This window comes from Photorhabdus cinerea, assembly GCF_011189575.1.
Classification (GTDB): Bacteria; Pseudomonadota; Gammaproteobacteria; order Enterobacterales; family Enterobacteriaceae; genus Photorhabdus; species Photorhabdus cinerea.
The window spans coordinates 402972-460642 of record NZ_PUJW01000001.1 but is presented as its reverse complement, the minus strand read 5'-3'; the positions used below and the strand labels follow the sequence as shown (position 1 = coordinate 460642).

38 protein-coding genes, 1 other RNA gene and 3 pseudogenes (1 of these 42 only partly in view) are annotated in these 57671 nt (G+C 42.8%); 10 read left to right on the top strand and 32 right to left on the bottom strand.

Translation table 11 applies throughout. The annotated features are described in order from the left end of the window. The 21 genes from C5469_RS02080 to C5469_RS01980 all read right to left on the bottom strand — a co-directional run. Nucleotides 1-3332, bottom strand: partial view of a C-type lectin-like domain-containing protein gene (locus tag C5469_RS02080; protein ID WP_166301592.1) — the 5' portion only. The gene continues 1117 nt to the left of window position 1, outside the view; 3332 of the gene's 4449 nt are visible here — the first part of the coding sequence; its start codon is at nucleotides 3330-3332; its stop codon lies off the left edge, out of view. A gap of 782 nt (nucleotides 3333-4114) precedes the next feature. Further along, entirely contained in the window at nucleotides 4115-5371 is a 1257-nt protein-coding gene (locus C5469_RS02075) for a hypothetical protein (RefSeq protein ID WP_166301589.1), read from the bottom strand. A 911-nt stretch (nucleotides 5372-6282) separates the two neighbouring features. Further along, the gene (locus tag C5469_RS02070) at nucleotides 6283-7596 is read right to left on the bottom strand and encodes a hypothetical protein (protein WP_166301586.1); all 1314 of its coding nucleotides are present in this window, start codon (nucleotides 7594-7596) and stop codon (nucleotides 6283-6285) included. A 909-nt stretch (nucleotides 7597-8505) separates the two neighbouring features. After that, entirely contained in the window at nucleotides 8506-9798 is a 1293-nt protein-coding gene (locus tag C5469_RS02065) for a hypothetical protein (protein ID WP_166301584.1), read from the bottom strand. A gap of 669 nt (nucleotides 9799-10467) precedes the next feature. Continuing rightward, entirely contained in the window at nucleotides 10468-11775 is a 1308-nt protein-coding gene (locus C5469_RS02060) for a hypothetical protein (protein WP_166301581.1), read from the bottom strand. 735 nt (nucleotides 11776-12510) lie between these two features. Beyond that, nucleotides 12511-12672: a hypothetical protein gene (locus C5469_RS02055; protein WP_166301578.1), complete on the bottom strand. Its 162-nt coding sequence runs from the start codon at nucleotides 12670-12672 to the stop codon at nucleotides 12511-12513. 128 nt (nucleotides 12673-12800) lie between these two features. Further along, the gene (locus C5469_RS02050; protein ID WP_166301575.1) at nucleotides 12801-14036 is read right to left on the bottom strand and encodes a hypothetical protein; all 1236 of its coding nucleotides are present in this window, start codon (nucleotides 14034-14036) and stop codon (nucleotides 12801-12803) included. A gap of 776 nt (nucleotides 14037-14812) precedes the next feature. Further along, nucleotides 14813-16345 carry an MFS transporter gene (locus C5469_RS02045; protein WP_166301572.1) on the bottom strand — a complete coding sequence of 511 codons (1533 nt, stop codon included), beginning with the start codon at nucleotides 16343-16345 and terminating at the stop codon, nucleotides 14813-14815. Between the two features lie 21 nt (nucleotides 16346-16366). Continuing rightward, nucleotides 16367-17239: a prephenate dehydrogenase dimerization domain-containing protein gene (locus tag C5469_RS02040; RefSeq protein ID WP_166301569.1), complete on the bottom strand. Its 873-nt coding sequence runs from the start codon at nucleotides 17237-17239 to the stop codon at nucleotides 16367-16369. After that, nucleotides 17232-19307, bottom strand: a complete 2076-nt coding sequence (gene pabB, locus C5469_RS02035; protein WP_166301566.1) for an aminodeoxychorismate synthase component I — start codon at nucleotides 19305-19307, stop codon at nucleotides 17232-17234. Before pabB ends, C5469_RS02040 begins: the two co-directional genes overlap by 8 nt. Beyond that, nucleotides 19288-19629, bottom strand: a complete 342-nt coding sequence (locus tag C5469_RS02030) for a chorismate mutase (RefSeq protein ID WP_207628629.1) — start codon at nucleotides 19627-19629, stop codon at nucleotides 19288-19290. The genes pabB and C5469_RS02030 overlap by 20 nt, the downstream gene beginning before the upstream one ends. Nucleotides 19630-19692: 63 nt before the next feature. Continuing rightward, complete coding sequence (locus C5469_RS02025; protein WP_166301563.1) at nucleotides 19693-20967, bottom strand: 8-amino-7-oxononanoate synthase family protein; 1275 nt, start codon at nucleotides 20965-20967, stop codon at nucleotides 19693-19695. Between the two features lie 24 nt (nucleotides 20968-20991). Then, the gene (locus C5469_RS02020) at nucleotides 20992-21843 is read right to left on the bottom strand and encodes a HemK/PrmC family methyltransferase (protein ID WP_166301560.1); all 852 of its coding nucleotides are present in this window, start codon (nucleotides 21841-21843) and stop codon (nucleotides 20992-20994) included. Beyond that, complete coding sequence (locus C5469_RS02015; protein ID WP_166301557.1) at nucleotides 21840-23273, bottom strand: FAD-dependent oxidoreductase; 1434 nt, start codon at nucleotides 23271-23273, stop codon at nucleotides 21840-21842. Before C5469_RS02015 ends, C5469_RS02020 begins: the two co-directional genes overlap by 4 nt. A gap of 730 nt (nucleotides 23274-24003) precedes the next feature. After that, a complete protein-coding gene (locus tag C5469_RS02010) occupies nucleotides 24004-25545 on the bottom strand; it encodes an NAD(P)/FAD-dependent oxidoreductase (RefSeq protein ID WP_166301554.1) in 1542 nt (513 codons plus the stop codon). Between the two features lie 39 nt (nucleotides 25546-25584). Then, complete coding sequence (locus C5469_RS02005; RefSeq protein ID WP_166301700.1) at nucleotides 25585-25971, bottom strand: DUF805 domain-containing protein; 387 nt, start codon at nucleotides 25969-25971, stop codon at nucleotides 25585-25587. A gap of 122 nt (nucleotides 25972-26093) precedes the next feature. Beyond that, nucleotides 26094-27371 carry a 4-aminobutyrate--2-oxoglutarate transaminase gene (locus C5469_RS02000; protein ID WP_166301551.1) on the bottom strand — a complete coding sequence of 426 codons (1278 nt, stop codon included), beginning with the start codon at nucleotides 27369-27371 and terminating at the stop codon, nucleotides 26094-26096. Between the two features lie 36 nt (nucleotides 27372-27407). After that, nucleotides 27408-28148, bottom strand: a complete 741-nt coding sequence (locus tag C5469_RS01995; RefSeq protein WP_166301548.1) for a cache domain-containing protein — start codon at nucleotides 28146-28148, stop codon at nucleotides 27408-27410. A gap of 35 nt (nucleotides 28149-28183) precedes the next feature. Then, nucleotides 28184-28939, bottom strand: coding sequence for a FadR/GntR family transcriptional regulator (locus C5469_RS01990; protein ID WP_166301545.1), 756 nt, complete (start codon nucleotides 28937-28939; stop codon nucleotides 28184-28186). A 52-nt stretch (nucleotides 28940-28991) separates the two neighbouring features. After that, on the bottom strand, nucleotides 28992-29765 hold the full coding sequence (locus C5469_RS01985; protein WP_166301542.1) for a nuclear transport factor 2 family protein: 774 nt from the start codon (nucleotides 29763-29765) through the stop codon (nucleotides 28992-28994). 15 nt (nucleotides 29766-29780) lie between these two features. After that, the gene (locus C5469_RS01980; protein WP_166301539.1) at nucleotides 29781-31211 is read right to left on the bottom strand and encodes a gamma-aminobutyraldehyde dehydrogenase; all 1431 of its coding nucleotides are present in this window, start codon (nucleotides 31209-31211) and stop codon (nucleotides 29781-29783) included. A gap of 1047 nt (nucleotides 31212-32258) precedes the next feature. Here C5469_RS01980 and C5469_RS01975 point away from each other — a divergent pair. The 6 genes and pseudogenes from C5469_RS01975 to C5469_RS01950 all read left to right on the top strand — a co-directional run bounded on the left by C5469_RS01975 (nucleotide 32259) and on the right by C5469_RS01950 (nucleotide 41437). Further along, nucleotides 32259-33272 (top strand): annotated as a pseudogene (locus C5469_RS01975) (IS630 family transposase). A 105-nt stretch (nucleotides 33273-33377) separates the two neighbouring features. Beyond that, a pseudogene (locus C5469_RS01970) lies at nucleotides 33378-34401 on the top strand (IS110 family RNA-guided transposase). A gap of 723 nt (nucleotides 34402-35124) precedes the next feature. After that, nucleotides 35125-35811: pseudogene (locus tag C5469_RS01965) on the top strand (ISAs1 family transposase). Between the two features lie 496 nt (nucleotides 35812-36307). Next, a complete protein-coding gene (locus C5469_RS01960) occupies nucleotides 36308-37573 on the top strand; it encodes a DNA adenine methylase (protein WP_166301536.1) in 1266 nt (421 codons plus the stop codon). Further along, entirely contained in the window at nucleotides 37570-39087 is a 1518-nt protein-coding gene (locus C5469_RS01955; protein ID WP_166301533.1) for a DNA methyltransferase, read from the top strand. The genes C5469_RS01960 and C5469_RS01955 overlap by 4 nt, the downstream gene beginning before the upstream one ends. Nucleotide 39088: 1 nt before the next feature. Then, nucleotides 39089-41437: a restriction endonuclease gene (locus tag C5469_RS01950; RefSeq protein WP_166301530.1), complete on the top strand. Its 2349-nt coding sequence runs from the start codon at nucleotides 39089-39091 to the stop codon at nucleotides 41435-41437. A 604-nt stretch (nucleotides 41438-42041) separates the two neighbouring features. Here C5469_RS01950 and gcvP read toward each other — a convergent pair. From gcvP to C5469_RS01915, 7 genes are all read right to left on the bottom strand, one after another. Beyond that, the gene (gcvP, locus tag C5469_RS01945; protein ID WP_166301527.1) at nucleotides 42042-44918 is read right to left on the bottom strand and encodes an aminomethyl-transferring glycine dehydrogenase; all 2877 of its coding nucleotides are present in this window, start codon (nucleotides 44916-44918) and stop codon (nucleotides 42042-42044) included. Between the two features lie 87 nt (nucleotides 44919-45005). Beyond that, nucleotides 45006-45398, bottom strand: coding sequence for a glycine cleavage system protein GcvH (gcvH, locus tag C5469_RS01940; protein ID WP_166301524.1), 393 nt, complete (start codon nucleotides 45396-45398; stop codon nucleotides 45006-45008). A 115-nt stretch (nucleotides 45399-45513) separates the two neighbouring features. Beyond that, the gene (gene gcvT, locus C5469_RS01935; RefSeq protein ID WP_166301521.1) at nucleotides 45514-46608 is read right to left on the bottom strand and encodes a glycine cleavage system aminomethyltransferase GcvT; all 1095 of its coding nucleotides are present in this window, start codon (nucleotides 46606-46608) and stop codon (nucleotides 45514-45516) included. A gap of 358 nt (nucleotides 46609-46966) precedes the next feature. Further along, nucleotides 46967-48199, bottom strand: coding sequence for an FAD-dependent 2-octaprenylphenol hydroxylase (gene ubiI, locus C5469_RS01930; protein ID WP_166301518.1), 1233 nt, complete (start codon nucleotides 48197-48199; stop codon nucleotides 46967-46969). Nucleotides 48200-48224: 25 nt separating this feature from the next. After that, nucleotides 48225-49403 (bottom strand): 2-octaprenyl-6-methoxyphenyl hydroxylase, encoded by a 1179-nt coding sequence (ubiH, locus tag C5469_RS01925; protein ID WP_166301515.1) that lies wholly within the window; start codon nucleotides 49401-49403, stop codon nucleotides 48225-48227. 7 nt (nucleotides 49404-49410) lie between these two features. Next, nucleotides 49411-50727, bottom strand: a complete 1317-nt coding sequence (gene pepP / locus C5469_RS01920) for a Xaa-Pro aminopeptidase (protein ID WP_166301512.1) — start codon at nucleotides 50725-50727, stop codon at nucleotides 49411-49413. 48 nt (nucleotides 50728-50775) lie between these two features. Then, nucleotides 50776-51351, bottom strand: coding sequence for a YecA/YgfB family protein (locus C5469_RS01915; protein ID WP_166301509.1), 576 nt, complete (start codon nucleotides 51349-51351; stop codon nucleotides 50776-50778). A gap of 186 nt (nucleotides 51352-51537) precedes the next feature. Between C5469_RS01915 and zapA the strand changes: the two genes are divergently transcribed. From zapA to C5469_RS01900, 3 genes are all read left to right on the top strand, one after another. After that, nucleotides 51538-51867 carry a cell division protein ZapA gene (gene zapA / locus C5469_RS01910; RefSeq protein WP_166301506.1) on the top strand — a complete coding sequence of 110 codons (330 nt, stop codon included), beginning with the start codon at nucleotides 51538-51540 and terminating at the stop codon, nucleotides 51865-51867. A gap of 112 nt (nucleotides 51868-51979) precedes the next feature. Then, a non-coding RNA gene (ssrS, locus tag C5469_RS01905) (6S RNA) lies at nucleotides 51980-52165 on the top strand. Between the two features lie 37 nt (nucleotides 52166-52202). Continuing rightward, nucleotides 52203-52799, top strand: a complete 597-nt coding sequence (locus C5469_RS01900; protein ID WP_166301503.1) for a 5-formyltetrahydrofolate cyclo-ligase — start codon at nucleotides 52203-52205, stop codon at nucleotides 52797-52799. Between the two features lie 49 nt (nucleotides 52800-52848). Here C5469_RS01900 and serA read toward each other — a convergent pair whose 3' ends face one another. Both serA and rpiA read right to left on the bottom strand, forming a co-directional pair. Beyond that, nucleotides 52849-54090 carry a phosphoglycerate dehydrogenase gene (gene serA, locus C5469_RS01895; protein ID WP_166301500.1) on the bottom strand — a complete coding sequence of 414 codons (1242 nt, stop codon included), beginning with the start codon at nucleotides 54088-54090 and terminating at the stop codon, nucleotides 52849-52851. A gap of 276 nt (nucleotides 54091-54366) precedes the next feature. Further along, nucleotides 54367-55026, bottom strand: coding sequence for a ribose-5-phosphate isomerase RpiA (gene rpiA, locus C5469_RS01890; protein WP_166301497.1), 660 nt, complete (start codon nucleotides 55024-55026; stop codon nucleotides 54367-54369). A gap of 127 nt (nucleotides 55027-55153) precedes the next feature. Between rpiA and C5469_RS01885 the strand changes: the two genes are divergently transcribed. Beyond that, nucleotides 55154-56056: a LysR family transcriptional regulator ArgP gene (locus tag C5469_RS01885; RefSeq protein ID WP_166301697.1), complete on the top strand. Its 903-nt coding sequence runs from the start codon at nucleotides 55154-55156 to the stop codon at nucleotides 56054-56056. Here C5469_RS01885 and C5469_RS01880 read toward each other — a convergent pair. Together C5469_RS01880 and argO are read right to left on the bottom strand one after the other, a co-directional pair. Next, nucleotides 56053-56775 carry an oxidative stress defense protein gene (locus C5469_RS01880; RefSeq protein ID WP_166301494.1) on the bottom strand — a complete coding sequence of 241 codons (723 nt, stop codon included), beginning with the start codon at nucleotides 56773-56775 and terminating at the stop codon, nucleotides 56053-56055. The two genes, C5469_RS01885 and C5469_RS01880, sit on opposite strands and share 4 nt — an antisense overlap. A gap of 111 nt (nucleotides 56776-56886) precedes the next feature. Next, complete coding sequence (gene argO / locus C5469_RS01875; protein WP_166301491.1) at nucleotides 56887-57516, bottom strand: arginine exporter ArgO; 630 nt, start codon at nucleotides 57514-57516, stop codon at nucleotides 56887-56889. Nucleotides 57517-57671: the final 155 nt, after the last annotated feature.

The window sequence follows — 57671 nt, the reverse complement described above, 5'->3', positions numbered from 1 at the left end:
CTTAAATCGTTATAGACGGATACCGTTTGTCCCTTAGCGGTCAGCGTGTAAGTCGCTGGTTTCTGCGGGTCATGTACCAACCAGCTCTGCCCTTGCTGTCTCACTTCAATCGTTGTACTGCCAACTGGGTCAATATTACCGTCTGCGGTCTGGTTATAACTTAGATAGATCCCATCTTGCGCAAAGGTGGCAATAATCTGCTCATCCAGTACCCCAGCATTGAGTGAATGTATAAAGCTCGAATCGCTGTTACTAAACAGGAATGTCAGCCCTTGTTCACGGAATGCTTGTTGTAATGCTGGAGAGAACACCTGAGCATCCAGCGTTGCCTGATACTCAGCAGTAGCCAGTTTAAACAGTGTTGCCCCTGGAAAACTTGGAAATGGGTTGCCTTTAGTATCGAACGCCTGAACACGGGTATTGCGTGTTTCCAGTAATAAGATGCGACCATCTGGCGTGACAGTCAGGGCAATTGGCCCATGCATTAGCCCTTGTCGAATCCCTTCACCAGAGACAATCTGGGCCGCGGGTGCCTGAGCATCCGGGTAACCCTGATCACCCAACGGCAGAATCTGCATCTTGCTGTATTGCCAACTGACCGCAATCACGTAACCACTCGGATGAACCACCATTGCATCCAGATGAGGAATCGTGAAAGTTCCCCAAGACAGCGGATTATCCGTCAAACCAAAATCATGTCTGCCGTCACGCAGATCCACCCGACGTAAGTGATATTCGCCGAATCGTGAATCAATAATAAAGTTATAAGGTGTGATGGTTTTGTTGTCCGGTCCTTCGCCAAAACTGTTATAACTGATCAGTGGTTGTACTTTGAAACCCACCGCAGATAATTTCAGACGCTCATTCAGCGTGTCATTGCTCAAAGTAGAAATGTTTTGCAACACATACATCTGGCCGCTATTTGGTGGACTTAACGGATCTTCCAATGGAATATCCTGACCAGAAGCCTGATAGCAATAACCAACCTGATAATCTGAATTCAGGATTGTCATATTAACCAGCTTACAGATGTTATTGCCTACATTGCTACAATTGGCTGAAGACTGGGTTTCCAATGGCACACTGCCTTCAATCCACTGATATTCTTTTTTATCGCTATCGTAAGACAATTGTTCCCAATATTCGTATTGAGTTACCTGAGTCAAAGGCACTAACATCTCTTTTATATTGCCACTGACGCGCATAATGCCTTCATTGGGATCGTCTGGTTGCGCACTCAGCAGCTCACTGATATAGCTCCCCGCTAACCAGCCATTAGCAGAATAAACATTAGCCTTGATTTTCAGGGTTCCACCCCAGCCAACCGAATGGAAATTAAAGGATAGCGGTGTATTGGAACCGGTTGTGGGTAATGGAATCGTCTGGGTGTAATAGGTGCCGTTGGTATATTCGACCGTTACCTGGCACTGTACTCCCACCGGCGGCCAAATCGCGGTTTCCGGGCGCCCCACTTCACCATGAGCAGGATCGGGATGCAGGGTAAAAGCCAACGTCATCTGACGCTTGATATCCACTTCCAAGGTAGCTGGTGTGGAAAGCAATTCCCCCGTCGTCACTGCAATCTGCGCAACATCCAGCGCAATTGAAGCAAGCCGGAAGGCCCAACCCACCACCGGAACCGCTTGAGCAGCTGCACTAGCGGCTATCTGGGCTGTAACATAAGCGGCTAATGCTTCCATCCCTTTTTTGGCCAGAATACCAATGGCAATACTGGCTAAACTGGTGAGCACTTTTTTAGTATTAAATAACGCTGAACCAACAGCGGCACCACCACCAATCAACGGGAAAGCAATGCCTGCCAGTATGGCAACGTTATCCTTATTAGAAATAAAATCTTTATACCACTGACTATTGGTCACTGCGGCGCCAGCCAACATCATTAGGGCTGGAATACCGTACTGGAACATGCCAGTTAAAATCACACCCGGCCAGACAATCGGATTTTCCCAGCGGGAAGTTCCCAGGCCACCAAACAAGAATTTAGCCGCCTGAGCTTCAGCTGGCCAAGGCAAGCCAAATTTAGTGGGATCAGTGGGCATCGGAATCCCCATGATCGTATTGACATTAGCCAACACACCAAGGGCTTTTTGTGATGGCGTTTCAAATAATGCCGCCAACTCTTTAGGAAAATAAAACGGCCAATCACCATCAACTGTCGGATTATCAATTGGTTGTTCCATTTGAGTGTCTTTAAAGAACTGAATATAAACACCAAGCTGACGTAAGTATTTGTTCTTAAAGTCAATGGAAAAATAATTTTGGCCGGGATCGTAACGGATGCTGTCGGCATATACATCCATCCCGTGATTGGGAGTACGGTTAGTGGCGGTCCAAATTTGGTTGGTATCTCGTTTAACCTCTAATGCTGATGCCTGATCTTTGAATTCAGCAACATCCAGAGACGCACTTTGGCTGACACTCCAGTTATGATTTTGCAATCGACCATCATTATGCGAAGTTTTCAGCGCATTAGATGCCGGCGAGCCTGAATAATTCTCCGTCTCATCCGATAGGTTATATTGCATCACCGGATCACCTTCGGCGAAAATCACCTGTCCGTCTTGACCTACCCAGTCAAATTCGTAAAACATTGCGCTGCCATCAGGGGCAACCAATTGACCATAAGTGGCAAAACCGCCTGTCTCTGTCGCGGGTCCCTGACTCGATATTGCTATAGCCAGTTCATAAACTCGGTTATATTGCTGTGGGTCTATTGCCTCCGATGGCGCAATATGTGCATTCATGACAATTGATGCTGCATAAGCCTGACTGTTAGACAACTCCGGATGGGAAAACACAATAGAGCAAGCAACATCCCACGGTGTTTTCATTTCATTAGTCGCAACCCACAAATCGCCGCAATGAATAGAATTTCGCGCTAAATGTTGGCTATTAACACCGAGAGCACTCAGTTTACCCGGCAAAGCCATCGCTATATTATTTACCGCCAGTTTTTCTATGTTACGTTTGGCATAACGATGTAAATGAGCATTGGGAATATGATAAGAAATATGATAAAGAACCGGTAATGAAGAACGATAAGGCCCGGATTTATCACCAACCACTTTAATTAGCGTAACGTGATGAGGTAAAAAATAGTGTTCAGGTACCTCCGCGAAATGGCTAATATTGTGTGAACCGTAGCGCAGAACCATATCTATTGCAGGATTCTCACCAGCCGCCTTGGCTAAACTTGACTCATCGTGTTCTTGCAACGGTATATTATATTCACCAACCCAGAGACTCAATTGACTGGATTGGCTACGTAAATGACCTTGAGCTAAATCGAAATGTAAAGTATGTGTCTTCATTTGAATTTCATCTCTATAAGTAATTATTTTCGTTATCACAAGAAACTCTTAATAACCGCATAAATCATTTGATCACAAAATTTTAATAAATAATTCTCATGAGAATTAATATATCTCTTAAAAAGCCTATTTATTAACCCAAAATACCCAGAATTAATTAAATGCCACATTTATCCACTTTATACAAAATGATCAAATGTGGCATTTAAATTCTATTAATAAAATAGTAATGTGATTCTCCATTTTTTCCATCAAATAAAGAAGATATTTTTGTGATACATTGCAATTTTTTAATGTATGCCAATTAATTATCCCAACTTAAAACCTATAGAATTAAGCACTATTACCGCAGTAAAATAAACCCACTACGTGGAATGATGCATTTTCAATCAGACAACAACCCGATATAAATAGAACAAAGTTATTTTATAATGAAATTATGAATATAAATTAAGTAAAACCCCGAAAATTAAATTTATGTTATATAGCACAACCCTATACTCTTAGAATAAACTCTCACCCTGAACCAATAACTAAGACCCTTAAAGACATTTACCAAACTTGAGCTTATTATTACTTCGTAAATATAAATAAAACCACGAAATGAAATATTGTTTATTTACTATTACCCGCGTGTAATCACAGGCGGGTAATATCTTCCTTATTGTCCATAATACAAAAATTATAGTGACTATTATCTCTTTATTTAACCGTTAATACGGTGAGCGCTACAAATCTAAATGTCCACTCACATAATTTCTCTATGAAAGCGTCTCGTGTCATTACTGACGTTCTCCATTAATATACACATACCCCCTAACACCTGTTGCGCCGGCAAGCCCATCGTTACCCGATGCACCAATTTTGCCATTACTACCACCAGGAAAACCGCTACCACCATAGCCTCCGCCCCCACCGTAACCCGCATAACCCCCTTCCCCCCCCATCCCACCAGCAGACTTAGCATTAAAGACAGGAGTGCCACTCTCATAGGTAACATAAATATTACCCCCATCTCCCCCTTTGCCTCCATTGCCCCCGTTATTCCCTTTGCCTCCATTACCTCCACTTCCTCCTCTTCCAGCACTACAGTAACTGGTAGAGCCGCCTCCGTTACCCCCATTTCCCCCTCTTCCACCCTTGCCACCGGCACCGCCATTACCACCATTACCCCCTGTCGATTCTAAGGTTACCGCACCGGTGAGGTAAGCAACCTTCAGAACAATATCATTTGCACCGCCGCCATTTTCGCCATTGCTTCCAGCAACACCATCTGTACCATAAGCCCCGTTAGTACCCGACGTTGCGGCCTTTGCACAAGAACTTTTGTTATCCTGTCCAGCATTACCATGACTACCGGTCTGCCCATCAGTTCCATTCGCCCCATTACCGCCATTATTGCCACCACTTCCCCGATTAACAATATTGGTCGGATCGCTATCTGAACCCAAAGAGCTAACCATCATCATGGTATTCGCTTGAACAGCCCCATTGGTGCGATAAATAATTTTTCCGCCAGGTTCAACTGTTATCTGCTCATAAACTAATACAATAGGTTCACCGTGATTATCTTGACTTTGAACGATCAATGGTTTGTCCGCAGAAATAGTCATGCTATCACCACCATATAGCGCAACTTTCAGCGGGAAACGCTTAGCGTTGAGAATATCTTCATAATCTTTAACTAAAGCAGAATCACCATAGATATAAGCGCGGAAGGCTTTACATAAATCGGTATGATTGCCAGTAACATTCACCAGCCGTTCAGCAGAATAGGGTTCAGGCAATGGATGATGCGGCTCCATTCCTCCAGGGCCATAATCACTATCAGGTACACCACCTAACCTTTTTAGTTCTTGTATAGTTTGTACGGTAAAAAATGCGGGTGGAATAGTGGCTATTTTCGGATCGTCGGAAAATATGACCGGTCCATCAAAATCCGCGGTCTTCAATTGTTTTGGTTGCCGTTCTATTCCCGCCAGACGATAATGTTCACGCAATTCCACCAAAGTTTCAGCAATAACTTTTACTTTATTCATAAGAAATCTCCTGAGTTTAAGTTGGTAGTTTTAGAATCATCTTTATGTTATATAACTCACTGCAATATTTTATTCTCACCGAATCCCTTTAAATCCAGAATATTAATCATTCAATGATATATTTACCTCCGTTTAGAGCAAAAACTTATAGGCAAAGGTAATTTATCGCCTATCGTTGTCCACAATGTGTATTTTCACTCTCATTTTATCTTCCTATGTGATTATTTTATTCATGACAATAGACATTCAACAACTGGATAAATAATTTCAGGAGAATTGATACATCCTCTATACCCTTCATCTTTCAAGCTGCTGCTTTGTTGGCTGCGTTCACTTACCCCAGTCACATCGTTATCTATGCTCCTGGGGATGCGTTCACTTGCCGCCGCGCTGCAATTTGAAATCTATTGGGTATATACTTTATCCAAAAATACCTATAATTAATTAAAAATTAATTCGGTTTATATGAAGTAATTTAATGTTAAATTCATTTTTCACAACTAAAAATATTAATATGCCTTTCTGTTTTTTCCATCATAAAAATGAAATTTTCATGGTGTATCACTATTTTAGTATGAATCAATTGATTATTTCAATTTAAACTTTATACAATTAAATATTGATGGCACAGAAAAATAAGAGCGCCAATTATACAGACTGGATTCAACTGATAAGTGAATTTTTCAGGAGAGGCGGTCAGTTGCTATACTTCAGCATCTTTCCACCCAAAGGAAAATGCATTATGAAATACAAATAACTGACCTGTGGAAAACAATTATTAGATGTACAACTCCATCACGAAATTTACCACATGATCTATAACGATAAAAAAAGAGTTATTTATGAACACACCTTCGTTGTCGCAAGTAAACCTTGCCACAAATGATACGGAAAATATGAACCCATTCCCCTTATTTATAGTCTTCAAGCCAGTCTAAAACCTGATTATTACTATGCTGCCGTTCATTATTGTTAACATATACCTTGCCAGAAATACCTTCACTGCCAGATTCTCCATCAGCACCAGCTTCACCAGATACTCCGGGATGACCACTAGTATTTAATCCTCTATTACCAACGCCACCTACCCCACCTGCTCCGCCTATTCCTCCCTTACCACCGCCCCCTCCATTACCGCCATCACCTCTATATGACAGAGCATTAATTACTGGCTGACCCTGAGTGAAATTAATATATATGTTACCACTGTCCCCACCTTTACCCCCATTCCCTCCATTACCTCCATTTCCGCCATTACCTCCCCTTCCTCCATATCCAGCATTACATTTGCTTGTTGAATCTCCTCCATTTCCACCATTCCCTCCGTTACCGCCATTACCGCCATATCCACCCCTTCCACCCTTACCACCTATCGATGCCGCATTGACTACTCCAGTAAAAATGTCAACATTAATAATTACGTCATTTGCACTTCCAGCCCTTTTGCCATCCATCCCTTGTGCTCCTGAGGAACCGCCAGTTGCATCAGTACCCGGTGTGGATGCAACAGCGCAACTGTGTTTATTATCTGAACCAATCTTACCATTGCTGCCATTCACCCCATTACTTCCCTGTTCGCCTTCCAAACCATCGTTTCCATCAGAGCCTTTACTGATAATGCTCTGCTTTTTATCATTACTGCCATTCCCTACAACAGTATTAGCTTCGATCTTACCATTAGTGCGGTAAATAATTTGACCTCCCGGTTCAATGATTATCTGGTCATATATCAAGACAACGGGTTCGCCATAATCATCTTTATCTTCAACAACCAATGGTGCATCTGCGGTAACAGTGATTCTTTCGCCAACGTATAACGCAACCTTCATCGGGAAACGCTTAGCATTAAGCATGTCCTCATAATCTTTGACTAAAGCAGAATCACTATAGATATAGGCCCTAAAAGCTTTACATAAATCAATATGATAACCCGTGACATTTGCTAGTCGTTCAGCAGAAAACGGTTCCGGTAACGGATGATGGGCTTCCATTTTGCCAGGGCCGTACTCACTGTCAGGTACACCTCCGAGTGCCTTCAACTCTTGTATGGTTTGTACCGTAAAAAACGCAGGTGGCACAGTCGCTGTCTTCGGATCGTTAGAGAATATTACCTTGCCGTCAAAATCCGAGGTCTTAAGTTGCTTTGGCTGCTGTTCTACACCAATCAGATGATAATTATGATGTAATACTGCCAAAGTTTCAGCAACAATTCTTATTTTATCCACGGGAATTCTCCTGAATTTAAATTTATACGTTTAAGATAACTTCATATATCAGCTGCCCATTTGGTCAAGTTCCAAAATCTCTACTGCTATCACTACCGATTGCTGCACTAAATGGCTAATAGCCAGAATATTGCCATTGGCTAATCACGAGATTAACCATAGCGAAAACATCGATTTTTTCTGGCAAAGGATATAAGTATTTCAACAATGGGTATGCCAGAAAAATAATTCCTATGATAATCAATTAGGTAAGCATTTATTCACGTTGCAAAAAGCGATTGAATGCGATATTTAAATGACACAATTTAAAATATTAATGTAATTCCCTTCTTTTTTCATTAATTAAAGAGAATATTTCCGTGATACATCACGACCTTTTAATACGAGCCAATTAAATAATTCAATTTTATATTTGTCTCATTAGGTATTATTAAAAAATACAAATAAAAGATAACAAACACGATTATATTTTTCAAAAATCACAACAAGATAGAAACCTATATACCCAATGGATTTCAAGATGTATTGCGACAGCAAAGGAGCGAATCCCCGGGAGCATAGATAACTCGGTGACCAGGGTGAGTGATTGCAGCCAACAAAGAGGCAACTTGAAAGATAACAGGTATAGATATTATTTAATAGGTCATAAGCAGGCATCCGTTGAGCAACGGGCACTATTGCCACGCCGATAACAATCGCCATTAATTATCCGGGAACCAATGCGAAACTAGCTTCATATCCAGCACATTTGTAAAACCTGAGTGGCAAAAACGAAGCCAACCAAGCAAGGGCAGACCCAATAAGTATTCAGTAATTAATAATGTAAACCACTTGAACATAAGCAAAACCAAGATCTGACCCCATTTCCCCGCATTTATAGTCGTTTAGACCCGTCTGATTGCTGCACTACTAGCGATTAAGTTTCCGATCAGATTCCCGTTCATGACCGTTGACATGTATTTTGCCGGTGTTACCATCATCTCCAAATTCTCCTTTAAGACCATCTTTACCATAGTCTCCCTGCAAACCATGTACACCGAATATTCTGGTACTATTTCCAGGATCACCCCCCACTCCTCCCCAACCGGCCTTCCCACCTTCCCCACCAAGACCATTAATTGACATAACCTGAAGTACTGGACTACCGTCAGAGTAATTAATATATATGTTACCACTGTCCCCACCTTTACCCCCCCTGCCTCCATTCCCTCCATCTCCTCCAGTGCCCCCATTTCCTGCATCCCCAGCAGGACACCACTTGATTGTTTCATTACCCCAATTACCTCCATTACCCCCATCACCCCCACGCCCCCCAAGACCGCCTCTTCCACCGTTACCACCGTTACCACCTATCGTTGCCGCATTTATTGCTCCAGTAAGAGATTGACTAGTAATAGTCAGGTCATTCGCATTTCCAGCCGCTGCACCATCCCCCCCTAATCCTCCGACAGAACCGCTGGCTCCATCAGTACCTGATGTGGCGTTAATTAAGCAGCCATTTTTACTATCTTTACCATCTTTACCATCGCTGCCATCAGCCCCTTTATTTCCTGATGCACCATCAAGACCATCGGCACCATTACTGCCTCTATTGACAACATTCTCCTTTCCAGTATTTTCATTCCCTACAATAGTGTTAGCTTCGATTCGACCATTAGTGCGGTAAATAATTTGACCTCCAGGTTCAATGATTATCTGGTCATACACCAAGACAACCGGTTCACCATAATCATCTTTATCTTCAACAACCAATGGATTATCGGAGGCGATAGTCATTTTCTCGCCTCTGTATAACGCAACCTTCATCGGGAAACGCTTAGCATTAAGCATTTCTTCATAATCTTTGACTAAAGCAGAATCACTATAGATATAGGCCCTAAAAGCTTTGCACAGATCAATATGATTACCCGAGACATTTGCCAGTCGTTCAGCAGAAAATGGCTCCGGTAACGGATGATGGGGTTTCATTTTGCCAGGGCCATACTCACTGTCAGGCACACCTCCGAGTGCCTTCAACTCTTGTATGGTTTGTACCGTAAAAAACGCCGGTGGCACAGTCGCGGTCTTCGGATCGTTAGAGAATATTACCTTGCCGTCAAAATCCGAGGTCCTAAGTTGCTTTGGCTGCCGTTCTATACCAACCAGATGGTGATGCTGATGTAATACTGCCAAAGTTTCAGCAACCGTTCTTATTTTATGCACGGGAATTCTCCTGAGTTTAAGTTTATACCCTTCATCCTTCAAGTTGCTGCTTTGTTGGCTGCGTTCACTTGCCGCCGCGCTGCAATTTGAAATCTATTGGGTATATACGTTTAAGATAACTTCATATATCAGCTGCCCATTTGGTCAAATTCCAAAGTATCTACTACTATCACGACAAATTGCGGTACTAAATTACTAATAGCCAGAATATTACCCCTAGCTAATTATCAGATTAGCCATAGCGGAGACATCGATTTTTTCTGGCAAAAAATATAAGCGCTTCAGCAACAGGTATGCCAGAAAAATAATTCCTATGAAACTTAATTAGGTAAGTATTTATTCACTTTACAGAAAGCAATCGGATGCAAAATTTAAATGACACAATTTAAAATATTAATGTAATTCTCCATTTCTTCATTAATTAAAGAGAATATTTACATGATGCATCACTACCTTTCAATAGGTATTATCAAAAACCTCTATTCTATATTTACCCCATTGATTATTATAAAATACAAATAAAAACAACAAGCATGATTGTATTTTTCAAAAATCACCACAAGATAGAAACCTATCGATATTATTAAACAATGAAATTATGAATATGATTTAAATTAAAAAACCCGAACTTACTCGTTTCCAAACAGTGTGTATTTAGGAGACGGAATGTTAACGCAATTTGCCGTTGATATATATCTGCCCCTTCTTTCCTGGCTCCCCAGACTCCCCTAACTTTCCATCAATACCCTTTATACCCGGCTTTCCACAACAACTTAAGTTTTTAGTTCTATCCTCAATATTACACCACGAGTCACCACCATCACCGCCTTTCCCCCCCCTTCCCGCTCTACCGCTAGCCCCCGCCGAACTAGGTTCTGCCGAATAACTAATTTGTGGATAACCAGCAGAATAGTTAAACTCTATGCTACCCCCATCTCCACTATTCCCCCCATTACCTCCATTCCCGCCATCCCCTCCATCTGCTCCATTCCCTCCATACCCAGAATTACACAGTATGCTAGTAGCAATACGACGACGACCACTATACATACTACCATAACCCCCATCACCACCATCTCCCCCATAGCCCCCATCACCACCATGACCACCATCACCCCCATCCCCTCCTTCAGACTGCAAATAGATCACCCCACGTGCCTCAGCACATGTGATAATTAGTTTATCCGCCCCTTGACCGGGTTGGCCATCCGATCCATTCATTCCCGGAGAACCGTGAGTTCCATCAGTACCTGATGTAGGCTGAGTTATACAGCGATTTTTATTCTCATAACCAGATTGACCTCTAACACCACTAACGCCATTGACACCACCTGTACCAGCAATACCACTTTCTCCATCTCGCCCTTTATTGACAAAGTTCTGTGGACCGAATCCAACCCCCTGGATGACATTCGCTTCAACCCTACCATTGGTGTAGCAAATAACTTTGCCTTCCGATTCAATGGTTATCTGGTTGTACACCAAAACAACCGGTTCACCACAATATTCTTTATCTTCAATAATCAATGGATTATCTGCGGTAATCGTGATCTCCTCGCCACTATATAACGCCACTTTCATCGGAAAACGCTTAACATTAAGCATTTCTTCATAATCTTTAACCAAAGCAGAATCACCATAGATATAGGCGCTAAAAGCTTTACGCAAATCAATATGATTACCCGAGACGTTTGCCAGTCGTTCAGCAGAAAACGGTTCAGGTAACGGATGATAAGATTCCATTTTTCCAGGGCCATATCGACTGTCAGGTACACCACCGAATGCCTTCAACTCTTGTATCGTTTGCACTGTAAAAAATGCAGGCGGCACAGTAGCCGTTTCCAGATCGTTAGAAAATATCACTGGCCCGTCAAAGTCGGAGGTCTTAAGTTGCTTTGGCTGTCGTTCCAGACCAAACGGATGGTGATATTGATGTAATATTGCCAAAGTCTCAGCAACCGTTCTTATTTTTTCCATGAAAATTCTCCTAAGCTCAAATTTATACATTTAGAATAACTTCATATCTCAATTTGCCATCTAACCAAGTTTTAAAGTCTCTACTGCTATACCCTTCATCTTTCAAGCTGCTGCTTTGTTGGCTGCTTTCACTTACCCCAGTCACATCGTTATCTATGCTCCTAGGGATGCGTTCACTTGCCGCCGCACTGCAACTTGAAATCTATTGGGTATATACCCGTTATGTCACTAAATTGCTAATAGTCAGAATTTTTCCCCTGACTAATCACCAAATTAGCCAGAGCGAAAACATCGATTTTTTCTAACAAAGGATATCGCCACTTCAACAACAGGCAGGCCAGAAAAATAATTCCGACGAGAATTAATTAGCTAAATATTTATTCACTTTACAGAAAGCAATTAGATACGACATTGAAATGATGCAATTTAAAATATTAATGTAAATTCCCATATTTTCCATTAATTATGGAAAATATTTCTGTGATACATCACTACCTTTTAATAGATACTAATTAAAAATTTCAACTTTATATTTATCTCATGAGGTATTATTAGAAAACACAAATAAAAATAATAAAATTATGAGCATAATCTAAATTAAGAGTGGAAAATAATTCTTCTTTACAATAAGAAGATTTTTTACCAATACACGTTTAAATAACCGACAAAAACAACGGTAAAATAGTCCTAATGAAATAAACAATCAAAATAACTGAATCAGACAATAGAACCGGATCAATAATTATCATGATACAGTGCAGCCATTGAAAATAGCTGCACATCTTGTCGTTCAACACGAACAAGTAGTTCAATACGGGCAAATCGGCAATTTGGCATGGTGACGACTCCCCGGCCCTGTCGAAAGAAGTTTCCAACTTCATGGGCTATCTGACCCACTGCCGATTCATATCGATATTTCTTACTCCGATTAATCATTTGTCAAATTATTATACTTACCCATCGACACCAAATCGTCAGCTCAATTATAGTCGTTCAAACCAATCTGATTATTGTGCCCCCAGAGATTAATTCTGTACATTACCGTTAATATATATCTTGCCCGCTACACCCGCCCCTCCCGATTTGCCATCAATACCATCTCGACCAGATACGCCTGGTTGACTACTGTTACCAACTCCACCTTTTCCACCGTCTCCACCTTTCCCTCCATTACCACCATTACCTCTATATGACTGAGCATTAATCACTGGCTGACCGCCAAGGAAATTAATATATACATTACCACTGTCTCCACCTTTCCCTCCATTACCCGCGTCTCCTCCATCTCCACCATTACCCCCATTTCCCGCACGTCCTGCACTAGATTTGCCTGTCTTATTACCTCCATTGCCCCCTATTCCACCATTCCCTCCATTTCCACCATTCCCTCCATTTCCACCCTTGCCACCTATTGATTCCACATTTACTGACCCAGTAACAAGTTGAACATGAATAACTATGTCATTTGCATTTCCACCCTCTCCGCCCCCTACTCCCAATCCTCCTGAAGAGCCGCCAGTTGCATCAGAACCTGCTGTGGACTCAACAGCACAGCCGTATTTATTTTCTATACCCGCAACACCATCTCCGCCATTAGACCCATAACATCCTGTTTCACCATCAAAACCATCACCTCCATCATCACCTTTACTGATAATGTTCGGTTTCTGATCACTTCCATTACCTACAATCGTGTTAGCTTCGATCCGACCATTAGTGCGGTAGATAATTTGACCTCCCGGTTCAATGATTATCTCGTCATACACCAAAACAACCGGTTCGCCATAATCATCTTTATCTTCAACAACCAATGGATTATCGGAGGCAACAGTCATTTTCTCGCCACTGTATAACGCAACCTTCATCGGGAATCGCTTAGCATTAAGAATTTCTTCATAATCTTTGACTAAAGCAGAATCACTATAGATATAGGCTCTAAAAGCTTTGCACAAATCAATATGATTACCCGAGACATTTGCCAGTCGTTCAGCAGAAAATGGCTCCGGTAACGGATGATGGGGTTCCATTTTGCCAGGGCCATACTCACTGTCAGGTACACCGCCGAGTGCCTTAAGCTCCTGTATGGTTTGTACCGTAAAAAATGCCGGTGGCACAGTCGCGGTCTTCGGATCGTTAGAAAATATGACCTTGTCGTCAAAATCCAAAGTCTTAAGTTGCTTTGGCTGCCGTTCTATACCAGCTAGGTGGTGATGATGATGTAATACTGCCAAAGTTTCAGCAACCATTCTTATTTTATCCACGGGAATTCTCCTGAGTTTAAGTTTATACGTTTAAGATAACTTCATATATCAGCTGTCCATTTGGTCAAATTCCAAAGTATCAACTACTATCACTACCGATTGTGACACTAAATTGCTAATAGCCAGAATATTGCTCCTGGCTAATTACCAGATTAGCCATAGCGGAGACATCGATTTTTTCTGGCAAAAGATATAAGCGATTCAGCAACGGATATGCCAGAAAAATAATTCCCATGAGAATCAATTAGGTAAGTATTAATTCACTTTATAGAAAGCGATTTGATGCAACATTTAAATCATACAATTTAAAATATTAATGTAATTTCCCACTTTTTTCATTAATTAAAGAGAATATTCCTGTGATACATCACGACCTTTTAATGTATGCTGATTAAATACTTCAACTTTATATTTATCTCATTAAGTATTATTAGAGATAAAAATAAAAATAAAAAACAATAAGTATGATTGTATTTTTCAAAAACAACGACCAGACAGGAACCTATAGATATTATTTAACAATAAAATTATGAATGTAATTTAAATAAAGAGTGGGAAATAATTCTTATCTATAAGAAGATCTTTTTACGCACAACCTTCAATTTTTAAAAAATTAATTCTACAAAGAAATTCTTAAATGACCGACAAAAAGTAAATAAAATAGTCTTAATGAAGTCACCCAGTAGCTGAGAGATAACAATGCAGATTAATAATCCGCATAACGCGGTGCAGCCGTTGCCGACGGCTGCACATAAGACTATCAGTATATAAGACTATCAATATTCAAGCACTTGAGCTTTCTGCGGGGATTTCAACAAACGCCAGGCGAGCAATACCACGCCTGCAGTCAATACCGCCGTCATCCAACTCATCATATGAATAGCGCTGGTGAATGATTCTGCGGCTGTCGCTATCAGTTGCTGCCCTTCCGCCTCAGCTAATGAACTCGCTACGACGTAAGCACCGGCCAGAGTCTCTAACGCTAATCCACTCTGCTCCTGAGAGATCCCATCTGGCAATTGCAGAGTGACACGATAGAAGGCTGTTACCAATCCACCTATGATGGTCGTGCCAAGTACAACACCAACTTCATAAGCGGTTTCACTTATGGCCGATGCAGCCCCTGCTTTAGACGATGGCACTGCCGAAAGCACCAGATCGTTGGACACCGAAGCAATTGCACCCACTCCAACATTTAATAATGCGAAAGCAATAATCAGAGTGGTTAAATCGCTACCGATACTGGCAACCAGCAGAAATGCAGCTCCAGCAAAACTCAGTAAAAGCGGCACTAGGTAGTAAGCAGGCATCCGTTGAGCAACGGGCACTATTGCCATACCAATAACAATCGCCATTATTTGTCCAGGAACCAGTGCCAGACTGGCTGAAATCGGTTTCATTCCCAACACGATTTGTAGAACCTGAGTGGCAAAAAAGACAAAGCCAACCAGCAAGGCCAAACTCAATAAGTTGACCATAATCGAACCGGTAAACACACCATTGCGGAACAGAGAAAGATCCATCAGCGGGACAGACAAACTCCGCTGCCGGCGAACAAATAACACGCCAGCCACGAGACCAACCGACAGTTCCAGTACCACACTTATTTCAAACCCGTCACTGGCAAGATGTTTAATCGCGTAAACAATACCAACCAGAGCAATGATCGATAACAGAACGCTATACGCATCGATAATGCCAGTCTGCTTTTTATCGGACTCTGGCAACAACATAGGTCCGAAGATCAACAATGGCACTAATACCGGTACCGCCAATAGAAAAATTGAATTCCAATCAAAGAATTGTAATAAAACACCCCCAATGACAGGACCTAATGCTGAACCAACAGTTAATGTTGTCGCCCAAATAGCGACGGCTAGTCGACGCTGTTCACGATCCTCAAAAAGAGTGCTGATTAAAGCCAAAGTTGAAGGCATCAGCATCGCACCAAAAAATCCTAGTACGGCTCGCCCTCCAATCAATTGTTCGGGTGAAGTTGACAGCGCTGTTAACACTGAAACAACGGTAAATCCCAAAGATCCAAATAACAGCAATGAACGATGGCCTACACGATCACCAATACTCCCCATTGATACCAACAACCCCGCCAATACCAATGAATAAGCATCAATTATCCATAATTGCTGACTTGCACTAGGTCCCAGAGCTTCAGCAATTTTTGGCAAAGCAAAGCTTAAGATCGTATTGTCCACAGTCACCAATAATACTGGCAACATCAATATCAGTAATCCCAACCAACTTCTGAGTCCTGCCCGCCCGTTAGCCTCAGCAACTCTATTTAATGACATCCCCTCAACTCCTTTTCTATATCATTCAAGCGTTGAAAAAATATGCTGACAATCAGCAGCACTAATATCGAGCTGTTCCCCCAGTTGTTGTGCAATGTGTCTGAGGTTATCGCCAAATTCAGTTTGATCGCCAGCCTGCACTATTGCATCTAACTGTTGTATGGCATGCATTAACTCTTGACGAGGTTCGGCAGCCATCGGATTTTCATATTGAACGTCCCAGTACACTTCTATTGGATTGCGCAAGATCCTTGATAATAGCGCTAACATTGTACGCATAGGTGGCGGTGCAATAGTCGCCAAGGTACACATATCTAACGGGCTTTTTGCCAGCACCAGGCCAAAAATCAGAATCGCGGCATGGGGCAAAGCCTGACAAAGCGCCATAACCCGATCGTGTTCCTCCGGCGTCATTCTACTGATGCGCATGTCAGCCTGCATCAATACCCGCTCAATCCAATGCTCACTAACATGACAGTTATCAAGAATGACTGCAACTGGCCTTTTTTGCTCCGGCAAGGATGGCGAGAACATCGGGTTAACACCAATGAAAGGCTGCCCAGGGGCAGCAGCTCTCAATGCAGAATAGAATGGGACCTGAACAGAACACGTTGATACGATCTGTACATCATCACCAACAGCCGACAATACCCAAGGCAAAGCCTGTACTGCAACGGCTTCCGGTAAGGCAAAGACGACTGCCTTTGCCTGATTAAAAACGTCTCCAGAATCCGCAGCCGGATTTAAGATATCAACCTGATAGCAATTAGAACGCACTCCCTGCGTTCGTTTATCAACACTGTATACTACACAACCGAAGTGAGTAAAAAGACGCCCTAATAAAGAACCAATAGCGCCTTGCCCACCAAGAATGACGACTTTATGGTTACTCACACACTTCCTCCGCCATATGACTAAAACTGAAATAGGGCACACTGGCCTTTACCAATGTTTCTTCAAATTCGCCATAAGGATCAGAATGAGCAACAATTGCACCTCCTATGCCAAATTCAGCACATTCTTGATGTAACACAGCCGTCCGTATCACAATGCTTAATTCCACTTCACCACTGAAAGATAACCAGCCAAGCGCACCGGAGTAGACACCGCGTGCCGATGACTCCAAAGTGTCAATAATTTCCATCGTGCGCTTCTTCGGCGCGCCGGTCATTGATCCACCCGGGAAACATGCCCGGATAGCCTCCATTGATGAAGTTTCATCACATAATTCACCGCGTATTGTCGAAACCAATTGATGTACAGAAGAGAAGCTCTCAACTTTAAACAATTCAGGTACATGCACACTACCGGGGCGACACACCTGATTAAGGTCATGGCGCACTAAGTCAACAATCATCAGATTTTCAGCTCTATCCTTAGCTGATTGACTCAATTCCAGCTGAAGATGTTGATCATCTGCCTCCGTTTTTCCTCGAGGCCGGGTGCCCTTAATCGGTCTGGATTCAATACTTCTGGTTTCATCAATGCGTAAAAACGTCTCCGGTGATGCACTGAGTACAGAAAAATCCCCACATGTCAGATATGCGCCATAAGGTACAGGACTGGCATTACGCATCCGCCGATAAGCGTCCAATGAGTGCCCTGAATAAGCCATCTTTGCCCTATTCGTCAGACAGATTTCATAAGACTCGCCATCTCTGATGTATTGCAGTGATTTATGGATTCCATCTATATACTTCTGAGCATCATATTCCAGACAAATCTTATTCTGATCTACAGCACCAGGAATAAAGTTGGGTATGGCTTTACCAGTGTTTTTTGCAGTTGTCACTAAAAGTTCCGGTGGCCAATTTTGTGGTTGCCCTACCGGTGTGATAAGGCACTCATAAAGCTTATTCTGCTGGTGATCAAACACAAAGAAATGCGGAGTAAATATTAAACTGGCATCAGGCTGTTCTGAATGATATTTGCTGCTACCAATTGTTAACGCCTTTAATTCATACCCCAAATAACCGACAAAGCCACCTTTAAATACAAATGGCATTGGTTTTGCTGTTGAAATTTCCACAAAACCCAGCAGTTCAGACATCAGCGAGAAAAAATCACCCTGGATAATCGCCTCCCCATCAGGACCAACCAGACGCAAATTCTCAGTTTGTACACTGTATTCAAGCCGGATAGCGCCCTGTTCATTACCACTCCCCATGATTGAGAAACGTGCATTGGGTCTGTCAGAGTTTTCACTGTCAAGCCAGAAAGCATGCGTATCGTTGCCGTAACGATGGATGAATAGCGATTCAGGATCGACTATCCCCTTACACTCACGGTAATTCAGGTTAAAATGCTCGCTTCCTCCTACCGCAAGATAAGCTTCATTGACAGAGAAGCGCTTATTCTGAGCGATGGCTTCCTGTTCGTTCTTCTCTTTATATGTCTTAGCTATGTGAACGAAATTACCCAATAGCTCACGCCCATACTCAGAGTCAATCGACTCAGGATGAAATTGAACACCCCAAATAGGTTTTTGGGTATGCTCAATTGCCATGATTAAACCATCATCCGTCCAGGCAGTACATTTTAGGTTGTCAGGAAGTCGGGTACATACCAGCGAGTGATATCTAACCACTTCAAACTGTTCAGGCAAACCGCGGAATAATCCCTCTCCGGTATTCCTGATACGACTGCGATAACCATGTACCGGATTGGGGGCATGTTCTACAGAGCCACCAAATGCCAGGCTAATTCCCTGATGACCGAGACAAATACCCAATAATGGAACTTTGGTACGTGCAATGACTTCAGCACAGACACCAAAATCGCTGTTTTCAGCCGGATGCCCAGGTCCCGGCGAAAGAACTACCGCATCATAATCGTCTATCGCTAACTCCTCATAGGTCAAGGAGTTGGTGACTACAACCGGTACACTTCCGGTAACTTCATATAGATATTGAGCAATGTTTTGCGTAAAGGAGTCATAATTATCAATGAGCAATATTTTCATTATTATTTTTTTTCTCACGTAATAACTGATCAATCAGCTTTTCTTCTTGATAGCAGGTTTCTTCGATAACCAGTTGAAATATTAATTCAGTATATTCAGGCCGTAACCCAAAATCCGTTGACTTATCCTTCAACATAGCCAATAACGAGGTAATGCGTTGCGGCTGCATCATCGGAATATCCTGCTCCGCTTTTATTTCAGCGATTTTCATACAGATCTTCATCCGTTCAGAAAGCAGCGCTAGAATCTGCATATTAATCACATCCAGAGATTCCCTGTGAGGTTGCAATATGTCCTGCTTACTTATTATTGATTGAGTCATATCTTTGCTCTTCGTCACAAGTTCATTGCGATCATCTTTTTTATTGATAAATCTATGTGTCACTTAGACCTGTGGAACGACGGCCTGTGGCTCCACCCAATTTAACCCTTTCTCCCGTATTTCGAGCAAGGTATTTGCCAAATGCCTAATCTCACCCACTCTATGTTCACTGGAGAAGGCAAAACGCAACATTGCATTACCATCCGGGACAAGTGGATAAAATACAGGGAACAATAAGATACCGTTGTCACGCAACAAACGAGCCGCTTCAAGCCCTTCTGCTTCATTTTCAAATAAAGCGCCACGAACAGGGGATTGCACGCCAGCATTCATCAAACTGTTATTCATCAAAGAATCAAACAAATTAATGTTTTTCCATAGCTGCTCCTGCCGTATTTCTATTTCCAGGCTAAGATGAAGTTTTGCTGAGGCAACGTTAGCTGCCAACATCGGCACCATAATCGAATGACCAAAAACCAAAGGATTGGCTAAGGTACTAATAACTTCAACATCATCGGCACCCGCAACAACCACAAAACCACCAGCACCACCAAATGCTTTGGATAACGAACCTGCAAGTATGAGATTAGGTGGCAAAATATGGTCAAGTGCTGCAAAAGCATAACCCGCACCATGACGCCCCACAATGGAAATACCATGGGCATCGTCTACATAGACATAGCCTCCAGCAGCAGCCAATTTTCGGGTTAATTCTGCAACGGGGATCAAACCATTCATTGAACCAATGCCATCAATCAGCAAAATAGGTGTACGCTGACTCTCCTCACAGTTCTGCAAAGCTTGCTGTATCGACTGCTCATCAGCACTATCAACCCGTGATACCGGTCCAAATTGTTCAAGAATACCGCGTAATACTTGCATAGATGCATGAGCAGTTTTATCCATTAACCAATGTGCAGGCCGAGTAAGTGGATAATTAGGGAGAGAGCCACTACCCAATAACGGTAATACACCAAGGTGAACGTTACTGGTGGAAGTAAACACAGCAACGGAACCACCCAGATAAATTTCTTCCAGCAGTTTCTCCAATTGACCCAAATATTGCGGGCGCATAGCACCACGGGATGATGACAAATGTATCCCTGTCTTAGCCATTGCCTGATTTGCTGCTTCGATTAAAGCAGGATGATGCTCCAACCCCAGATAAGAACAAGAAACAAATTCAGTAAAAACTTTTCTTTCTTCTGTAGTAATTTGTTTACCTTGACGTTCTACTACAGTGAAACTAGTTAAACCTTCTTCGATAGCTTGCGCTAAGGTGCCAGTTGTCCGTGACCGGCGAATTGTCATCCAGTCCTGCTTGTGTTTTACATTCATTATCCAGACCTCAACTGTCTAATTTCAAATGAGCTTACAACTTACAGTGATTACCGAACTGCCTGTTGTGTCAGAAATATCTTCATCGATAATTGTTCGTATCAAGTAAAAGCCTGCGTCTGAAAATAATGCTCTGACCATCTCCTCTTGACTTTCACCATGTTCGATGACCAGCCAACCATTTGATTGCAGTAGCTGGTTAGCTTGTTTGATAATCAATCGCGTTAGATCAAGCCCATCATCCCCTGAATACACCGAAGTATAAGGATGATGTTCCTCCCACTCCGGTAATATTGTCTGCTGTTCTGGAACATAAGGTGGATTCGCAACAATTAACTCTACCGATTCGTCAAACTGAGAAAATGCCTGCCAATCCCGTAAATCTGCTTTTAATGCATCGACTTGAATCGCCCAGCTAGCCAATCGATTGATATTGCGTGTCAGGTATTGGAAAGCGACATCGTCATATTCAACACAAGTGATCTTTAAATCCGGGCGGCGTTTAGCAATGGCTAAACCGATAGCACCACTACCGGAACATAAATCCAAAACCGTCGCCCCTTGAGGCACTTGATATTCATTCTCCAGCCATTTATGAATAATCTGGCTATGAGGACGCGGAATAAAGACCCCCGAACCAACTATCAGAGGTAATCCATCAAAATCCACAGTACCGACAATATGTCCTAGTGGGATACGGCTACAGCGCTCATGAACTGCAAGCATGAACTCATCACGAGCACGATCCTTACAGCGCCGTTCCAGATAGCGGTCAACCAAACAATCAAGATCGGTTTCTACATCCCAAACACCCGCTTCTGACAGTAATTCCCTGGCCTTATCAATAGCAGCCTGATCTTTCAACGAAAAACTCATGACCATGCCTCATAGTAACTACGTAACCGTTCACGCATCGATTCATAAATATAAGAAAAGGCAACCAGTTCTGGCGGTGGTGTGAACTGTGGATGAAGAGATTCAATCAAATCCTGGTAGTTACGTGTCATACCTTCATTCAGCAATGGCAACCAATAGGGTTTGATATCCCAGCGATATTCGTAACCTGTAGCAAGCATTTGCTGGACAGTCTCTTTAGCCATCACTTCACGGGAGAAACCCACGAGTGGGGGACGAACAGGATTGAAGGAATCAAGGTTAATTTGCGTATTTTCAACACCAGTCAAAGCATTGGCGATATAATCTGCCAATAATGGCGATTGATGTAAGCCGTCTCGGTAAGTACCGGTAGCCAGCCAAAGACCATTCACACCACATTCACCAATCAACGGGAACCCATCAGCAGGAATTGGCCGGTTACCAACCTGGATTGAAAGAATCTCAGCATCATGTAAGTTAATATCCAACTGATCTAACGCACAATCTAACAAGAACTGCACATCAGAAATCAGTGCCTGACTGCGTGGTTTTTCAGCCAGAATATTAGTCGCACCAAGATACAGCACACCATCACTACGTGGTACACAATGCAGACCACAGGCAAAGGCCCGGTTAGGGGTACGGATGACTGATGTCGGCAATTCTCTGCCTTTTGGCATCCTGACCAGAATTGACACCCCATAGCCGGCAAAGATTGGCGGGATTTGGCGAACAACAGAAGGGATATTTGATAACAGATCTAACGAATGCGCCCCGGCAGCAACAACGACTTTATCCGCCATTAAACGCTCACCACTTAACAATTCAACACCGGTAGCTACACCATCCTCAATCAGCACACATTTAACATTCTCGTCTTTAAGGACACCACCTTCAGCAACAAATGCAGCATCCAGCTTTTCCAGTAATAAATGCGAGTCCAAGGCATGTTCATCAGGGATATACAAGGCACGAAGCGGACGTACCAAGTCGTTAGGCTTTAACCACTGAATTTCACGCGGATCAACGGTTTCATAAGGAGCCGCATAATCGATCAAGGTTTGTTCGATAGCTTCATAATTGATCGTGTCAACGCCTTCCATCCCGGCAGTGTTGAGTATCACATGAGTCCCTTTGGCGGTGGACAGCGACCTTGTATCACCGGAAGAGTCCGCTAACCGCTGCGCCCAAGCCGGCCAAAGCTCCTTGGAGATACAATCCATATTCAATTTTAACTTACCGTGTTCACTCGCTAATAAACCACTGGTAATTTCGCCAAAACAACCATTCATCGCACCTGCGGCTTTAGAGGCAGCATTAGTTCTATCAGTTTCGCCAACCCGACAAACGGAAGAATTTCTGCTTGCCAGCTCATAGGCGATTGAACCTGCAATTGCCCCTGAACCAACGACAATAAAGTCGTATTTCACTTATTTACTCCTGTATGGCCTACGGCCAGTTTATTTAAAATATTTTGTCAACAACGACGGACAAATAATTACCCCCCTCTTACATTGGGGATATTTTTACAGCTTTACATCAATAGTAAAAAAATAATCTTGTGTTCATCAGCAATTAAAATGACGAATCACACTCAGTTCTATGCTGAATTTAAAAACAAACATGCAATAAAAAATTGTCACATTAGAAACAGTTTCAATTTATTATCAAATAAATACAATCACCCATAAAAATTAACTTAAACAAATTTACAATATAAAAAACAAACAAAAACAACAAGTTAAATTATTTCACAAAAATATCATTTAAATTTAATAGTAATAATAACAAAATGATACTATTAGGTTGGAAATAAAATTTGCAAATCAGGAGAGAACAATAGTCATCAAATACAAAACTGTCAAATAAATTTATTCTTATATTATAAATAAAAAAATCATATAAATGCTTTCAATATAAAATAAAAACAATTTATACTTAAATTGTTACGGGGAACAATATTCTAAATGTCTTTTATTCTTCAATAAAAAAACAAAAATCCTCAAGAAAGGTGTTTTTTTAAATTTATATTTGCCATCAATTTTCACCAAAATATATAAAAAAATCGACATATGTTATTATACCAATAATGACTATTATATTGGTGATTATTGATATCGCTAAATTAGAGAAGTTAAGGAAAAACCCCGTCCCTCTTGCTCAGAACGAAATTATCTCTGCCGGATTAAACGTGCTTATCACTCCCAGAGCACCCTTAACCAACGGAATGACGACCGGAGAGAGATAGGAACCCAGCGGGATACTCGCGTGGTCAATGCAAGTAAGCATGGTAAAGTCGTCGTTGCGTCTAGTAAGATCGTCGCTGATAGCTTTGCCAATGCGCACCGTCTGCGCCAGTCCATGACCGTTCCAGCCATGTACCATATACACGGGTACACTGTCGCCGCTCTTACGGGCATCGGTTGCACCGTTCAGGGTCAGATCGCTGATCCCACCCCAGGAATATTCTAGTTCGATTTTTTCCAGCTGCGGGAACACGGTTCTGATACGCTCAAGCAGATAGTTGTTCACATCACGCGGTGACCAAGAGTTGCCAGTACCCTGTCCACCGAACAGCAGGCGGTTGTTACGCACCGCACGATAGTAGTCAACCTGTAACTGTGTATCGTAGACCGGCATATCTGACGGGATCAGCTCTTTGACATCCACTGGCAACGGCGGTGTTACCGACACGTAGGTAAAAAAAGGCACCGTGGTGGAAGGGCCGGAGATAAACTCACCCGTGGAGCCATGCACACCCAGCACCACGGCTTTACTCGCCCTGATAACCCCCCACTCAGTTTCTACCACTGTGCTACCAGCCTCCTGCCTGATGCCCTTCACTTTCGTGCTGTCATAAATTCGCCCACCCAGTCTGGCGAAACCATAAACCAAGCCACGCAACAGTGCCAGAGACTGGACCTGCCCGCTGATACTGTCGATATTTGCTCCATGGTAGATACCCGACCGCACATACTCTTCCTGTAGTTCGTGCGGTCCAATAACCTTCACCGCCGTATCGCCCAGACGGCGCCGGGCATCGGCATTAGCCACCAGCGTCCCCATGTGGCCTGCGTGCACCGCAACAGTGATATGACCATATTTGCGGTCACATTCGAAATTGTAACGCTCACGGAGTTCATCCACGAGATTCATCGCTTCAACAGACGCAAAACGCCATAAGCGTTTAGCCTCATCGGATGAAAGTTTTTCCAGCATGGTTTCAGCTTCCCAGCGAGCGAGTCCGGGGGTCATCTGTCCTCCGTTGCGACCAGAAGCGCCTGAACCAATGTTATCCTTTTCAACCAAAATCACGTCCACGCCCGCTTCCGCAAGATGCAATGCAGTGGAAGCACCCAGCAATCCACCGCCGATGACCACAACCTCGCAGTTCTGGTCTCCAGGCAGACTTCCAAAAGCGGGCCAGTCAGCCAGAGAAGCTTCATAATAGTTGGCTGGCATGGCGTCAGCAGCAGCGTCTTTATGCCAGTTCCAGATACGCGGGTCCAACCTCAACCGGCTGGCTCTGTGCTGCGCATCCTCCAACAGTATCGGCCAGAGCTTATCAACATTGACGGCAGAAACATCGGCCGCAGTTAAAGTCCGGGCGAGTAGGGAGAAGGAAGGAAGTACGGATGAAAGTACTCCTGCCCCCGCGAGCGTCGCGGCGATAGAGATAAAGTCTCTCCTGTTCATTGTCATTTCAGCACTCCTGTCGTGATCTTGAAATCACCCGCAGGCCTAGTCCGGGGCGTTTCCCTGTAAGTGAATCCGGCTCTCTGAGCTGTATTTATTGCTGCCAGAGCTCCCTTTCAGACCGGCGAGAATCAGCAGGATAATGGTGCCGATAAACGGAATGAGATGCAGCAGTAACCACCAAGCGCTACAGTTGATGTCATGCAGGCGGCGGGCATTCACTGCTAGCGCGGGCAAAAACGTGAGCAGCAGATAGACGGCGCTGAACCAGCCCATATAAACTTCAGGATTGGCAACAGCAAAGTAGTTTTCAAGGAAAGAGATAATAAATACAGCCAGAATCTGGAACAGAACGAAATACCAGAACTCTTTACGCCGGGCTCGCCCCCTGAAACATGCATAGTTCTTTAATACATTTAAATACCAGTGCATTGTTGTCCTCTCTTGTGAAGCAGCAGGTTCTACCCTGCCGCCCTGCGCATTACCAACCCGTAAGGTCTGCACCCATTCAGTCAGCGCACGCGCAAACTCCCAGTCATTACGCCCCTCCCCCTTTACGGTTCAGCCAGATCGAGCAGCACAGACTCCAGAATGTTGAGTGCTTCGTCAAAAACATTATTTTGTATGGTCAGCGGCGGAAGGAAACGTATCACATTGCCGTGTACACCACACATCAGCAGGATCAGACCACGCTCCAACGCTTTCTGACATACCGCGTTGGTAAAGCTGGCATCGGGTTCCTGACTGTCCGCACGGTTAAACTCTGCCGCAATCATCAGCCCAAGCCCACGCACGTCGGCGATCTGCGGGACACGCGGTCGCAGTTCATGCAGACGCTGTTTTAGCTGGTCTCCCAGCTGCGTCGCCCGCTCATTCAGCTTCTCCTCTTCGATCACATCCAACACCGCATGGGCAGCCGCAATTGCCACTGGGTTACCACCATAGGTTCCCCCCAGACCACCAGGCACTACAGCGTCCATCAACTCTGCACGTCCCGTCACAGCCGCCAGCGGCAAACCACCCGCCAGACCTTTCGCCATAGTGGTCAGATCGGCAGCCACCTCATGATGCTCCATGGCAAACAGTTTACCCGTACGCGCGAAACCGGTCTGGATCTCATCGGCGATAAGTACAATACCGTGGCAATCGGCGATCTCACGCAGGGCTTTGAGCAGCTCGGTAGGCGCAGGATAGAAACCACCTTCGCCCTGTACCGGTTCGATGATGATGGCAGCGACGCGCGTGGGATCAATGTCGGCTTTAAAGAGATTATCCAGCGCATTCAGCGTCTGTTCCACGCTAATGCCATGCAGCCCAACCGGAAACGGAACACGATAAATATCGCTAACTAGCGGGCCGAACCCCATTTTGTACGGTGCAACTTTGCCAGTTAATGACATACCGAGGAAGGTACGACCATGGAAAGCACCGCTGAAAGCTACCACGCCACTGCGCCCGGTAGCGGCGCGCGCGATCTTCACAGCATTTTCCACCGCCTCGGCCCCGGTAGTGACAAAGACGGTCTTCTTCGCAAAATTACCAGGCACCAGGCGGTTCAGACGTTCGGCCAGCGCCACATAATTTTCGTAGGGCACTACCTGATGACAAGTGTGGGTAAACTGTTCCAGTTGTTCTCTGGCTGCCGCGATGACACGCGGATGGCGGTGCCCGGTATTTACCACGGCGATACCGGCGGCAAAATCAATATAACGTTGCCCCTGAACATCCCAAATTTCAGCGTTTTCCGCCCGCTCCGCATAGACTTGAGTGGTCACGCCCACGCCTTTCGCAATAGCCGCGCTGCGTCTTTTGGCTAACATAGATTCAGTCATAAATGAAAATTCCTCCGCAATCTGAATAAGTGGGCTTCAGCAGGCAGACTCCCGATGTAATGACGGTAGGATCACCAAACGCAGTGAAGGTACTTCACCATCGGCTGACTGATTAACGTCCTGACACTTCCATAGTGAACCGGAACGCACTCCCGGCACTGTCGAGGTCACGACCCGCGCATCGTCATTAATAACCAGTACTGGCTTACCAATGGCTCCCAGAGCGGGTAGAAGTAACCGATCCAGCGTTGAAACCAGCATATCTGCCGCCGCAACGCCGACAAAATCCTCACCGATGAGTACCGGGTGAGCTATTGTAATCGTGTAGGCTCCGTTGCAGACATAATCCACATAAGGACCGTCGATAAAGGGAAGATGGCAACTTGCCGGCTGCCGGAACCAGTCAAACAACCGGAAGTCCAGACGCCTGCACTGCTCCTGATTATGTTCCAGTTGTGCCTGTTGAATGGTGCTCCCTTCCTGACGCCACCACTCCAACGTCCAGTAGCCTCCCTCCTCCCCAGCCGTCTTCATTGACACATAACTGGCAAACCCCGCCCCGTTACACCAAGCGTTGTCATGCAGTACATCGTGGATATGTTTTTGCAATGCAGCGCGCTGCTCCCGCGTTAAGCGGGCACCTTCCGTATAATGTAAAGGCATCTGCGATAAAATACGCGCCGTCGCCTCTGCCAAGGCTGCGGTAGCCCTCTGTGCCGAGGTCAGGATATCGTCTAGGATGTTCCTGGCCCGTTCTGCATGTATGTTGTTGTACATATGCCACTTCCTTTCCTGAGATGAATGCAGCCGCGTTACTCGCGGGCGGGTTTCTGCAAGAACGGCGCATCGGTATCCATGCGCAATTTGCATTCAAGCAGGTGGTCGGTAATTCGGGCAATCATTCTCTGCGCCAGCTGATAACAGGCGAAGTCGTCAGCCTTATGTAGAACGTCTAAAAGTGAACGCCAGGAGGTAACAACTTCGCGGTGTACAGCAGCCTCCCGGTACAGAAGCGCCACCAAAGGCGTCCATTCGGCCTGAATCTCCAGCTCCTGGTTAGCAAGCCTCGCCGACTGCGCTTGGGATGCCAGGGTTAACAGGCAACGCATATCTGCCTGTATACGAGCATCTGGTTGCGTCGCGGCCGCAAAACTGTCAATCAACTGCCCAAGCATCTCCAGTTCACCCGGCGTTGAGCGTTGCGCCGCAAGCCTCGCGCTATGGCCGATCACTGCACAGTGAAATTCGCTGAAATCCGCTAGCTCGCCTGAAGCCATCAACCGCAACGGATGATATTTCCGCATTATCTCAACGGGAACCTGACATACGAAACTACCGCCATGACGTCCTCGCCGGGTATCGATCAACTGCCTGGTGCGCAGCGTATTCAGAGCATCACGTACCGTTACTGGCGATACACCCAACAAACGCGACAGCTCGTTTTCATTAGGCAACTGCTCATCGGTCTGTAATACCCCAGAGATGATCGCGTTACTTAAACGTTCCACAACCTGTTCGGTCCGGGTGGCCTGATCGAGCTGTGCGTAGACGATGGAATATGCCATCATTCTTTAATTCCTGATTGAAAAAACACGGATTCCGACATGTCTGCAAACGACACTAAAAAATACCGTGGCGATGCAGCGCTTTCGCATCCTCCGGGACCGGGGTGATAGCATCCCAAAGCTCAGCCACTTTACCGTTCTCAATGCGCCATAGCTCGAAATAGCTGTGACGCGCTCCGGCAATACTCCCCTCCGAATGGGTCAGAACAAATTGCCCATCGGCTACCGTACGGTGAATTTTAGTGTAATGCAGACCCTGCCCTTCATCCCTGAGTTGCTTAAGAAACGAGATGACTGCCGCCGTACCATCGGGAATATCGGGGCTGTGCTGGCGAAACAATTCACCATTGGTGTAGTTCCCAAACTCTTCGTAGTAACCCTCGATCAGGGTACGTGTAAAAAAGTTGACCACCAGTTCGCGATTCTTCTCCCGGTTATGGCTATGACCTGCTTCAGTCGGGCCGTCTAACTGAGTCCGGCCACTGGCGTTGGGTGCGGCCTGTGGTACCAGGCCGTCCCAATGCTCCACGATTAAGCCGTCGGCAACCCGGTACAGATCGAAACCGACCAACGGCCGGTCGTCTAACCCCATAAAACGACCGTGGATAGCGACCAGATCACCATCCTGCAATACACGATACGTTTCGTGGTGCAGTTCAGGATGTGTGCAGACCAGCTCACGTAATCCGGCAAGACCCTCTTTGACCAACGGGGAATGTTCGATGAAATGCGGCGAAAAACAACGCTCAAGCGCCCCTACATCACGGTCAGTAAACAGCTCGTGGTGCGCGCGCGACACTAGATCGCGTGGAGATCTATTCTGAATCATTACGGATGTCCTGTGTCAGTCGTTGGAACTCATCACGTGTTTGATACGCGTATATTCATCGAAGCCATAAACCGACAGATCTTTACCATATCCGGAGCTCTTGAAACCACCGTGCGGCGCCTCTGCCGTAAGAGGAATATGGGTGTTAATCCAGACAGTACCGAAATCGAGTTCACGTGACAGGCGCAACGCGCGGCCATGGTCGCGGGTCCAGACACTGGAGGCCAGTCCGTATTTCACATCGTTAGCTTTCTCTATGGCATCCTGTTCATCGAGGAACTTCTGCACCGTGATAACCGGGCCGAAAATCTCGGTCTGGATTGCTTCGTCGTGCTGTTCCAAGCCGGTAATTACCGTAGGTTCAAAGTAATAACCCAAACGTTCGGCCTGACGGCCTCCTGTTTCGATACGGGCATAAGCGGGCAGACATGCAATGAACCTTTTGACCTGCTCCAGCTGACGAATATTATTGAGCGGTCCATACAGCGCCTCTTCATCTTCCGGATCACCAAAGCGGGTGACTTTAGCTGCCGCCACCAGTTTGGCAACGAAGGTATCGTAAACAGATTCATGCACCAGCACACGCGAGGCTGCTGTACAATCCTGACCAGCGTTAAAGAACCCCGCAGTAACAATGGTCTCCACTGCTTTATCCATATCTGCATCGGCGAAAACAACCACTGGTGCTTTGCCCCCTAGCTCCAAATGTGTTCTGGTGAGATTAGTCGCCGCCGAAGAGGCAACCTGCAAGCCTGCACGCACGGAACCCGTGATGGCAACCATAGCTGGCGTTTTGTGTGAAACGACCAAGGCACCCGCTTTGGCATTACCCAACACCACGTTGAATACACCGGCAGGGAAGAACGGATTGGCCAATTCAGCCAGTAACAGAGTACTTTCCGGCGTGGTATCGCTCGGTTTGAGTACCACAGTATTGCCCGCAGCCAGCGCAGGCGCTATCTTCCATACGGCCATCATCAGTGGGTAATTCCACGGCGTAACTTGACCCACCACGCCTAGTGGTTCGCGCCGGATGCTGGTCGTCATATTAGGAAGATATTCAGCAGTAGCTTTGCCTTCCAGAAAACGGGCGGCACCAGCGAAGAAACGGATATGATCCACTGACGTCGCAATTTCCTCAGAGGCAATCATATGCTTGAGCTGCCCCGTATTGCGGCTTTGCACTTCGATCAGACGTTCAGCGTTTTTTTCCACTGCATTGGCTAATGCCAGCAATGCCTGCTGACGGGCTGACGGGGTGCTGCCCCCCCAGATCTTGAACGCCTCTTTAGCTGATGCATACGCTTCATCAACATCCGCCGCAGTCGCGTTAGGAGAACGCGCATAAGCTTCACCAGTGACCGGGCTTACCAGATCAAAATATTCGGAACTTTTAGATTCAACATACTGACCATTAATGAAATGCCTGAGCATTGGCACCGTCATGGTTACCTCCTGATGGATTGGATAACATAAAATATAACCTATAATTTAATATATTAAATGGTTAAATCAATGTCAAATTTGTAACAATAAAGTAAAAAAACAAAAGAGCAATCAGATACATAAATGTAACTTTCGGCACTCCTGCTTAGGAAAATATGCCGATCTATGAACAGGATCGAGGATTTCAGATTTTACGGACCGGGAAAATGGACAAACCAACGGGTTCAGTCTCTATTACAAAGAACGGCAAATAAAATAGCCCTAATGGGATAGGTTCTTAATCAATGTCATTTTGAAAAGATGAGGGTTATTAAAATAAAAGCGTTTATTTATTAAAATAAGCTCGTTATGTGATTCTAGATTTTCACTTAATCCCATTCAACCATGTCTATTTAAATGATGTTTAAATAAATCGGCAAACTCATTTAATCACGATTTATTACATCAATAACAGTGAAAATTCTCTCGGATTAATGAGCTAGAAAGCTGATAATGATTAGATGAGTATTTAAGCGTTAAATCACACTAAAGGTATAAAAAAAGGCATGATTTACATAAAACCGTAAAAAAGCCACGCTATAGGACGGATTAAAACAGTATATACCCAATAGATTTCAAGTTGCAGGGCGGCGGCAAGTGAACGCAGCCAACAAAGCAGCAGCTTGAAAGGTGAAGGGTATAAAACAAGTTTAAACAGACGTATTTAATGTATCACAGCATTTAATAACAAATGCAACACAATAATGCCAAAAGTAATCTGGTTCTTATTCGGTTAAGTCATTTATTTTCGGATTTTGTTATTCTGATTTTTCATGAATAATTATTTAACTAGCTGATGGGGAAGTTTAATCCCAAGTTGAAAACGTAATTAAAACCGGTTAATTCTTTAAATATATTGTTTTATTAACCTATTTCATATTCTTATTTATCCTTTTTTACAGGGTATAAATAACTTTTCAAAATAGTAGATCACTTAGAGGGAACTCAGCCCAGTTTTTGCGATCTGATCAATTGCAAAAAATCCCAAACCACTAAACGGACTGAGTTATGCCTGTCATAGCACTGATACTCCGCAATGAACGACGCCAGATGAAAAAAATTATCCAGAGCACCCGAGATAAAAATTCTGCACGCAGACTCATGGCCATGTTGATGCTACATCGAGGTGACTCTGTCTCACAAGTCGCCAGAACCCTTTGTGCCGGTCGTTCTTCCATCAATCGCTGGATAAATTGGTTTACTTTATATGTCCTGGAAGGTTTGAAAAGCCTACCTGCGGGCAGACCCACGGTCTGGAATTTAATCCCACTTTATCCTTTGCTATCTTTTTTATTGCAACATTCTCCCCAACAATTAGGTTGCCTGCGTTCTCGTTGTAGTCTTGAACTTTTTATAATTAAAATCAATGCATTATTAAATATAAAATTATCCATCAGCACCTTCTATCGTTACTTACACAAAATGAGTATCGTTTGGCGAAGAGCAGTCCCAACGCTTAAATTACCCGATCCCGAATACCCTGAAAAAATGGCGAAAATTACCAAGGCGTTGTCAACGTACTCGGAAAAACATCCCGTTTTTTATGAAGATGAAGTCGATATCGAGCTAAATCCAAAAATCGGCTCTGACTGGTATTTAAAAGGGTAGCAAAAACGTATAGTGACACCAGGAAAAAATCAAAAACATTACCTTGCGGGTTGCTTGAATGTTCAAACAGGGAAAATCACTTATATTGGCGGGTTAAATAAAAATTCTCGATTATTTATCAATGTATTGGAAGAACTTGATCACCAATATTGTCACGCTGAGACCCTCACGTTGATTTTAGATAATTATAGTATTCACAAAAGCCGGAAGGTCAGTAATTGGCTGGCCCATCCTCCTAAATTTAATCTATTGTTTTTACCTGTTTATTCCCCCTGGCTGAATAAAATTGAGCGCCTGTGGCAATCCCTGCATGAAACGGTGACACGAAATCATTGCTGTCAGTATATGTGGCAGTTGCTTGAAAAAGTGAAAACGTTTTTGAATTCATTCTCCTACAGGACTAACAGAGAGTAAAAAGAGAGGGTGTATCATAATTATGAAATAATGAAATGGACACCTCCCCAAAACGGCTTCAGTGAGCCATGCTGAATACATCAGCAAAAATATAAAGAGGTGTCAATGGAACAAGTTATCGGAATTGATCTGGCAAAGCGAGTGTTTCAATTACATATTGCGTCTCCGCTCGGAAAAATGATTAAAAATACCGTGGTAACGCGCGATAAACTGACGACATTCATTGCTCAACAACCCCCTTCTAAAATAGTGATGGAGGCTTGTGGCAGCCCAAATTACTGGAGCCGACAATTTAAACGCTGTGGTCATGAGGTGAAGCAAATCAGCCCCCAATATGTCGCCCCATTCAGAATGGGCAGCAAGAATGATAAAAATGATGCCGTGGCTATTGTGGAAGCAGACAGTCGTCCGGGGATGCGTTATGTGCCGGAAAAAACACAGGAACAACAGGATATTCAGTGTTTGCATCGTGTTCGCCAACGGCTAATGAAAAACAGAACGGCGCTGATTAATCAAATACGGGGATTGGGCTTAGAATATGGCATTGCTATACCCGAAAGCGCTCACAAGGTTGAGCAATGTTTGCCTGAGCATCTGGAAAACGCGGAAAATGACCTGACCCCGTTGAGCCGTGAATTATTTCAGGAACTCTTGCTTGAACTCAAAGAACAGCAGCAGCGTCTGAAAGTGCTGGATAAACACCTCAACCATTTGAATGCACAAGAAGAAGATATTCGCTGTCTACTGACGCTACCGGGTATTGCTCCACTGGGGGCATCCGCTTTGATGATAGCGCTGGGAGATAGTACGGATTTCAAAAATGGCCGCCATTTTGCCAGTTATCTGGGGCGGGTTCCAAGAGAACACAGTAGTGGTGGCAAAGTCAGGTTATTGGGTATCACGAAACGCAGGGATGGCTATTTGCGAGGAATACTGATTCATGGTACCCGTTCCAGTTGTTTATCGGGTGCAAAAAATCCCTGACGAACAATGTAATGGATTACAACGCGGGTTAAAAGGCGTGATAGCCTGCAGCGGGCTCAATAAAGCGGCAGTTGCCCTGGCAAATAAAAATGCCCGAATAGCCTGGGCTCTGGTCAGCCAACAATCGAGTTATGAACCACGATGAGTTACCCATGATGTAAATGATGTAGAAGTCCATAAGTTGATGTACTGACAGGTCGAACCGACTCTCTGTGAACCTGGTAAATAGCTCAGTCTATCGAGACTGTTGAAATAATGAGGGCAGAGAGTGCGGATTTTCATCAGGGCTCATTGAAGCCGAATATATGTTTGCGACTACGTTGTCAGAAAAATTTACTCACCTACTTGAATTGAATCAGTGTCCATATAGTTATTTAGATAAATTTTTAATTAAAAAATAAGAAAACCCGGAATGATAATCGTTTTACAAGCTTAAACCCTTCATCTTTTTAACATTATTCACTTTCTCTTTTTACTTGCATTTCTCTTTTTTAATAATTTCAAACTCCTTTTATTTTACGTTGATTTAACCTACCATGATCATTTAAAAGTGAAAATACAGAAAGATTAAAGATTAAAGATTAAAGATTAAAGATTAAAGATTTTATATAATAGGATGATATTAATGTACTTTTTCGGCATCATTTTACAAAACAAATCATCAAAATAATGCAATAAAAAAATTAGTAAAACGGGTTAATTAAGCAAAACTTAAATCCTGAGAAAAGGTTGATTATCTGAAAAAACATAAAAGGATATCTTTACATTATCAGGTTATTTACTGACCAGCGTGGAATCTTACTTTTTATGGACCTCTTCATCATTAAAATGATCTGATCATCCTATTTCATAAAAAGTGATTTTGACGATGACCATTTTTAATTATATCAATGATATCCCTGACCCGTGCGATGGCATCAATAAAAAACATGAATTAATGGATGTGATTTTTCTGGTCTTTGCAGCTGTTCTAAGTGGTGCTTCTGGCTGGAAATCCATTCAGAAATTTGGCGAGTGACAATTAAAGTGGCTTAAACAGCATGCCGCTTTTACTCACGGCATTCCCCGCCGACACTGTATTACGAATATTATCAAGGCCATTGATAGTGATGAACTCATTGGGTTACCGAGAAAAATCAGGGACACAGTCGTACAGAACAACGTACTGTGATGCAAATCAGCTCCGAGCTCCCTGAGACATTTCAACGCCGCTGGCCATCGATACACAGTTTGATAGAAGTGGCCTTCGAAAGAAGAGTAAAAGGAGAAACCTATTGTGATTCACGCGAGTATATGAGTCCATTACCGTTGGATACTGAAGCAGCAGCAAAAGCAATTAGGCAGCACTGGGGGATCGAAAATGAACTGCACTGGACACTAGATGTCACCTTTCGGGAAGATGAATTATCCCTGAAAGACCCAGATGGGACGGCTCATATGGCGTTATTTAACCGGATTGCATTAAACATGCTCAAAGACTAAAAAAAATCAGGCATCAAAACGCCGGAGAGCAGCGTGGTCAGGAGAATTTCGCAGTGAACTTATCTTTGGTTGAATTATGAGCAAAGTGGAATCTCACTCTGAGTACTTGCTGGACCTATATGTGGAACCGGTACATGGGTTTTAGAAAAACGGCGCTATAGATTTCGCAAATAACTAATAACCACTGGTTTAGCTGCCAATAGATTTCATACAAGAACTGTTGTCGATAATAATGCTCTAGGTGCAACCGCTGGTTAAAACTTTAGATTTTGGTTAAGTCAAACATCGGACTACGACACGACCTGCAAAGCCAATATTGCTAAAGGTATAGCTGATGGAAATTTGATCTTGCTTATAGCTATGTTCATTGCTGAGAGTTTTACGCTAGTTTTTCTTAATTTTTGGTGTAGCATATCAATGAAAAGTGTATAATATGGATCTTTTTCTATGTATTGTTTTTTTTAGTTTTTATCTATAGATGATGCTCTTTAATTCAACAGCTTTAAAGTGACGTTGCATATCGTCTAACGCTCAGATTCATCATCATATAAGTACAATATGGCAATTAGATGACACAACAAGATAATAGTAACAAATATAAACCAGTTTTTAGTAAGGCTAACATGCCGTTAACTATGCAATATCTTGGTGGAAAATCGAGAATAGTTGACAATATCTTTGATTCTATTAAACAAAGTTTCCCTGAAGTCAATACATTTGTTGACCTATTTTCGGGTTCAGGGGTTGTTGCTTATCAAGCTTCTCATCTTGGTTATCGAGTAATTGCGAATGACATTCAACCATATTCAGCTTGCATTCTACGTTCTCTTCTAAAAAAAACATCAGATAATATGCGGCCTTTAATTTTGCGTTTAGAAAAAATTACTAATAGTGAATTGTTTTCTAAGAATAGAGAGGAATATTTGCAAGATTTCCTAGTTGAAGATGATTTTTTTAACAAGGCGTTTGAAGAAAATTTTAACTGGAAAGAGTATGAGTATTTTTGCAATAATACGGTACTTATCGATGGTACTAGAGCTGAAGCTAATCGTTTGAGCAAAGAAAAACCATGGACATTATTTCTAGCATATTACCGCAATACTTATTTTGGTGTTAGGCAGTGTGCTGAACTGGATTTTTTAAAAGAATTAAGTTTTGAGTTATCCGAAAATATTAGAGATCAACTTGATGCTTGCATTATTTCAGTGATGACAGATTGTGTATCAAGCACAACTCACTTAGCTCAATATTTAAAGCCATCATCAGAAAAATCAGCATATAATTTATTAAAAAAGAGAAAAAAAAGTTTAATTAATGAAACAATAAAGCGCTTAAATTCGATTTCTTCTAAGCCTTTCATTCAAGATGCTGATGTATATAATTTGGATTTTAGGCAAGCTCTTAAAATATTGCCTCAATATAAAGATATGATTATATATGCAGATCCCCCATATTTTAAAGAGCATTATTCTCGTTATTATCATGTTCTTGATACGTATATTATTTATGATTATCCGGAATTAACTTTTAATAAAGTTTTAGGAAAAACAACTGTTGGACGATATCGTGAGGGGCGCTTGGTTTCTCCATTTGGAAAGCGTTCAACCGCAAAAAGTGCATTTGAGGTTCTTTTGAAGCAATCAATATCTAAACGAGCAAAATTGGTGATTAGCTATGCCTGTTCTTCTATAGTTGATTTATCCTTTTTTAAAGAATTATCTGAAACATACAAAATACCATTAATTATTGATGAATTTAATCTTGTACATACAGGGCAAGGGCAATCGAGGCATAAATCTGTAACTGAATATTTATTGAAGTTTGATATCAAATGAAACTCGCAGATATTTTAGAGGATATTCAACCTCAACATGACTATCCGGCAGGACTAATTCATCCATATTGGGCTAGGAAGCCAATAAATGTTATTGAGCTACTTATTGAACAGTTCAGCAATGAGGGGGATTTAATTCTTGATCCTTTCATGGGCTCTGGTACTTCTGTATTTGGAGCATTAAAACGAAGACGTCGTATAATAGGTTCTGATCTTAACCCACTGGCTTGTTTACTTGTTAACGCTATTCTAGGTTCTGCAAATAATAAAACGGAACGCAAAGAAGAATTTCTATCTGCGTATAATGTGCTAGCGGAGTATGCAATAGCACTTTATAATATCGGGAACAATGAATGTGTTGAACGTGAAACTTATGAGGTCAAAGGGCAGTACTCGAATGGAGAGTTTGAGCTAAAATTGTTCTCTCATAAGATTAAGCCTATAAATAATAGATCCCTGAAAGGTAAGCCTAGAGAGTATCATAGTGCACATTATTATTATTCCCCCTCTGCATCTTCAGTATCAGAACCATTAGATTTTTCAAATATAGAATTTACTGAAAATACAAGAATTGCCGTTCATTCTGGTGTTAATGCGTCACATTTTTTTACTCGCCGTAACATTGATTTTATCAATTATGCTTTGAGATATATTCAACAACCTTCTATTTCATCAGATACTAAAGAATTATTGACGATTTTTTTATCTTCATTGCTACCAATGTTGCGCTTAAGTGATAAAAAGGCTAGTTCTCAGTGGCCTTATTGGCGGCCAAAACAAACATTGACTTCTCGTAATCCTATTGTTGCTTTACATAGAAGAAAACGTGCATTCTTAGATATGTTTGAATGGGTTAGTCAAGAAATACATAAACCCGAGGATGCGTCTATTTTTCAGTTGCCAGCAAGTGTTGTTAATTCAATGATTACGCAACCTGTAGATCTCATTCTTACGGATCCACCTTATGCAGATCATGCGCCATATTTGGAGTATTCTGAACTTTTTTGGAGTATTGTATCTGGTAAGACAACACGCTCATTGTGGGAGCATGAAATTGTAAAAACTAATGCTGTTGGAAGAGGTTCTGATTCTGAGCAATATGAAGACAGAATGAGAGAAACATTGATATCTACATTAGAGAGCTTGAAGAACGGTGGTTACTTTATTTTCTTTTATGTTGATAAGAATCTTAATCATTGGAATGCAATTAAGTCAGCAATAAAAGCAGCATCATGTGTAGTTGAGGAAGTTGTTCCAATTTGCAAGCAAAGACGCTCGATGAAAACCGTTACGAGCCCAGGTAAAACACTTGATGGCGATCTTATTATTGTATGTAAAAAGAGGCTGAATGATGGTATAGAATTACCATTATTAACGATGCAAGATATATTGGATACCTTACCGAAGGATGTTTCTTATTTTAATAAATTTTCAAATTTTATGAAAACGTATCTACAAAGCAATATTATGGATCTTGACTGTTGGAATATTAAAGACATATCAAGGATTATCTAATATGTATTGGCTATTAAGCGAAGAAAAACAAAAAAAAGTTAGGGAATTAGTTGATCAAGTCGTGTTAGCTCTTTCTGATATGCCTCATAAGCCTCCTCATGCAGATCAAATATTTCCATTTCAGGGGCGTAAAGCAATTAATCACGCAAAAACTGTTATCAATATACTCACAGATGTTGATGCTATTGTATGTGACCCCTTTGTTGGATCTGGGAGTTTTGGGTATGCATCTGTTCTATTAGGTCGTCATACGCTTGTGAACGAGTATGAGCCTTATACATATAGAATAATGTCTGCACCATATGACTTACCCGAACGTTACGAACTTGAAGCAGCGTTTAAACAAGTCATTCCATTGCTCCAGTCTATTACTGATTACTATTATCGAACTATTTGTACTTGTGGGCATTCAATAGTTGCTGACTCTTATTTCTATGATCGTGAACCAGAAAGATATTTAAATATTACACATCATGAACGTCTTGGCCCTAATGGTCAGAATGTAACATTTAGAGGAGCTTATCGTTGTAAGAATTGTGGGAACGAAACTAAATTTTTTAACGATTTTGATAAATTAGTATTGGATAAGTTAGAGGAGGAGAATAATGAATTTTTTAACATTAAACTCATTGAAAACTCAAGGATTAATTTAAGTAAAGAATTTATTTTATATGGCTCATTATTTCCTAAACGTAGCAGGATTGTTTCCTTTAAAATGTGGGATGTACTTGTTTCAAGTAATATTCCAATGAAAAGTAAAATATTTTTGGAAAATGTGTTTTTATCGATAATTCCATCTTTAAAATACAAGGATTATCGTAGTAAAAGTCAAGATTTGCATTGCCCCAAAATTATGTTAAGGGAAAATAATCCTTTTAATCTTTTTGTAAAACAGTATAAAAAAAGAAGGGATACACTTTATAAATATAATGAATCTTTCTCTGGAACTATTAATCTAAGTTGTAAAGATTTTAGAGTATTTATGAAAGAGCAAGCAGAAGAATCCGTTAATATCGTTATTACGGATCCTCCTTGGCATGATGGAAATGCTTATTTTGAAAGAGCACAATTATACCATCCTTGGATTGGTTTTAATCTAAAAAATGACGAAGAGAGATTAGCAAATGAAGTTATAGTTAGTGATTCTCCTGAACGCCCACATAAAAAGAATTATGATAGATGGTGGAATGATATAGACGATTTATTCAGACAAAGCTATCGTGTTTTAAAACCGGAATCATTTTTAGTGCTCTATTTTCGACCTGTACCTGCAACTAGATGGATTAGCAATTTTAATCGATTGAAATTGTTAGCTAGGAAAAACGGTTTTGAGCCTTTATTGACAATTGATTTGTCAAATAACGACCCATCAATGAGAATACAACAAAGTGCGCATTATGCTTTCAGTAGCGACTTAATTTTGACTTTTTTACGGCTATCTCCCGATGAAATGCGATATTATATTAATGATCTAGATTTAGATGAGTTAGGATTTAGAGTGGCAGTTATATTGCAGGATCGTTTAGTTCGTTCATTTACTAAACATGAGTGGTGGAATGAAATATTTGAGTCTTTAAGAAAAGAAGGGGTGGTAGAGTTACATTTACCAAAAAACCGCTATGTTATTGAGCGCATTTTCTCTAGAGTCTGTGAAAAGAGGAATGATGGCACATATTTACCAAAAGCAACTACACCATATTCTGACGAAATATTTAATGTGCCATATATTGAACGTGTTTCATTGTATGTCCCATATGTTATTGAGGAATTATTAAATAAAAGTGATAAGTTTACTTTTGATCAATTTTTATTGAAGATTGCTGAGTTTGTTGAAAATGGTACTCGTGCAATCATTGAAGATATTTTAGGTGATGGAGAAGATAACATTGCAAGCCTATTGGAACTTTATGCAGAGCCAATAGATGGTGGCAAGTATTTTACAAAACGCCCTGTACCTAAAATCCCGGAGAATATTGTTAATTTACTTGAACTCAATCCAATTGAGTTTGAAAATTTTGTTGCAAAATTGCTTGAGTTAGAAGGTTATAAAAATGTTGCAGTATCCGGACGATCAGGAGATCGTGGTGTTGACATTCGTTGTAATGATGAAGAAGGTAATTTGGTCATAGTTCAGTGCAAAAGATATACGAAAAGTAAAATTGGTTCGACACCGATACAACGTCTTCATAGTTTTGGTGTTACTAGAGGCGCATCAAAAATGATTTGTATTACAACGACTGATTATACACCTGATGGATATGATGAGGCTAGATTGACTAATGTTGAATTAATTGAGAGAACTAAATTAGAATCCCTAGTTTATAAACATAATCTTTTTAATAATAATTAGATTCTAAAGATTATGTTGAATATTCATTATTATAATGAGAAAGAAATGAGTTAATTATGATATATTAGTTTTAAACTCATAGATGAATTTGTGGGTTTAAAACTTTTTTGTGTGTCAACAATCAAAAAGTATTTTTATAAAATTTTTAATGATTTTTGTACAAACTTTCCCTATCAATTCATCATACTATGTGACTATGCATTTGGGCGATGAGTGTAGTGGTATAAGAATCCCGGACACCTCAGAAGCCCGTTAATCTAACGGCAGTCAAAGAAGGTATAACCAATAAAAAAACATCAAATCACATGGTACCATTTTTCTCCGACATTCAGGCTGGACGGTGGAACACATCATTAAATACCACCAAAAGCGTAGATGTTGTAGATGTCGCACGCAACCTTGATATTGGATGGAGATATTAAATAGTGACTGAGAAAGGCCACCGGTACTATAGCCGCACTTCTTTTTTCAACAAAAGAGACATGCATAGAAAAGTTTAATTCATGCGAGTTTCTAAGAATTCGTGAATATCAGGATGTGGTTTAAAGATGACAAAAAATAACAACACCGATAATTATACCGGTGTTGATTATTATGCTGGCAATTATTGATAATCGCTGACAGGTGCACAGGAGCAGTGCAGATTACGATCACCGTAAACATCATCCAGACGTTTAACGGCAGGCCAATATTTATTGGCTTTGGTTTCTGCGGTTGGGAATACGGCAATTTCACGGCTGTAACTATGGCTCCAGTCAGAAACCAGCTCAGTTTGTACGTGAGGCGCATTGACCAATGGATTATCTTCCAATGACCATTCACCTTTCGCTACTTTGCTAATTTCAGCACGAATTGCCAACATAGCATCCACAAAGCGATCAATTTCTACTTTGCTTTCTGATTCCGTGGGTTCCACCATCAGCGTGCCAGCAACCGGGAATGACATGGTTGGTGCATGGAAACCATAATCAATCAAACGTTTGGCAATATCCATTTCACTGATACCAAACTCTTCTTTCAGTGGCCGAATATCCAGAATACACTCATGGGCCACATACCCGTTATGGCCGGTATACAACACGTCATAATCATTCTTCAGGCGGGTAGCAATATAGTTAGCATTCAAAATCGCCGTCTGACTTGCCTGTTTCAGCCCTTGTGAACCCATCATACGAATATACATCCAGCTAATAGGCAGAATGGAAGCACTACCAAATGGAGCCGCCGAGACAGCTCCCTGTTCAGTAATACTATCCATTTGAACCACCGAGTGCCCCGGTAAGAACGGTGCCAAATGGGCTTTTACACCAATCGGCCCCATGCCTGGACCACCACCGCCATGTGGAATACAGAATGTTTTATGAAGGTTAAGATGCGAAACATCAGCGCCAATAAAGCCTGGGGAGGTGATACCAACCTGTGCGTTCATATTCGCACCATCAAGGTAAACCTGACCACCATACTGATGGATGATTTCACATACCTGACGGATAGTTTCTTCATATACGCCATGGGTTGATGGATAAGTCACCATGATACAAGAAAGTTCATCACCTGATTTTTCCGCTTTTTCACGCAGGTCCGCCAGATCAATGTTACCTTCTTTATCACAACCAACCACAATAACTGTCATACCTGCCATATGAGCAGAAGCTGGGTTAGTACCATGAGCAGAACTTGGAATTAAACAGATATGACGATGCCCTTCTCCACGACTTTCGTGATAATGGCGAATGGCCAGCAACCCAGCATATTCCCCCTGCGCACCAGAGTTGGGTTGCATACAAACCGCATCATAACCTGTCAGTTGCACCAACCAATGAGATAACTGGCTTATCATCTGCTGATAACCCTGCGCCTGTTCTGGCGGGCAGAATGGATGCAGTCCATTAAATTCAGGCCAAGAGATAGGTAACATTTCTGCCGCAGCATTGAGTTTCATGGTACAAGAACCCAGTGGGATCATTGCCTGATTCAGCGCCAAATCTTTGCGCTCAAGACGATGCATATAACGCATCATATCTGTTTCGCTGTGATAACGGTTGAAATTCGGATGCTGGAGAATTTCATCGTTGCGCAGCATAGATGCAGGGATAGAGTGGCTTTCCGCTATTACATTCTCATCCAATGCCTCAACATCCAGCCGCTCCTCTGTACCCGTCAGCACAGAGAATAATTTGACCAAATCATCACGGGTGGTAGTTTCATTCAATGTAACACCCACTGCACCGTGAATGTCGGTACGCAAGTTGATTTCTGCCTTGTCTGCCCGTGCCAACACTGTGGCTTTATCGGCAACTTCAACGGTCAGCGTATCAAACCAAGTTTTGTAGCGCAGATTCAATCCCGCTTTCTGTAACCCAGCGGCGAGAATGTCAGTAAGACGATGAATGCGGCCGGCAATGCGTTTCAGTCCTTTGGCACCATGATATACCGCATACATACCCGCAATATTTGCCAGCAGGACTTGAGAAGTACAGATATTGGAATTCGCTTTCTCACGACGAATATGCTGCTCACGGGTCTGCATTGCCATGCGCAGAGCGGTATTACCTGCCGCATCACGGGAAACGCCGATAATACGTCCCGGCATAGAACGTTTGAACTCATCACGACAAGCAAAAAATGCCGCATGGGGGCCGCCATAACCCATAGGTACACCAAAGCGCTGAGCAGAACCAAACACCACATCTGCCCCCTGTTTGCCCGGAGCGGTCAGAAGCACCAGAGCCATCAAATCAGCAGCAACGCTGATAATGATTTTACGCTGTTTCAGTTGTGCGATCAGGTCAGTGTAATCATGAATTTCACCTTTTGTACCAACCTGTTGCAGCAACACACCAAATACACCTTCCAGCTCCAGAACTTTTTCTGCTTTATCTACAACCACATCAAAACCAAACGTTTTGGCGCGGGTACGAACAACATCCAGCGTTTGAGGATGTATATCATCAGCAACAAAGAAACGGTCTGCATTTTTCAGTTTGCTGGCACGTTTTGCCATTGCCATTGCTTCAGCCGCAGCGGTTGCTTCATCCAACAGAGAAGCAGAAGCAAGATCTAACCCCGTCAGGTCGATAGTCACTTGTTGGAAGTTCAGCAATGATTCAAGGCGTCCTTGAGAAACTTCCGGTTGATAAGGTGTATAAGCGGTATACCAGCCAGGATTTTCTAATAAATTGCGTAAAATAACCGGAGGGAGCACAGAAGGCACATATCCCATACCAATATAGGATTGGTAACGCTTATTTTGGCTAGCAATGGCTTTCAGTTCAGCCAATGCTTGTTGTTCAGTTGCACCACCGCCTACATCGGGTGGCTCTGGTAACGCAATATCACGGGGAACAATTTTCTGGGTTAACTCACTGAGAGAACTTGCCCCTACTATCGCCAGCATCTCTTTTTGCTGTTCGGCTGAAGAGCCAATATGACGGCGGATAAACTCGCCCCGGTTTTCAAGTTGGCTTAATGTCTGAGTCATTTAGTACTAATTCCTGAAGCTGGCCAGAAATGGCATACAAATAAAAACGCCCCGATCATGATGTGAAACGGGGCGACAGTGGGCACTTTATTCTTCTTCGTCCAGAAGTGCCTGATATCTTTCGGCATCCAGCAAATTCGAAAGTTCACTCTCATCAGAAGCTTTAATACGGAACAACCAGCCTTCACCATAAGGCTCGCTGTTAACTAATTCAGGAGCATCGCTCAGCGTTTTATTAACGGCAATAACTTCACCACTCAGTGGCGCATAAATATCAGAAGCAGCTTTTACTGATTCAACAACAGCACACTCATCACCAAAGTTGATTTCATCGCCAACTTCTGGCAAATCAACAAAAACCATATCGCCTAACAGCTCCTGCGCATGCTCGGTAATACCTACAGTATATTCACCATTGCCTTCTGCGCGAATCCACTCATGTGATTTAGCATATTTTAATTCTGCGGGTACATTACTCATTACCATCGTCTCCTTCAATCTTAGAACCTCGCTCATTTAGTCATTTTGGTTTCTTGCACCAATCATGCTTACTGAGATAAGTTGCTATTTACATCACGTTATTAGATAAAAATGACTATACGAGGGGCTTACCCGCCCGTACAAAAATAGGTTTGACTACCTGAACCGGCATTTCACGATTACGGATTTGTACAATCGCCTGTTTACCAATCCCTTGCGGCACACGAGCAAGAGCAATACTGAATCCTAATGTTGGGGAGAACGTACCACTGGTAATAACGCCAGAGTGTAAGGCGCCCACCTCATCAGTGAAGCTAAGGGTTAAACCACCGCGCAACACACCTTTTTCTCTCATTACCAAGCCAACCAACTGATCAGTGCCATCTTCACGCTGTTTTTCTAACGCTTCACGACCTATAAACTGGCGATCTTCTGGTTTCCAAGCGATTGTCCAGCCCATGTTAGCTGCTAATGGAGAAATGGTTTCATCCATATCCTGACCATAGAGATTCATACCTGCTTCAAGCCGCAAAGTATCACGAGCCCCTAATCCTGCGGGTTTAACGCCAGCATTAAGTAATTTTTGCCAGAAATCTGTTGCTTGCTCTTTCGGCATCGCAACTTCATAACCCGCTTCACCGGTATAACCCGTCGTTGCGATAAACAGATCATCAGCCTGAACACCAAAGAATGGCTTCATACCAGCAATAGCCTGTTTTTGTTCATCATTCAGTAAAGATTGTACTTTTGCCTGAGCTTCAGGCCCCTGAATAGCGATCAACGCCAGATCATCACGAACTTGAATATCGACAGAATAATGAGTTACATGTTCACTAATCCAGGCCAGATCTTTCTCACGAGTTGCAGAATTGACCACCATCCGATAAAAATCATGGCTAAAATAATAAACAATCAAGTCATCAATGACACCACCGGAAGCATTAAGCATCCCGGTGTATAAGGCTTTACCCTTTTCTGTGAGTTTAGCAATGTCATTTGCCAGTAAATAACGCAGGAAATCACGGCAGCCAGTACCATGCAAATCCACAATCGTCATATGGGAAACATCAAACATACCCGCATCAGTGCGAACAGTATGATGCTCATCCACTTGTGAACCATAGTGCAAAGGCATCATCCAGCCATGAAAATCTACCATGCGAGCACCACAGGCCAAATGCTGGTCATACAATGGAGTTTGTTTTGCCATTCTTTCCCTCTTTTCATTTCCTACATGAAAACATGCCGCGTATTAACCGACAGATACTGTGAATCATGAACAAAAAGCGGCTAAAAAACACGACGCAAACGATATCTTAAAATGAAAGTTATCACTGAAAACCAAAATGAACCATAAGTAAAAATAGGGTCCAACTCAGCAACAACCAAAAAACACGCGGTGAGTATGCAGAATTTTCAACTATTAAAATGCGCTATAATGCTCAAAATTAACAATTAACTTTAGAAAACACTCATATTCCATTAAGAGCTAACTGAAATATGAATAAAACCACTTATCCATATTCCAGCAAGACATGAGAAAAACTAATCGGTATGCAGAGGCTAAATTAGATTTTTTCAGCCGAAGAAGACTGAAGAGAAAACCAGTCAGGTAAGTCATTCAACCCCATGGCTTGACGAAGCAATTGAGGTTTAATTCCGGGTAAATTATCTGCCAAAGATAACCCGATATCCCGCAGAAGTTTTTTCACCGGATTATTGCCGTCGAATAACTGACGAAAACCCTGCATTCCGGCTAGCATCACAGCCGCACTATGTTTACGACGGCGTTCATATCGACGTAAATAGAAATGCTGACCAATATCTTTTCCCTGGCAATGCAGACGACGCAATTCACCTATCAGTTCAGCGACGTCCATAAAACCTAAATTCACTCCCTGACCTGCCAATGGATGAATGGTATGAGCAGCATCGCCCACTAAAACCAAACGGTGAGCGGCAAAGTGACGGGCATAACGACCAGTCAATGGAATTGTCTGGCGTTCACTGATCAGCTCACACTGACCAAGGCGCATATCAAAATCCACCGCCAATTGTTGATTGAAAAGCGTATTATCAAGCTGTTTGTACTGACCTGCTGATTCACCCGGCAGTGACCAGACAATTGAACACAAATGCGGATCAGCAAGAGGCAGAAACGCCAGAATACCATCACCATAGAAAACCTGACGGGCAACACTACCATGAGGTTCTTCAGTGCGGATAGTCGCCACCAGCGCATGATGTTCATAATCCCAGAATGTCAGGGGGATATCAGCATGTTGCCGCAACCATGAATGAGCACCATCAGCGCCAACAACTAAACGGGTAGTTAACATACGTCCATCAGATAAGGTCATAAAGGCTTCATTTTCACCCCAAGCAACCTGCTTCAAAGCCGCAGGAGACAAGATAGTCACATTAGACAGGCTCTCTGCTTTTTTCCATAATGTTTCACGGATGACCCTGTTTTCAATGATATGACCAAGGTATTCCAAACCATAGTCAGCCGCACTGAAACGAATGCGGCCAAAGCTATCTCGGTCCCAAACCTCCATTCCCTGATAAGGACTGGTGCGCATAGCCAGAATCGGTTGCCACACACCAAGGTGCTGTAACAGGCACTCACTGGCAGCATTAATCGCAGAAACCCGCAAAGCATACTCTTCTCCCACAGTAACAGGCTGAGAGGGCGGATAATTTTCTACCACGGCCACTCGCAAGCCACTGCTTTGTAAGCCACAGGCCAGCGCCAAACCAACCATACCGCCACCAGCGATAACCACATCAAATGATTGCATAATATAACGTCCTCTTATTTTGCAGTTATCCCCGGGTAACCAAGCCCAAAGTCTGACGGGCCAGCATATCCCGCACAGGAGAGAATTTTTCCATTGCCATCAGGCCAAGATTACGCCCAGCTATCAATGGAAGATAACGATTAGCAAATATCCGTATCAATCCATCAGTCATACCAATGGTATTTTCCCGATCTGAAACCCGTTGCTGCTGATAGTTGGCCAGAACCGAATAAGTACCAATATCCTGACCAACTGCAAAAGCTTGAGAAACAATCTGAGCCAGTGTCATTACATCTCGCATACCAAGATTAAAACCCTGACCAGCTATCGGATGTAATGTTTGCGCAGCATTTCCCACCAGCGCCAACCTGTGGCTAACTTGTTGATTTGCAGTGGATAATGTTAGTGAGTAACTATGACGCTGACCGACTGCCAATATTTTGCCCAATCTCCAACCAAATGCACGCTGTAACTGCCTCAGAAATTGTTCATTATTCCAGGCAGCGATCTCCTTTTGTTGCTCCAATCGATGACACCATACCAGTGAGCTTCGACCTCCAGACATCGGCAACAGAGCAAGCGGTCCATATTCTGTGAAACGTTCAAATGCTCTACCTTGCGGATGCTCTGAAGTTAATACATTAGTAATCACTGCAACCTGTTCATAACGGTGCTGTTGCCGTTGAATGTGACAGGAGTGACCAATAGCGGAATGGCTACCATCTGCTGCCACCAACAATTCACCCCGGAGTTGTTCACCATTATCCAGTGTCACTATCACCGATGATGTCGTTCTCTCAACAGCCAGAACCTTGGATGGACAATACAGCGTAACGCCAAGCGAATTTTTCAGTAATCCAAACAAACACTGCCCAGCATCATACAATTCGATAACATTCCCTAAAGCTGGAATGTTATAGTCTTTAGCACTAAGGTTGACCAATCCCGCATGACCACGGTCACTAACATGAACGTGAGTTATTGGTATCACATAATCTTCCAGAGCAGACCAAACCCCGATCTGTTGTAAACGCTGACAGGTACCGTAAGCCAGCGCTATCGCTCTGGCATCAAAGCCAGGGTGTTTCTGCTCCGGCTCCGCTGCTTCAATTAGGGAAACATGAATCTGCCCCTTACTCAGGGAAGATATCGCCAACGCAAGCGTCGCGCCGGTCATGCCACCACCAACTATAATCACGTTCATACTTAACTTAACCCTGTTTTGCCTTCGCCATCAGAGCTTCAATCTCATCAGCGCCTTTAACAACACTGGCCGTCAGGTTTTCGTTGCCTGTTTCAGTAATCACAATGTCATCTTCAATACGAATACCAATACCACGATATTCCAGTGGCACATCTGCATCTGGTGCAATATAAAGCCCTGGTTCAACCGTCAACACCATTCCCGGTTCCAGAATACGATCGCGCTCTACGCCATAGTGTCCGACATCATGCACATCCAACCCTAACCAATGACTAAGACCATGCATAAAGAACTGACGATATGCTTTAGTTTCGATCAAATGTTCAACTTCACCGTGCATAATGCCCAATTTCACCAACTCTTCTACCATAATCTGCACAACATGTTCTGTCACTTTGCTAATACTGGTGCCTGGCTTGTACAGTTCAAGTGAAACATTCAGTGTTTTCAATACGATATCGTAAATTTCACGCTGCGCACGGGTGAATTTGCCATTTACAGGGAAAGTACGAGTGATATCTCCGGCATAACCCAGATATTCACAACCTGCGTCAATCAGCACTAAATCACCTTCTTTCATCCGGCTTTCATTCTCGGTATAGTGCAGAATGCAGCTATTTTCACCACTTCCTACAATCGTGTTATAAGAAGGATAACGAGCACCTTGATAGGTGAATTCGTGATGAATTTCGGCTTCCAGTTGATATTCAAACATTCCTGGGCGACAAACTTTCATCGCACGCGTATGTGCCTGTGCGCTGACTTCACCAGCCCGACGCATAATTTCAATCTCGGCTTTAGATTTGAACAATCGCATTTCATGTAACCACGGACGCCAGTCAGTCATGGTTAAAGGGGCGGAAAGGTTGCGACGACTACCCTTTCTTAATGTGTCCAGCGCATGAAAAACAATTTCATCTGCATAGGCAAATTCGCCTTGTGCGTGGTAAACCACATCCAGCCCATTTAATAATTGATAAAGCTGTTCATTGATATCATCAAAAGGCAACGCCCGGTCAACACCCAATTTTTTAGGTGCAGCTTCTTGTCCAAGACGACGACCAAACCAAATTTCCGCCGTCAAATCACGCACCCGATTAAAAAGAATGCTGTGATTATGCGTATCATCACTTTTAATTAATATCAGCACAGCTTCCGGTTCATTAAATCCAGTCAAATAAAGGAAATCGCTGTGCTGACGATAGGGATATTCATTATCCGAATTTCGTGGCGCAGGCGGAGCAGAAAAAATAATCGCTGCGCTGGCCGCAGCCATTTTTGCCAGTAAAGCCTGACGGCGGGATAAATATTCTTGTTTGGTCATATCCTCTCCTGCGACTTAGTTAATTATTTTGAGTTCAATAAACACTAATTAATGCAATGTTGGCTTATCATTTTTTGCGGTTGATACAGTTTTAGCCTCAGTAAACGCGATATAGCAAAGTTGGGCGGCAACCCGCACATATTCAAGGACCTCTTCCAGTGCCTGAGACAGCTCTTCCTGATCATCACTCTCTTCATAACCAAGCAGGCCGATATTGCGCAGGTCACCAATAATCTCACCAACCTCTTTCTTATCTGTCAGTTTTGGTTGAGCGACGCCAAGTCCCAGCAAAAAATGATTCACCCAACCAGCCAATGCATCAGCTCGTTTAAACACATTACCTTCTTCATTAGGCAACAATAAATGGAATGCAAAATTACTGTCATCTAATGATTCAAATGTGATTTCACGTAATTCACGTAATTGCTGAGCCAACGGATGGGAAAAAGCCAAACCATCATTGGCTAAATCATGAACTAAAGCCTGCCAGCTACTATCGCGATTACCACCGCACAGCAGGCCACTAATCAATCCATGCATCTCTGCTGCAGTCAGTGCCACTGACTGCTGATGCAATATTTCGTCAAAAGATTGATAATCTGGTAATGAATTATGTATAGACATGTGTATTGGTCATCGTTGACGGTGGAAGTTCATGCTATGCTACCACCAAGGGGAGTCGCTATACCAGACAACAGCTGTAGCTAATCGTTAGTTATCTGTCGGTATCGCGTTGTAATGATTGGTGTCTGCTTTATCCTATCCATCAGGAAGTAAAGCCAAGACGCAGTAATAAATCAGGAAGGGGTCATGTCTGCACAACCAGTAGATATCCAGATTTTTGGGCGATCATTACGTGTCAATTGTCCATCAGAACAGAAAGAAGCACTGCTAGCTGCCGCTGTGGAACTTGAGCAACGTTTAGAAAATTTAAAAGAACGCACCAGAGTAACCAATACTGAACAACTGGTTTTCATTGTAGCATTGAATGTCTGTCATGAGCTGGCACAAGAAAAAGTGAAAACTCGTGACTATGCCTACAATATGGAACAAAAAATAAAGATGCTTCAACAGACTATAGAACAAGCATTAGTCGAACAAGGTCGCACCACTGAGCATACTATTCCATCAAGTGGATGAATTTTATTGATAAATCATGCATTAGTGAATGAATCGTTCCATAATTAAGTTGATTTCTGTGTTTAGTTTCATACAATAGGCTTTATAAAGTTGCTTAGTAAGTACTGAATAAATTTCTCTGAGATGTTCGTGAACGGGGAAAGTCCCCTGAGCCGATATTTCATACATTATAGAATGTAGTGCTTCGTAGCCGGTGTGCATGCTCGGTCCGTCCGAGAAACCTTAAGGATACGACGCTACGTTCACCTTGAACCAAGGGTTCAAGGGTTACTACCTGTAACGGCATCTTGGAGAACCTCATCTTTTATCATTTCTGCTATTAACAGGCAGGTTCCATGCAATCAGATCCCCTGTTATCACTGAGACAGCACCTCAGAAAGGAAATACGCCAAAAGCGCCGAGAACTGTCCCCTGAACAGCAATCTCTTTTTGCAAAACAAGTGGCTGAGCGCGCTATTAATCATCCAAAAATTCGCCAGGCTAATAAAATCGCGTTGTTTTTTTCATTCGACGGTGAAATCAATACGCACCCACTGATTAACCTGCTCTGGCAACAAAATAAGCGGATCTATCTGCCAGTATTGCACCCTTTCAGCCGTCACCATCTGTTATTTTTACACTATCAACCTAATACTAAACTTGTCAGAAATTGTTTCAATATAGAAGAGCCACCACTGAATGTTCAGCAAGTTTTACCCTTATCTGAACTGGATATCATGATGATTCCGCTGGTTGCTTTTGACCGAACAGGGCAACGGCTTGGCATGGGAGGCGGCTTTTACGATCGTACACTAAGCCAATGGCAACAAAAAAATTTCTACCCAATTGGCCTGGCTCATAACTGCCAATTAGTCGATTCACTACCATCAGCTGATTGGGATATCCCACTACCTGAAATCATCACTCCTGAAAAAATCTGGCATTGGCAGTAAAAAAATGGGCACATCACGCAATGCGCCCATTTATCCCATATCAAAATAATCAGTAAAGCAGACGAGAACGGATAGTACCCGGCAGTGCTTTCAGTTTTTGAAGTACCATTTCAGCCTGAGCGGGAGTCTCAGTTACAATATCAATAACCACATAACCCATATCCCCACTGGTACGCAGGTACTGAGCTGCAATATTGATATCCTGTTCAGCAAATACCTGGTTAATACTATTCAGTATACCCGGACGATTTTCGTGAATATGTAAAAACCGGTTAGTATCATCAGCATGCGCTGGGAGAGAAACTTCAGGGAAATTTACTGCCGATAAGGTAGAGCCATTATCAGAATACTTCGCCAGCTTTCCTGCTACTTCATAACCAATGTTCTCTTGTGCTTCCTGAGTAGAACCACCGATATGTGGAGTCAGCAACACGTTATCAAATTTAAGCAAAGGTGATTCAAACGGATCATTATTAGTCGCCGGTTCAACCGGGAATACATCCACCGCCGCACCGGACAGATGTTCACTTTCCAGTGCATCACACAATGCTGGGATATCCACTACCGTTCCACGTGAAGCATTAATCAGGATAGAACCCGGTTTCATCAATGCAAGTTCCGTTGTCCCCATCATATTTTTAGTTGATGGCGTTTCTGGTACATGCAAACTGACCACATCACTCATATTCAGTAATTCTGATAAATGACGTACCTGATGAGCGTTACCTAATGGCAATTTATTCTCAATATCGTAGAAGTAGACATCCATACCGATATTTTCAGCCATAATACCAAGCTGAGTACCAATATGACCGTAACCGATAATACCCAATTTTTTACCGCGAACTTCATAGCAGCCCTTAGCCTGTTTATCCCACACGCCACGATGAGCTTTTGCATTCGCTAAAGGAATACGACGCAGTAACAACAGCAACTCACCAAGCACCATCTCAGCAACAGAGCGGGTATTAGAAAACGGTGCATTAAAGACAGGAATACCACGTTTGGCTGCGGCTTTCAGATCAACCTGGTTTGTACCGATACAGAAACACCCCACAGCAACCAGTTTTTCCGCTGCCTGAAAAATGTCTTCTGTTAGTTGTGTGCGAGAACGGATACCAACAAAATGAGCATCACGAATCGCTTCTTTTAGCTCTTGGGAATCCAACGCCCCTTTATGATATTCGATATTGCTATAGCCCGCTCCTCGCAGGTTTTCCACTGTACTTTGATGAACACCTTCTAATAGCAAAAATTTAATCTTATCTTTTTCCAGAGATACCTTAACCATTTATCCTGCCTATTGTGACGTCAATTTTCGTTACATTTAAGATTCATTCTCTCAACATAACAAAAAAAACAGACACAGCAATATAAACGATTGCTATCCCTATCCAGTCAACCTCAGTAAAAGCGTTATTATGCGGAATAAAATGATGCGGAAAAGAATAATGTCAGAATTTAGACTATCTATTCATTAGGGGTATAAGATATATCACTAAATTTTTACTTATCATTCCGCGTGAAAAAATTTTAAGGGCGAAATGTTACGCCCTCATAAACAATATTATTGAGTGATGGTTTTCACTCCATCTAATGTTCCCATCAATACAACATCCGCGCCACGGTTAGCAAACAGACCGACAGTCACCACACCTGCAATACTATTAATTTTATTCTCTAGCTCAATAGGATCGAGAATAGATAAATTATGTACATCAAGGATTGCGTTACCGTTATCAGTCACAACATTTTGGCGATATTCTGGTAGACCACCCAATTTAACTAATTCACGGGCAACATATGAACGAGCCATTGGAATCACTTCAACTGGCAGAGGGAATTTACCTAACACATCAACTTGCTTAGAAACATCGACGATACAAATGAATTTCTTCGCTATTGCAGCAATAATTTTTTCGCGGGTCAGTGCAGCACCACCGCCTTTAATCATCTGCATATTGCTATTGATTTCATCCGCTCCATCAACATAGATATCAAGGGAATCCACTTCATTACAATCGAATACAGGAATCCCCAAACTTTTTAACTTCTCAGTAGAAGCCTCAGAGCTAGATACTGCCCCTTCAATCTGGTCTTTAATTGAACCAAGAGCATCAATAAAATGTGAAGCCGTTGAACCCGTCCCCACCCCCACAATCGTCCCTGGAGTGACAAATTCGAGCGCCGCCCAACCTACTGCTTTTTTTAGTTCATCCTGAGTCATATCAATTCATTGCCTATATCAGTTATTTAAGAAAAGCTGTCGGCTAGTATAAACAATAATTTGCCTCATCCACTGAAAAAATATGGCATAGTGCTATACAGAAAAATAAATGGAGAATCTTCCTGTAATGAAACGCCCTGATTACCGAACACTGCAAGCCCTGGATGCTGTTATCCGTGAGCGCGGTTTCGAACGCGCTGCACAGAAACTCTGTATCACTCAGTCCGCAGTCTCTCAACGTATCAAACAGTTGGAGAATCTATTCGGTCAACCTCTGCTGGTGCGTACCATTCCTCCGCGTCCTACGGAACAGGGGCAAAAGCTACTGGCGTTATGGCATCAGGTAGAACTACTAGAAGAACAATGGCTGGGTGATGAATATGGTGTAGATACTCCACTCTTGCTTTCTCTGGCAGTCAACGCAGACAGTCTGGCCACCTGGTTGTTACCGGCATTGCACCCGGTACTCGCTGATTTGCCTATCCGACTGAATATTCAAGTTGAAGATGAAACCCGTACTCAGGAACAACTAAGAAGAGGTGAAGTCGTTGGCGCAGTCAGTATCCAACCTCAACCATTACCTAGTTGTCTGGTCGATACACTAGGGGCGCTAGATTATCTATTCGTTGCCTCACCAGAATTTGCTACCCGCTATTTTCCAAATGGAGTTACCCGTTCCGCGTTACTGAAAGCACCCGCTGTAGCATTCGACCACTTGGATGATATGCATCAGGCATTTCTACAACAGAACTTCGATTTATCACCGGGCAGTGTTCCATGCCATATCGTCAACTCATCTGAAGCGTTTGTACAACTAGCAAAACAGGGTTCTACTTGTTGTATGATCCCTCATTTGCAGATTGATAAGGAGTTGGAAAATAGTGAATTGATCGACCTGACACCCGGTTTATGCCAACGCCGGATGCTCTATTGGCATCGTTTCGCACCGGAGAGTAGGACAATGAAAAAAGTGACTGACGCCCTGCTGAAACTTGGGCGTCAGATGTTAAGACAAGATGACACTCATTAACGCTTTAGTTCAAACACAACATCAACCTGATCGCTGAAGTTGATGCTCTCCTGCTGGTAAGTTTCACCCACACCAGCAGCACCTCCCGCCATAAGCACATCACTATTTTGATATCTCATGTGACCAACCGCTTCTGGTGCTCGATAGTTGATACTATATATCGAACCCAGTCCGCTGTTAAAACCTGTTGCCAGTGCACCAGCCTGCTCAATGGCATTCTCGATTGCTTTCTGACGAGCTTCATCACGATATTTTTGTGGATTGTCCACACCAAACTCAATCGACGTAATTTCGTTCAAACCCGCTTTTAATGCACCATCAAGCAGAGGATTAAGCTGATCCAACTTATGAACCTTCACCTCCACCGAACGAATTGCACGATAGCCTTTCAGCGTAGACTTGCCAGACACCCCATCATACTCATAATCAGGCTGAGTACGCAGATTAGCCGCATTAATATCTTTCTTTTCAATACCGTTCTTTTTCAGAAAATCAAAATATTTAGCAACAAGCTCATCAACCTGCTTTTTAGCACCAGAAGCATCTTTAGCAGAAATATTGACGTTAATCATCAAAGTTACCATATTCGGTTCTGCTTTAACTATCGCATTACCGGAAGTAACAATATGCGGAACCGCGGGTAAATCAGCCGCCTGTGCAGCAAGTGGCAAACCTCCTGCACTTAACATTGCAGCTAAACCCAATGATTTTAATTTCACACAACCTCCGTAGAAAATCTGTTACAAAAAATTTATCCCTCGGAAAGACCGAAATATACACGGGATAAATAAAACACTAACACACACACTGTAAGCAAAGAAGTACCCAGGTTAACCAGAAATTATCAATCCCTGTTTAGCAAGTTGCCAGGCTATATACCACATCACAATACAGATAAACCCATTAATAATCCGTTGAGAACGTGGTTTACTCAGTACAGGTGAAAACCATGCAGCCAGAAATGCCAGAGCAAAAAACCAACTGACAGAAGCACTTGCAGCACCAAAAGTAAACCATGGCCTAAGTTCTGAGGATAGCTGACTACCAATACTTCCCAGAATGACAATAGTATCCAGATAAACATGCGGATTTAGCCAAGTGACAGCAAAGATGATCACAATAACCCGCCAACGATTTTTTGCTACATTGCTACCGCCAGACTGTTCTAATTCAACATTCGCATGTAGAGCCGCACGAAAAGCGCCCCAACCGTACCACAATAAAAACGCTACTCCCCCCCAAGTGACAAATTGTAGTAATAAAGTTGACTGTCCAAGCAATGCACTACCACCAAATACACCTACACCAATCAAGAAACCATCGCTGATAGCGCACAAAGTTGCACTCATCAAATGAAATTGTCTCCTGCTGCCTTGCTGCATAACAAAAGCGTTTTGTGGACCAAGAGGTAAAATCATCGCGGCACTAAGAAAAAACCCCTGCACAAACGTTGTTAACATAAAAAAAACTCCTCAATAATTATTCATTTTGCTATTTCAATATTCTAAATATTAAGAAGAATAGCTCATTAGAGGAAATAAATGCTTCTAATCGATCATTAGAAATTTTAATCATCTAATAAAAGGCAGGTTTTTATGGAAAAACCATTGGATTA

Bases quoted from the DNA above. Each gene is read 5' to 3' on its own strand.
- C5469_RS02075 (WP_166301589.1), bottom strand. From the start codon at position 5,371: ATGAATAAAGTAAAAGTTATTGCTGAAACTTTGGTGGAATTGCGTGAA.
- C5469_RS02060 (WP_166301581.1), bottom strand. From the start codon at position 11,775: ATGGAAAAAATAAGAACGGTTGCTGAGACTTTGGCAATATTACATCAA.
- C5469_RS02045 (WP_166301572.1), bottom strand. From the start codon at position 16,345: ATGTCATTAAATAGAGTTGCTGAGGCTAACGGGCGGGCAGGACTCAGA.
- pabB (WP_166301566.1), bottom strand. From the start codon at position 19,307: ATGAAAATATTGCTCATTGATAATTATGACTCCTTTACGCAAAACATT.
- C5469_RS02030 (WP_207628629.1), bottom strand. From the start codon at position 19,629: ATGACTCAATCAATAATAAGTAAGCAGGACATATTGCAACCTCACAGG.
- C5469_RS02025 (WP_166301563.1), bottom strand. From the start codon at position 20,967: ATGAATGTAAAACACAAGCAGGACTGGATGACAATTCGCCGGTCACGG.
- C5469_RS02020 (WP_166301560.1), bottom strand. From the start codon at position 21,843: ATGAGTTTTTCGTTGAAAGATCAGGCTGCTATTGATAAGGCCAGGGAA.
- C5469_RS02010 (WP_166301554.1), bottom strand. From the start codon at position 25,545: ATGACAATGAACAGGAGAGACTTTATCTCTATCGCCGCGACGCTCGCG.
- C5469_RS02005 (WP_166301700.1), bottom strand. From the start codon at position 25,971: ATGCACTGGTATTTAAATGTATTAAAGAACTATGCATGTTTCAGGGGG.
- C5469_RS02000 (WP_166301551.1), bottom strand. From the start codon at position 27,371: ATGACTGAATCTATGTTAGCCAAAAGACGCAGCGCGGCTATTGCGAAA.
- C5469_RS01995 (WP_166301548.1), bottom strand. From the start codon at position 28,148: ATGTACAACAACATACATGCAGAACGGGCCAGGAACATCCTAGACGAT.
- C5469_RS01990 (WP_166301545.1), bottom strand. From the start codon at position 28,939: ATGATGGCATATTCCATCGTCTACGCACAGCTCGATCAGGCCACCCGG.
- C5469_RS01985 (WP_166301542.1), bottom strand. From the start codon at position 29,765: ATGATTCAGAATAGATCTCCACGCGATCTAGTGTCGCGCGCGCACCAC.
- C5469_RS01980 (WP_166301539.1), bottom strand. From the start codon at position 31,211: ATGACGGTGCCAATGCTCAGGCATTTCATTAATGGTCAGTATGTTGAA.
- C5469_RS01960 (WP_166301536.1), top strand. From the start codon at position 36,308: ATGACACAACAAGATAATAGTAACAAATATAAACCAGTTTTTAGTAAG.
- C5469_RS01955 (WP_166301533.1), top strand. From the start codon at position 37,570: ATGAAACTCGCAGATATTTTAGAGGATATTCAACCTCAACATGACTAT.
- C5469_RS01950 (WP_166301530.1), top strand. From the start codon at position 39,089: ATGTATTGGCTATTAAGCGAAGAAAAACAAAAAAAAGTTAGGGAATTA.
- gcvP (WP_166301527.1), bottom strand. From the start codon at position 44,918: ATGACTCAGACATTAAGCCAACTTGAAAACCGGGGCGAGTTTATCCGC.
- gcvH (WP_166301524.1), bottom strand. From the start codon at position 45,398: ATGAGTAATGTACCCGCAGAATTAAAATATGCTAAATCACATGAGTGG.
- gcvT (WP_166301521.1), bottom strand. From the start codon at position 46,608: ATGGCAAAACAAACTCCATTGTATGACCAGCATTTGGCCTGTGGTGCT.
- ubiI (WP_166301518.1), bottom strand. From the start codon at position 48,199: ATGCAATCATTTGATGTGGTTATCGCTGGTGGCGGTATGGTTGGTTTG.
- ubiH (WP_166301515.1), bottom strand. From the start codon at position 49,403: ATGAACGTGATTATAGTTGGTGGTGGCATGACCGGCGCGACGCTTGCG.
- pepP (WP_166301512.1), bottom strand. From the start codon at position 50,727: ATGACCAAACAAGAATATTTATCCCGCCGTCAGGCTTTACTGGCAAAA.
- C5469_RS01915 (WP_166301509.1), bottom strand. From the start codon at position 51,351: ATGTCTATACATAATTCATTACCAGATTATCAATCTTTTGACGAAATA.
- zapA (WP_166301506.1), top strand. From the start codon at position 51,538: ATGTCTGCACAACCAGTAGATATCCAGATTTTTGGGCGATCATTACGT.
- C5469_RS01900 (WP_166301503.1), top strand. From the start codon at position 52,203: ATGCAATCAGATCCCCTGTTATCACTGAGACAGCACCTCAGAAAGGAA.
- serA (WP_166301500.1), bottom strand. From the start codon at position 54,090: ATGGTTAAGGTATCTCTGGAAAAAGATAAGATTAAATTTTTGCTATTA.
- rpiA (WP_166301497.1), bottom strand. From the start codon at position 55,026: ATGACTCAGGATGAACTAAAAAAAGCAGTAGGTTGGGCGGCGCTCGAA.
- C5469_RS01885 (WP_166301697.1), top strand. From the start codon at position 55,154: ATGAAACGCCCTGATTACCGAACACTGCAAGCCCTGGATGCTGTTATC.
- argO (WP_166301491.1), bottom strand. From the start codon at position 57,516: ATGTTAACAACGTTTGTGCAGGGGTTTTTTCTTAGTGCCGCGATGATT.